We start from the raw sequence: 53,777 nt of genomic DNA, 5'->3' as shown, positions 1-53,777 counted from the left end.
ACCCTAAGGCCTTCATCACTCACGCGGCATCGCTGGATCAGGGTTGCCCCCATTGTCCAATATTCCCCACTGCTGCCTCCCGTAGGAGTCTGGGCCGTGTCTCAGTCCCAGTGTGGCTGATCATCCTCTCAAACCAGCTATAGATCGTAGCCTTGGTGAGCCATTACCTCACCAACTAGCTAATCTAACGCGGGCCAATCTCTCGGCGATAAATCTTTCCCCCTGAGGGCGTATAAGGTATTAGCACCCGTTTCCAGGCGTTGTTCCTTACCGAAAGGCATGTTCCCACGTGTTACTCACCCGTCCGCCACTGTCCACCACCCGAAGGTAGCTTCTCGTTCGACTTGCATGTGTTAGGCGTGCCGCCAGCGTTCGTTCTGAGCCAGGATCAAACTCTCAAGTTGACCAAGGAACCATCTAATGGTCCCTAAAGACCATCGTCCTTCACACAATCTTGAAAATCTTCCTCACAACAACATAAGCCGTTGTGCTCAAGAATTCACTGACGCTACTTCTCTCGAAGTAGCTGGATACATAAGAGGTCGTAAACAACCTCCGGAGTATCCTTGAGATCTAGACAACAGTCACTCAGACCACCGTCCACATCTCCCTTCCATCTCACTATGTCAAAGAGCAAATTCGGCTTCCGTTTCAGACCGTTAGGTTTCCCCGGTCGCCGCCCCGTCGGTGTGTCGCGCTTGGCGGTGCACCCCGTCGGTGGAGGCGGGTTATAGGGGTGGTTTGGCACCCTGTAAACACCTTTTTTGCGTTTTTTCGAAAAAAGCGCATTTTACCGCCCGAAACCTCATTTTCTATCCGAATGTGTTAAGAATGCGTATATGCGCGCAACTATATTACCGTTCATTTGCGTGTGCCCGGCAAAGCAGGGGTAAAATAAACATGGAGAGAGGGCAAATCGGGCAAATCACCCCCTAAAAAGCGTGACTCAATTCCTGCTGATTTCCCCTGCCCGATCAGGCGTTTTTTTCTGCCATATATAAAGAGTGGTTTTAGGCGAATGAATCGCATGCCGGGATGCAGCAATACCCTCGGCAGGCAAATCACAGGGGAAAATCACTGAATCAGGGAGCGGTGAATCGCCGAGGTATGAGGCGAAACCGCAGGAATACAGGGGTGAATCAGCTATTCAGGCTGCGAGACCGTAGAATCAGGCGCGGCGCCAAGCTCAAGGGAATCACCGAATTCCGGCTTCATGCCCTTCTTATAGTCACGCAGCATGTTCTGCATGGTGCCTGATTCCCAAAGGTCGCCCGAGTTGCGGAACATGGCTTCCGACATCTGCCGCTCAAAGAGCACCGCCGCATGGCCTTCCTGCCAGCGGTTACGCGAAAAGCCGCCGCCGGCCGTGGCCGGGGACCAGTTCTTGGGCATTTCAGGGAACAGCATATTCTTGAGGCCCTTGAGAATCTCAAGCGGCATGGGCAGCGGGTCACCCTCGGTATAAGGGATAGCCGGGCCCGAGTGCGTGAGGCTCCTGTTGATCAGGTCCTCATTCATGCCTGCCATGGAGCGCGCGACCTGGCCGAGGAAAAGCCTGCTCTGATAGTCGCTCATGCCCACACCGGTGTCATTCTTGGTGAGCGAGCCGAGAATCCAGTCCGCCACCGACATGACGGAGCCGTCCTCCAGCACAATATAGCTATCCCGGAAGTCAGCCCCTTCAGGCAGCTTGCGTGCTTCTTCCCCGGTGTCCTCGCGAAACATCGGATAGATCGGCACAACAAGCGGCCCTTTGGGTTGCCTCAACTCTTCCTCGCTATCGCCCTCGGAAGCATGAACCCCCTTCATCCCCATGATGGCGACAATCGTGACCAACAGAATGAAGGAGATGAGCACAAACAGCGGTGTGATCTTTCCCTTCATCGTTCTTTCCTTTTTGCTGCGGTCGATATATCATTAACAGATAATATTTTTCTGTAAAACAATAATTTTGTGACGAAATTAAGGAACGAACCACCCATGAGTGATAACGGGAACAACACGCGAATCCGCAGCCTCGTGGCGTTTCGCTGGGTGATATACGTATCGATTCTCGCGGTTTTCCTGCCCATTGTGTGGATGTGGGCCGACCCCAGCACCTTCAAGCTGGTCAGCAATACGGCCCTTGTGGACCAGTTTGGCGGCTTTGACCGGCTGCTGCTGTGGCAGCGCATCGGCGGATTTATCGTGACCGGCCTGCCCGCGGTGATTTTCGCCTGGGCGCTGATATGCCTGCTGCCGCTCATTCGTATGGCCGAACGTGGTGACTGGTTCAATGCCGCGTCGGAACGCTATTGCTTCCGCGCAGGCAAGCTTCTGCTGTGGCACGCACTTGTGCGTTGGCTTAGTGATACGGCGCTTGTGCTGGTGCTCACCGCCACCAACCCACCGGGCGAACGTGCGCTGATGGTCAATGTGGGCAGCGATGACCTGCTGAGCCTTATCCCCGCACTGATGGCACTTTGTATTGCGCACATGATGCGCATTGGCCGCGCCCAGCGCGATGAGCTCAACGAAATTATATAGGGAGACGGATATGCCAATCGTTGTTCGTCTCGATGTCGTGCTGGCGGAGCGCAAGGTAAAGTCCAAAGACCTTGCGGCACATATCGGCATCACGGAAGCCAACCTGAGCCTTCTCAAATCGGGCAAGGTGAAGGGGGTGCGATTCGCCACCCTTGAAGCCATCTGCGAATATCTGGACTGCCAACCGGGTGATATCCTCGGCTTCGAGCCCGCACGCAGCAAATAGCCCCCTGCCCCAGATCGGCCTTGCGTTTGCATACCGTTTCCATGAAGTTAGCCGGAAGATTAAGGAAGGCCCTACTGCACCATGCTTGGACTGCTGAAAAAAAGCGATCAACCCGCCCCGCGCGACAGCGAAACAACTGTTGATGCGCCCGAACAGCCTGCGCAGCTGCGCCGCCCCAAGGTTGGGCTTGCGCTTGGCGCGGGCGTCGCACGCGGCTGGGCCCATATTGGTGTGATCAAACGCCTGCAGGCTGAAGGCATCCATATTGATATGATCGCCGGCACCTCGATCGGCGCGGTTGTGGGCGGCGCAATGGCGAGCGGCAACCTTGATGTGATCGAGGAATGGGCCTGCAGCCTGAAAGAGCTCAACTTCCTTCGCCTTCTGGACCTGCGTTTCGGCTCCGGCCTGTTTGGCAGCGACAAGCTGAACCGCCTGATGGAAGAGAAGTTCGGCAATGTGGACTTCTCTGAGATGAAGATCCCCTTCACCGCTGTCGCATGTGAATTGAAAAGCGGGCATGAAATCTGGCTTGATGAGGGTGAGATGTCTGGCGCGCTGCGTGCCAGCTTTGCCATCCCCGGCATTTTTGAGCCGCAAAAGCGTGATGGCCGCTGGCTGGTGGACGGTGCGCTTGTGAACCCTGTGCCGGTGTCGGTATGCCGCGCGGCAGGCTGCGATATCGTGATTGCGGTGAACCTGTCGGAAGACCTTTATGGCCGCAACCGTGCACAAGCGGCGGGCGCGCTCAAGAGCGATGACTACGGCGTATTCACCGAAGGAGCGGAAGACGCGGTGCTGCAGCGCAGCCCGCAGAAAGCTTCAATGTTCCGCAAGTTCTTTGGCCACAAGAAGGACGAGCCCAGCATGTTCGCCAACCTGATGGCCAGCCTCAATATCATGCAGAACCGGCTCTCACGCTCCCGCCTCGCGGGGGACCCGCCGGATGTGTCGATCAACCCGCGTATTGGCCATATCGGCCTGATGGAATTCCACCGCGCACCGGAGTTGATTGAGGAAGGTGTGCTGGCGTTCGACCAAGCCTTGCCGCAACTCCGTGACGCGCTCGCGATCATCACACACCGCATCAACCACTAGGGCTTTTCTGCTTATTGCCCCCTGTACATTTTCTACCCACTGGTGCAGATTTAGCCCAGCATTCAGGGGGCAGATCAGGTATTTAGCGGCTTATGCGCATTTTGCACATTCTTGACCATTCGTTACCTCACCAAAGCGGGTATGTGTACCGCACCATGTCGATCATGGCGGCACAGAAGGCTATGGGATGGGAGCCTGTGCTTTTCACCACGCCGCGCCACGGCAAGGGGACGAGCCTCGCAGACGTGGAAGACGGCTGGACCATTCACCGCACACCGAACGAAGGCGCGCCTTCATGGCTGCCCACCCCTTTCGCGATGCTGCGTGAAATGCAGCAAACCGCAACCCGGCTTGAGGCGCTGATTCCCGAAGTGAAGCCAGACATTCTGCACGCGCATTCGCCTGTGCTGAACTTCTTCCCCGGCAATAAAGCCCGTGGCGCCTTGCCTATTGTTTATGAAGTGCGCGCCTTCTGGGAGGACGCGGCAGTCGACCACGGCACCACCAAAACCGGCAGCCTGCGCTACCGTATGACCCGTGCGCTCGAGACCCGCGCTTTCCGCAAGGCCACCGCGGTGACCACCATTTGTGAAGGGCTGCGGTCCGATATCGCCGCACGCGGTATTGCGGAAGATAAAATCACTGTCATTCCAAACGCGGTCGATACCGACAAGTTCCCGCCGATTGAGGTACAAGACGAAGCGCTGGCCGCAAGCCTTGGTCTTCAGGGCAAAACCGTGCTGGGTTTCATTGGCTCCTTCTATGCCTATGAGGGGCTTGAGTTCCTTATTCGTGCGCTGCCGCGCCTCATCGCGAGGCGCCCGGATGTTGCCTTGCTGCTCGTGGGTGGCGGGCCGACTGACGCCGCGCTCAAAGCAGCGGTTGCGGACCTCGGGCTTGAGAATCATGTGATTTTCACCGGCCGTGTGCCGCACAGCGAAGTGCGCCGCTATTATAGCCTGTGTGATATCATGGTGTATCCGCGCCATTCCATCAGGCTCACGGAAACCGTGACGCCGCTCAAACCGCTTGAAGCCATGGCAATGAAACGGCTGGTGCTGGCGAGCGATATTGGCGGCCACCGTGAACTGATTGATGACAGCCGCACAGGCCGCCTGTTCCGCGCCGACGACGCCGAAAGCTTCGCTGATGTGTGCCATTCGCTGATTGAAGACCGCGCCACGTGGCCGGAAATACTGGCCGCTGGCCGCGATTTCGTGTGCAATGTGCGCAACTGGCGCAACAGCGTCGCCAACTATGCGGACGTGTATGCCCGCTGCCTGAATACAGGGGCAAAGCCATGAAACTGATGCACATTTTTGGCACCCGCCCGGAAGCCATCAAGATGGCACCCGTTGTTCGCGCCTTTGAGGGGCTGGACTGGGTTGAGAACCGGGTGTGCATAACGGCCCAACACCGCGATATGCTCGATCAGGTCATGCAGTTCTTTGACCTCCGCGTTGATCATGACCTCAACATCATGAAAGACGCGCAGGGCCTGGCTGATGTGACCGCCCGCATCCTCACCGGCCTCACCGGCGTGCTTGAGGACGAGAAGCCGGACATGGTGCTGGTACACGGTGATACCAACACCACAATGTCCGCCTCGCTCGCGGCTTATTACCAGAAAATCGCCATCGGCCATGTGGAAGCGGGCCTGCGTACCCATAACCTGTATTCGCCCTGGCCCGAGGAAGCGAACCGGCAGATCACCGACCGGCTGTCTGACCTCTGTTTCGCGCCCACCGAACGCTCGCGCGATAACCTGCTGGCGGAGGGCATCTCGCCTGAGAAGGTGATTGTCACCGGCAACACGGTGATCGATGCGCTTTTCTGGGCGCGGGACAAGATCACCGGGGACGCAGCCCTTGATGGCAGCTTCCGCAAACAGTTCGAGTTTCTCGACGCCAGCAAACGCACCATTCTGGTTACCGGCCACCGGCGTGAAAGCTTTGGTGACGGGTTCCGCAATATCTGCACGGCGCTGGCCAAACTGGCGGAACGCGACGATGTGGAGATTGTCTACCCCGTGCACCTCAACCCGAATGTGAAGGGACCGGTGCATGAAAACCTTGGCAATCTCGCAAACGTACATCTCATCAGCCCGCAGGACTATCCGTCCTTTGTCTATCTGATGAACCGGGCGGACCTGATCCTCACCGATTCTGGTGGTGTGCAGGAAGAAGCGCCGTCCCTTGGCAAACCGGTCCTTGTCATGCGAGAGAATACCGAACGGCCAGAAGCGGTTGAAGCAGGCACCGTGCGCCTTGTGGGCACCGATGTTGACCGCATAATGGCAGAGGCGACCCGCCTTCTCGACGATGAACAAACCTACAAGGCCATGGCCATGGCCCATAATCCCTACGGCGACGGTGAGGCATCTGCCCGCATCGCAGGAGCAATCAGGCATGCATTCGTTTAAATCCCTTTGTGTTGTTGGTCTTGGCTACATCGGCCTGCCCACGGCGGCGGTCTTCGCCAAAACCGGCCTTCAGGTTACGGGCACTGACGTCAACCCGAAGGCTGTGGATAGCATCAACTCGGGCAAGGCGCATATTGTCGAGGTTGACCTTGATGGCCTGCTGCAAGGTGTGGTTTCGAACGGCTCACTGGTAGCGCAGAACAAACCCGCAAAGGCGGATGCTTTTATTGTGGCGGTCCCGACGCCCTTCAAGGAAGGCCACCGCGCGGACCTCAGCTATGTGGAAGCCGCCACCCGCTCCATTGCGCCCTATGTGGAGGAAGGCAACCTGATCGTCCTCGAATCAACCGTGCCGCCGGGGGCTACTGCCGCCATGTGCGCATGGCTTGAAGAAGAACGGCCCGACCTTGCGGCCAAGGGCGGTGTGGGCAAAGCCTACTATGCCGCCCACTGCCCCGAGCGTGTACTACCCGGCCGCGTGCTGATTGAGCTTGTGCAGAACGACCGCATCGTCGGCGGTATGAGCGAGGAATGCAGCGAACGCGCCGTCGCGCTTTATGAACATTTTGTGCAGGGCAACTGTTTTGTCACAAGTGCGGCGACAGCCGAGCTGGCGAAGCTGGCCGAAAACTCCTTCCGCGACGTCAATATCGCCTATGCAAACGAGCTTTCGCTCATCTGCGACAAGCTGGATATCGATGTGTTTGAGCTGATTGAGCTCGCGAACAAACACCCGCGGGTCAATATCCTCAACCCCGGCCCCGGTGTGGGCGGCCACTGCATCGCCGTCGACCCATGGTTCATTGTGGATGTAGCGCCGGAGGAAGCCCGCCTGATCCGCACCGCGCGGGAGGTGAACGACCATAAGCCCGAAGTGGTGATCGCCAAGGTGCTGAAGGCAGCCAACAAATTCCGCGCGCCCAAAGTGGCGTGCCTCGGCCTTGCCTTCAAACCGGATATTGATGACCTGCGTGCAAGCCCGGCAATGGATATCACCGAAAAACTGGCGGACGCGCTGGGCGCTGGCCTGATGGCGGTAGAGCCCAACATTTCGGAGCTGCCGAAAAGTCTTGCCTCAAAAGGCGTGGTGATGTGCGACACGGCACAAGCGCTTGAGGAAGCGGATATTCTGGTTCTGCTTGTCGACCATAAACCGTTCAAGCGCATTCCGCGGGCGCGGGTTGCCGAAAAAGTGGTGATTGATACCCGTGGGGCGTGGCGCTAGACGCCCTGCCCCAGCCAGTTTACTGGCCACTTAAGCCGAGGCGATATAGTCCTTGAGCGCAGCAGCTTCCTTCTCGGTTTCCTGCATGCGTTCTTTCACCACGTCACCGATCGAGATCATGCCGACAAGCTTTCCGCCGTCCATCACAGGCACGTGGCGGATGCGCCGCTCGGTCATCATGCCCATCACGTGCTGAACGCTGTCATTGGGCGTGCAGGTGAAGACCGATTTGGTCATCAGCGTGGAAATATCGTCGGCCAAAACGCCGCCACCACGGATGGCGAGGCCGCGCATGATATCCCGTTCAGAGATAATACCGGCGAGCTTGCCGCCCTTCATCACCGGCACCGCACCGATGCGGCGTTCGCCCAAAAGTTTTGCAACTTCAAGCACGCTACAGCCAGCTTCCTGTGAAATGATGTCGTGGCCTTTTTGATCGAGAATGCGACCAACAGTCATAAACGTCTCCTTCGCGTTGGCGCGGGCGGAGAGCGTTCGGGGCGCATCCGGGCCGCGGGGTTCAGTGCTACTCGGAAAGACCTGATCATTATGCCTGTTTTACTGTGCCCACGCAATCGCGACCGGCTTTAGCCCCGCGAATCAGCTTGGGCGCCCCCCTTTCCCTTTTTGCGATAGTGGGTTAAAAGGAAGACAGGGCATTTCTTTTAAGGTCAGCGGACACGATTTGAGAACGGGGGAGCGTTCCGAATATGGCACAAATTTTCTTCAAGAAAGGGGAACGGCGGCCCTCCGTCTTCTCGACATTGGGGATACTCACCACTTGTCTTGCTGTGATCACCCTTTTGCTTGCGGGGCCCGCCTATCAGCTGGATATACTGACACCTGACATTCTGGACCCTGCCGATGGTGCCTTCCGCTCCAAGCTATTGCATGTCGCCACCCGGCTCGTGGTTGTGGCGGGCCTCTTCACACTCCTTGGTTTCCTGCACGGTGCCTCGAGCCCGCGCGTGCGTGTGAGCTGGCGGGCGCTTGTTGCCCTCTTGCTCCTCATACCAGCCGGTTTTGCGGCCTGGACGTTTGAGAGCTGGCAATACACAACAACGGCGCAGAGCCATGATCTGAGCACAAACCCGAACGACCCGCCCGCCTATAGCGCGCTAAGCGGCGCCTTGCCTGAGGCGACGGATGCCATGGACACCGCGCAAGCGGATACCTACCGCGACCTTCTGCCCATTACCGTGCAACTCGGCCGCCAGGCCGCCACAAGGCAGGCCCGCAGCGCCGCGGAAAGCCTGGGCTGGCATGTGGTGCGTACAGACGAGGCAAACGGCGTGATTGAAGCCGAGAGCCAGTCCCGCTGGTTCGGCTTTGAAAGCCTGATTGTCATCCGCGTGCGCGAAAAGGCCGCAGCGAGTATTCTTGACATCCGGGCTGTCTCAAGGCTCGGTACGCCGGACATGGGCAACAATGCGCGCCTGATCCGGAAGTTCCGGGACACGCTTGCCGCCCAAACTGGTTAGCCCCCTTTTAGGAACCGATCCGATGAAAAATATAATAGCCTTTGTGGTGGCCCTCGTAGGCCTCGGCCTTGCCGCATATTGGGCCATGTTCGTTTATGGCGAAATCGAAGGTGTCACACTTTCCGGGCATGGTATCACAGCGATGATTGTTGGCCTGGTCTTGACCTTGGTTGTGGGTTGCGGCTTGATGGCGCTCCTGTTCTTCAGCAACAAACACGGCCATGACGAACGTGTGCATCACCTTGTTGATAGCGCTGAGGACGAAGACGACAAATAAAAACCTGGGGATTTGCAGTGAAGATTGAGGACTGGCAAGACTTTCTGGCTCTGGTGAAGGAGGTCTGGAAAAACGGCGTTTTGGGCATCGACGTGGGTCAGATCATTGTCGCGCTCGGCATCTTCCTCGTCTTCATGGTGCTTCGGAACCTGCTGACGCGGCTGATTCTGAACCGCCTTATCGCGTGGGCCCAGCGCACCTCTTCCCGCATTGATGATGCGGTTGTGGAAGCGATTGAGGCGCCCATCCGCTTCATCCCCGTTGTGCTTGGTATCTTTTTCGCCACCGCCTATCTGGAGCTTGATCCGGAATCAGCCATCATCGCGTCCAAGATCAACCGCTCGCTTGTGGCATTCATTATTTTCTGGGCGCTGTTCCGCGCCTCGAAACCCGTCGGGCAACTGCTGCAGCGCGCCGACCGTATCCTGACGGAAGCGATGATCCTGTGGCTGTCGAAAGCCATCCGCATCGCCTTCGCGCTTCTTGGCGCGGCTGCCATCCTTGAAATCTGGGGTATTCAGGTTGGGCCTATTATCGCGGGCCTTGGTCTTTTTGGTGTGGCTGTCGCCCTCGGCGCGCAGGATCTGTTCAAGAACCTCATCGCTGGTATCTTCGTCATTGGCGAACGCCGCTTCCACCCCGGTGACTGGATTCTGGTCGAAGGCGTCGTGGAAGGCACGGTGGAACAGATCGGCTTCCGCACCACCACCATCCGCCGGTTCGACAAGGCACCTGTCTTTGTGCCCAACACCAAACTCTCGGACCATGCGGTGACCAACTTCTCCCGCATGACCTACCGGCGCATCAAATGGGTGATCGGGCTTGAATACCGTTCAAGCGCAGAACAGCTCCAGCAGGTGCGCGACGGCATCGAGAAATACCTGACAGAGAACCAGGATTTTGTGCAGCCGGAGGAAACCGCCACCTTTGTGCGCATCGACAGTTTCGGCCCAAGCTCCATCGATATCATGATGTACTGCTTCACCCGTACCACCAATTGGCTTGAATGGCTTGAGATCAAGGAACGCTTGCTCATCGCTATAAAACAAATTGTCGAAGACGCGGGCACAGGCTTTGCGTTCCCGAGCCGGTCCCTCTATCTTGAGGCCATGCCGGGCGATATCGAACTCGCCCCCATCCATGTGACCGGAGACGAGAAGAAATGAAAGAACACCGCCGCGCCACCATCCGCACCATCCCGCAGCCGTCCGACCTTAACGTGAACGGCAACATCTTTGGTGGCTGGGTACTTTCACAAATGGACTTGGCCGGCGCCGATACCGCAAGCCGCCGTGCCCGCGGTGCCGTGGCCACCGTTGCCATTGAAGGCATGAAGTTCCACCAGCCGATCGAGCTTGGTGACGTGATCAGTATCTATACGGATATCGAGAAGGTTGGCCGGTCTTCGATCGTGGTGAAGCTTGAAGTATTTGCCGAGCGCGGCATCAGCCGCGACCTCTATCAGGTGACAGAGGCGCGTTATATCTTCGTCGCCATCGATGAAAAAGGCCGCCCGCGTCCAGTGGACGCTGAAGCCTGAGGCCAACTCTTAGGCAAATCTTCTGAGAGATTAATGGTCGGTGGTACCGTCGCCGACCTTCACACCTGATTTTTCAAGCTTGGCCGTGCACATATTGGCGATACCGTCGAGCATATTGCGGTTCTCTTCCGTCAGCTCATTGCGGCTCAGTTGGGCCGAAAGCTCCAGATAGGACGGGAAATCAAGGCGTTTCTTGAACTCGCCTACCGTGCATTCACAAAGCGGCTTGCAGGTGGCCGCGCCAAAACCCGGCTCGCAGTCTTTCATGCAGCGCTGGTAATCGAGGTCCAGCATATCCTGCGGGATTGGCTGATTCTGCGCGAATGCCGCCCCGCCCATAAGCACCAGACCTGCTGCCGCAACCATTTTCCTCAACCGCATTTTAGCTGTCTCCAACACGTTATTTTTATCACAATGCCCCTCGACAAGGCGAAGAGGCAACCACATATTGCGACCATATCAAGTCTGTTTGTAACTCTAGATAAAAAAGAGACAGTATCATGGCAATCGCAACATTTGGTGCAGGCTGCTTCTGGGGCGTTGAAGAAACTTTCCGCACCACGGAAGGTGTAACGGACACCGCCGTCGGCTACATGGGCGGCACGACCGAGAAGCCCACCTATGAAGAAGTATGCACCGACAAGACAGGCCATGCCGAAGTTGTGCAAGTCACCTATGACCCCGACGTTGTGAGCTACGACGCACTGGTGGACATCTTCTTTGACAACCACAACCCGACGGAACTGAACCGTCAGGGCCCGGACGTGGGCACGCAGTACCGCTCCGCCGTTTTCTACGAAGACGAAGGCCAGAAGGAAGTGGCTGAGGCAAAAAAAGCTGCACTGCAGGCATCAGGCCGCTTCAAGCGTGATATCGTGACCGAGATCGTACCGGTTCAAACCTTCTGGGCAGCGGAAGAATATCACCAGCAATACTTGCTGAAACGCGGCATGACGAGCTGCCATATCTAAGGGCAGCCGTTAGCGCAGAACGATGGGATACAGGTAGGCCTGTGCCCAAGCGTCGAGATCAATGCCCTTGGGTGCAAGCTCAAGGGCTTTCTCATGCGCGATGGCCGCATCGTCCTCACGCCCGTCGCGGGATTTGAGGAAAGCGGCATAGATGGCCCAGGGCTCGTAGTTTTCCTGCTCAAGCTCGACCGCGCGCTCCAGCGCTTCCTCGGCCAGCGCTTCGTCGCCGCCTGAGAAATTGAGGTAGCAACCGTAAGCCCGCCATGCGAGGCCCACTTCGCTATCAATCTCAAGCGCACGTTCAAAATGCCCGCGCGCACCCTCATACCGCCCTTGTGCGTAGCGGATAAGGCCGATTTCGCAGTCGAGCGTGCTGCACTCATGATCAAGCGTCTGGGAATGCAGGAGCGCTTCTTCCGCCGTTTCCATGTCGCCAAGGTCATAGAGCAGCACTTCACCATAAGTGTGCCAGACAAAATGGTCGGCTGGTGCAATATCCATCGCGCGGCGCAAGAGGTCCAATACCGGCCCGCTATTCTCCCCCATCGCCCGCAGCGCGAGGGCAGCGAGCGCAAGGCCATATGCACTCGCGTCCGGATGATCGCCGATGCGGAGCGCATATTCCGCCACCAGATCAGGCCGGAACAGGCGGTACATGCCAAGCCACAAAAGGTCTGAGAGCGCGTCGATATTATTGGGTGCCAGCTCAATGGCGCGGATCAGCGCGTTCCACGCGTTCTGCATGTCACCTTCCGACACCAGAAGCAGGCGGCCAAGCCGCGCCCACGGGAAGCTATACTCCGGGTTCAGCCGGATCGCTTCACGCAGGTGATATTCAGCCGCCTTGAGGTCCTTGCCTTCTTCCAGAAGAAGCGAACCATAAAGCGCGCGCGCCCAATCATAGTTGGGGTCCGCGATCAGCGCCTGCTCAAGGTATTCTTTCCCTTTTTCAAGGTCGTTTGCGCCCATGTAGCAGGCTTGCGCGAGGTGCGTCAGCGCCCAGGCGTTACCCGGCGCGAGCTTTACGGCCTTCCCGAGGTACACAAAGGCATCCTCGAGCCGACCAAGCTTCTCCCACAACAGCCAGCCAAAGCGCACGAGGAGGTCATAGTCCTCACCATCCAGCTCCACCGCCTTTTCAAAATAGGCGATGGCGGCTTCAGGATCGTTCAGGTGCTGGTGATAAAGAACACCGATACGCTTGTAGGGTGCGGGGTCGGACACGTCGTACTTGAGTACGTCCGAAAAGTATTTGAGCGCCTTTTTGGGCCGGTTCAGCTGCTCTTCATAGAGGCAGCCGAGGTTATAGAGCGTGGGTACGTCACCCGGCTCAAGTTCCAGCGCGCGCAGGAAGGCTTTCTCGGCCGCCCGCGGGCGGTCCTCAAGCGCGTAGCGCACAAACCCAAGATGGAAGTGCGCCCACTGATAGTCAGGCCACAGCCGCACGGCTTCCTCGAGCGCCTTCTCGGCACCCGCAAAATCTTCGCTCTGGCGGTAAAGGGACCAACCGAGCCAGCCGAAATAATAAGCCTCGCCCGGTTCAAGGCTGATAGCGCGCTGGAGCATGTCCTGCCCCTCGTCCACCCGACCGAGGAAATCGGCGAGCATGATACCAAGCTTGCCCCACGCCCAGTCGTCCGTCGGGTCTTCATCAAGCGCGGTGCGAAAGGCTTTTTCCGCGCCTTCAAAGTCCTGCATGTTGACGCTAAGGAGGTGCCCAAGCTGCGACCATGCCCAAGTGTCGCTCGGGTCGATCTCCAGCACCTTTTGCCAGGCAACTTTGGCTTCCGCCCATTTCTCCGCCGTTTCGCAGGCACGGGCGTGCGCAATGGCACTTTCCTTGCCATCCTGTGGCGCCATGTGCGGCAGGGTCAGCTCCCGCTCCACATGGCGGCTGGTGGGGGCGGCGGTCTCTCGCGCGCTCAGGCGCTGGCGGCCACCCTCGGCTTCCTCGTCATAGGGGTCCAGCTCAAGCGCACGGGCATAGGCTTGTGCGGCTTCAGCGCGTTTTCCGGGCGTGGCGGACAGAATATCGCCAAGCAGGCGCCAAGACGCGGCGTGGCGCGGCGCAAAACGCAGCACAGACCGTACCGTCGCTTCCGCTTCCGCATAGTCGCCGTTTGCAGCCTGCCGCGCCGCCACTTCCATGAAGCTTTGCGCGGCGTCCGATATGTCTACAAGTTCTGCCATAAGCCCTAGCCCTTTAAAGGGGCCGCTTCCAAAACACTAGAGAATTTTGCTGCAAGTCCGCGCGACCTCGCGCACGGGTATGAGCGCTTATGCCGCTTCGCGGTTCCGCTGGCAGTTGGCACAAACACCGTGAAGCTCAAGCGTCTGGCGGCGAATGGCAAAATTCGCCTGCTTGGCTGCATTCATCACGGCTGTCGTCAGCTCGTCCGAGCTTAGTTCCTTCACCGTTTCGCATTTGTCGCAAATCAGGAACTGGCTCACGTGGTTATCACCCGGATGCGGGCAACCGATATAGGCGTTGAGCGATTCGATCTTGTGCACCAGCCCCTCTTCCATAAGGAAGTCGAGCGCACGGTACACGGTTGGCGGCTTCGCGGAGCCACCCTCGGTCGCCAGTTGGTCCAGAAGGTCATAGGCTTTCACCGCCTTGTGGCCCTGCCAGATCATCTTGAGGATGCGGCGACGCAGGTCGGTGAAACGGGAGCCGCGCTCGGCACACAGACGTTCAGCCTCCGCAATTGCGGTCTCGATACAAATGCTGTGGTCGTGTGAATGAGAGTGGCCCACTGGTCTTCCTTCTGTAACGCTTTTCATTGGGTGCCAGTTTATACGCTATTGCATAACGTTACCAGCCCCGAGGCATAGGGGTGGCAGCCAGCACACCGGCTGCCACCAATTTGGGTTATTTCTGCAGGAGTTCAAGCGCCGCCTGCGTCATGGCTTCAACACCACCCTTGAGCGTAGGCTCACGGTCCGGCTTGAAGAAAGGCGAATGCAGGCCCGGTGCCTTGGCTTCACCCGCCGCCACCTTCGCCATCAGGTCCGCCGGCGTTGCGCCAAGCCACAGCATCAGGCTCGGGATCTTGTCTTCGGTGCGACCAAAGAGCGAAAAGTCCTCCGCCGCCATCACCGGCTTGCCGTCTACCACACGTTCGTCACCCATTTTATCCTCAAGCGCCTTATAGATGCGCGCTGTCAGCTCCGGGTTATTGTAGGTGGAGGGCGTACCTTCCGAGAAAGTCACTTCAGGCATCAGGTCTTCCGGCAGCCCAAAAGCGATGGCCTGGCCGCGCGCGATACGCTCAATGCCTGCCTTCAGGTTTTCCCGCACCTCTTCACTATAGGAGCGGATGGTGATTTGCAGGTGTGCCCGGTTCGAGATGATGTTGTGCTTGGTGCCCGCGTGGATGGAACCGACGGTCACAACACCGGATTCGAACGGTGATGTTTCGCGCGCCACAAGGGTTTGCAGTGCGGTGACGATATAAGCACCCAGCACCACAGGGTCCTTGGTCGTGTGCGGGTAAGCACCGTGGCCGCCGATACCGTGGATCTCAATATCAGCCGAATCAACGTTCGCCAGCGCATAGCCGGACACCATGCCAATATCACCCGCCTTGATATCCGGGCTTACGTGCAGCGCAAGGTTATAGTCCGGCTTCGGGAACTTGGTGAAAAGCCCCTCTTCAAGCATGGCGACGGCACCCTTGACCTGTTCCTCGGCAGGTTGGGCGATCATCACCAGTGTGCCTGACCATTCGCTCTTCATCGCTGCAAGGCGGCGCGCGGTGCCAATGAGGCTCGTCATATGTACGTCGTGGCCGCAGGCGTGCATCACCGGCACGGTTTCGCCCGCTTCATTCTTTGTGGTTGCCTTGCTGGCATACTCAAGGCCTGTCTGTTCAGGCACCGGCAGGCCGTCCATATCGGCGCGGATCATCACCGTCGGGCCGTCACCGTTTTTCATGACCGCCACAACACCGTAGCCGCCGAAGTTGGAGGTCACCTCAAACCCGGCTTTTTTCAGTTCCATAGCCATGCGTTTCGAGGATTTTTCCTCCTGCAGCGACAGCTCCGGGTTCTGGTGCAGGTGGATATAAAGCTTTTCAAGATAGTCATAGTCGGCATCGATGTCCGACTTCAGGTCCGCCGCGGAAACGCTAGCGCCCATCAGCGCAGCCATTGCCACGCCAGCAAGATACTTTTTCATAGGAACCCCTCTTTGTTCTATGGGAAGGATCATAGGACAAAGCTCAGGCTGATCAAGGAGACAAATTGCCCTAGCCGAGGCCACTGCCCTTGGGCGCAAGGGAGACATGCCGGTGAATGGCGACCGACAGGATAAGCCCATAGGCGATCATCCACGTCAGCATGGCTGAGCCGCCGTAGGAGATCATCGGCAACGGCACACCCACCACGGGCATGAGCCCCATCACCATCGCCACATTGATCAGCACATAAAGGAACAGGCTCATCGACAGGCCGCTTGCCAGCAGTCGCCCGAACTGACTTCGGCAGCCAATGCCGATCAGCATGCCGTAGGCGAGCACAATGGTGTAAAGCGCCAGCACGATCACCGCGCCAATCAGGCCAAATTCTTCCGCAAGCACGGTGAAAATGAAGTCGGTCTTCATCTCCGGCAGGAAGTTGAGCTGGCTTTGTGTGCCTTCAAGGAAGCCTTTGCCTGTAAGCCCGCCCGAGCCCAGCGCGATTTTGGACTGCGTGATCTGATACCCAGCCCCCAAAGGATCATTCTCCGGGTTGAGGAAGGTGAGAACGCGGTCTTTCTGGTAGTCGCGCAGGAAAAACTGCCAGCCCACAGGGATGGCCGCGGCCACCACAAGCGCCGCCGCGATAAAGAGCCACGCTGGGAGACCGGCAAGGAACAGGATGGCCGCACCGCCAGCCACAATCATCAGGCCGGTACCGAGGTCAGGCTGGATCACCACAAGTGCCGTCGGCACCATGATCAGCACCGCGGGGATAAATAGCGAGCGCAAATTGCGGCTCTGGTCATAGTTACGGCCATGGAAGTAGCGCGCGAGCGCCATGACAACCGCGATTTTCATGAGCTCCGACGGTTGCACCCGCATGAAACCGATATCAAGCCAGCGTTGCCCGCCCATGCCAACCGCGCCCATAACCTCCACCGCGACAAGCAGCAGCACACCGATGAACCACGCGGGGTATGAGAAAGCCATCCAGTAGCGGATGTCGACAGTTGCAATCACGATCATGATCACGAAGGCACCAACAAAACGTTTGGCCTGCGTGGTGGCCCAGGGGTCCCACGAACCACCGGCAACGGAATAAAGCATGGCAAAGCCTGCGCCCGCGATCATCACATTCAGGAGCACGATGCCCCAGTTGATATCAGCGAGGCGCTGGATGATATTCTTTTCAACCCGGCGCGGGCCGAACATACGGGCGGTACCCATCAGCTGCCCTCCCTTTCGCTGGCTGCTGCTGCCGTGTCGGTGGTGCCGTCAGCCGGTGCCCGGTGGCGAATTTCAAGCGCCTTGTCGATCACCGCGCGCGCAATGGGGGCCGCGACACTGGAGCCGCCGCCACCGTGCTGCACCAATACCCCCACAGCCACCTCGGGGTTTTCTGTCGGGCCATAGGCGACAAAAAGGGCGTGGTCGCGCATGTTCCACGGCAGGTCCTTGTTATCAATCACGCCGTCAAGGCGTTCTTCCTTGCTGATGCGGCGCACCTGCGCGGTGCCCGACTTGCCTGCGAGCTTTGGCGCACTTTTGGGGCGTCTGTAGTCATGGGCCGTGCCGCCGAGTTCCATCACCATTTCCATGCCGCGCCGCGCGAGCTGCAGGTAAAGCGGGCTGATATCCATGGGGTCAAACGCGTCCATGCGTGTGAGGTCGGTGCCAGGGATCGACACCAGGCTCGGGAATATGCGCCGGCCGGAGGCGATCCGCGCCGTCATGACAGCAAGCTGAAGCGGTGTGGCCAGCATCGCGCCCTGCCCGATGGAGACATTGAGCGTTTCGCCCAGATGCCACGGCTGGTTCAAAACCGCCCGCTTCCAGCCACGGTCCGGCACAAGGCCCGGCTTTTCGCCGTCAATGCCGAGGTCAAACAGCTCCCCAAGCCCGAAACGCGAGAGCATATCGGCCATATTGTCGATATCGAGCTCTTCGGCCACTTTCCAGAAGTACACATCGCAGCTATGGGCAATGGCGCCCTTGAGGTCGAGCCGACCATGCCCGCCCTTTTTCCAGCAGTTGAACACATGGTTCCCGAGCCGGTGGCGCCCGTTGCAGTAGTGCTCGGTCTCAGGCTTCACGATGCCATGCTCAAGCGCGGCAATCGCAATCAGCGGCTTGACGGTTGAGCCGGGTGGATACTGGCCGGTCACGCACTTGTTGATGAGCGGCTTGCGGGGGTCTTTCAGCAGCGCGTTCCAGTTCTCGCTACTGATCCCGCGCGTGAACTCGTTCGGGTCATAGGTGGGTGCCGACGCCATGGTGAGGATTTCACCGGTCTTGACGTCAATGGCCACCACGCCTGCCGCTTCCTCGCCCAGTTTTTCAATGGTGAAATGCTGCAGTTCAAGGTCAATCGTGAGATTAAGGTTGCTACCCGGTTCAGCATCCTGCCGGGGTGGCAGCTCACGAATTTCGCGGCCAACGGAATTCACCTCCACCCGGCGCGTGCCGGCGGAACCGCGCAGATGATCCTCATAACGCCGCTCAAGCCCCTGCCTGCCAACCTTGAAGCCCGGCAGTTGGTACAAGGGATTAAGCGCGACATCTTCCTCATTGGGGCTTGCAGTATAACCCACAAGGTGCGCAATCTCATTGCCCGCCGGATAGTAGCGCGACCGGCCCGCATCGGGCACCACGCCCGGTAGTTCCGGTACCGAAACATTCACTTTGGCGAATGTATCCCAGTCCAACCCTTGCGCGACTGTCACGGGCACAAATTTACGCTGGCGCTTGATCTGGCGTTCAATACGCGACAGGCGGCGTTCATCCAGTTTGACGATATGGCCGATCTTGACGAGGGTTTGCGCGACTTCCTCCGCCTGCTCGGGGATCAGGAATACACGGAAGTCCTGTTTATTGGTGGCAAGCTTGCGGCCGCGGCGGTCAAGGATTTCGCCGCGCTCGGGTGCGATCAGTCGAATGGCAATGCGGTTGCGTTCAGCGCGCAGCTTGTATTTTTCACCTTCCACGACCGAAAGATAATAAAGCCGGCCACCAAGCGCCGTCATTGCGAGGCCTTGCGCCCCCGCGAGCAGGAAAGTCCGCCGCGAGAATGTCTGGTATCTCAGCCCTTCTCTTGCCATGCCTTACAGTACCACCCGGCGCATCCGCCCGAGAACAAAAGCCACCGGCGCATAGGAAAACGCCGTCACACCCCATTGTACCGCAATGGGCTGGATAGGCCAGAGTGTACCATAAACGATGGACATGATGAGCCATGCCAGCAAGTAAAGACCGAGGCTCAGCACCGTGAATATGGCCCAGTGCACAATGCGGCTGCGGCCTTTATAGTGCTTGAGCTGGTTGAGCACAAAAAGGCGCGTGAGCAGCAGCAGTACCATATTGAGGCCCATGGGCACATCAAGCCACAGGTCGAGTATAAAACCGAGGGCCGCGCAAGCGCCGTATGGCATCAGAAGTGCGCGGGACGACAGCCAATAGAAGACTGAAATCAGCACGAGATGCGGCATGGCGATGTTTGCCGCACCGGTACCAAGCGGCAGCAGCATCAGCGCTGCCATGAAAAGCGTGATCAGAACCGGGAAAAGCCCGGCAAAACCAAAGGACGTGATGGCGGGACGGCGCGGGCTCATTGGCCATCCTCCGCGGCTTCTTCTGTCGTCTCCGGCACATCAGGGATGGCGATGGCGTCTTCGTCCGGCACCGCGTGATAATCAAGCACGCGCACATAATCGAGCTTGCCGAGAATACCCAGCGGCTCGAGCCTGATGTAACCTTCACCCACTTCGCTTACCCGCGCGACCGGCAGATCCGGCGGGAAAACGCTACCGTGGCCGGAGGTCAGGATGCGGTCTCCTTCCTTGACCACCACTTCTTCGGGCAGGAACCGCAGCATCAGGAAGGCTTCGTTCTGCCCTTCGGCAATGGCAAGGTCGCCCGTGCGTTCAAGGCGCACAGGAATACGGCTGTTGAGGTCTGTCACGAGAAGCACACGGCTGGTCCAGCGGCCCACCTGAATGGTGCGACCAATCACACCGGTCTCGTCCACGACTGGCAAGTTGCGGCGCACACCGTCGGAGGTGCCAGCGCTGATCAGAACGTTACGCTCAAACGCGCCGCCCCCCACGCCAATCACCCGCGCGGTTGCGGCGGGCGGAACCTCGCGCCCCGGCACCTTGAGCATCAGGCGCAGGCGTTCGTTCTCGCGTGCGAGCTGCATGGCTGCCTCCCGCCACTGGCGCAGGCGGTCGTTCTCGTCCCGAAGGGTTTCGTTTTCTGCGTAGATGTCGCCCACACCGGCAATACGTTCGAGCCCGGCCTGAACGGCACGGATGGGCTGATCAAGAACCCGGAGTATGGGGGAGACAACGTCGTTTGAATAGGCGCGTACTTGGCGCGGAATGGCCTGCCCCGTGGCTTCAAGGCCCAGGAACACTACCGCAATCAGCAGGTAAAGCCAAAAAGCACCACGCCCGCGTCCACCACGACGCAGGCGGGTGTTTGATGCCAGATTGCCGGAATGCAGTGTCGAGACCAGTGGTCAATCTCCCAGATTAGCCGGACCCTACTCAAGGGTAAGACGCGGGCGACAGTGCCGGATTAGTAGTTTTCCATCAGCACCATGCGGAGCGCCGGGTCTTCAAGCGCGCGGCCTGTACCAAGCGCCACACACGTCAGCGGCTCTTCCGCGATGGTCACCGGCAGGCCGGTCGCGCGGCGGATCACAGTGTCGAGATCCTTGAGAAGCGCACCACCACCCGTCAATACGACGCCGAGGTCAACGATATCGGCCGCAAGCTCAGGCGCCGTCTGTTCAAGCGCGACTTTCACGCCTTCCACAATCTGGCTCACCGGCTCGGACAGGGCTTCGGCAACCTGAAGCTGGTTGATCTCCAGCTCCTTGGGTACACCGTTCATCAGGTCACGGCCCTTGATGATCATGGTTTTACCAACGCCGTCCTCAGGCACCAGCGCGGTACCGATTTCCTTCTTGATACGCTCAGCCGTGGCTTCACCGATCAGGAGGTTGTGGTTACGGCGAATGTAACCGATGAGGGCTTCGTCCATCTTGTCGCCGCCGACGCGTACGCTGGTGGCGAACACGATGCCGGAGAGCGAAAGCACAGCCACCTCGGTGGTACCGCCGCCGATATCAACAACCATGGAGCCCTGCGGTTCGGTCACCGGCAGGCCAGCGCCAATCGCGGCAGCCATCGGCTCGTCAATCAGGTAGACCTTGCGGGCACCAGCTTGTTCAGCCGATTCCTGAATGGCCTTGCGCTCAACCGCGGTAGAACCGGAGGGAACACACACAACAACCTGCGGGCTCGCGAACGACCGGTTATGAACTTTCTGGATGAAGTGCTTGATCATCTGCTCCGCCACGTGGAAATCGGCGATCACGCCGTCACGCAGGGGGCGAATGGCTTGGATGCCGCTTGGCGTCCGGCCCAGCATCAGCTTGGCCTCATCACCAACGGCGAGGACACGGTCCCGGCCATTTTCACTTTTGATCGCAACCACGGACGGTTCGTTAAGCACGATACCACGGCCCTTCACGTAGACGAGCGTGTTCGCGGTACCGAGGTCGATTGCCATGTCTGATGAAAACACGCCAAGAAGCTTGGATAGCATTTAACCCTCTTAATTTTCTAATGCTCTTGGGGCCGCCCATGGCCCACCCGTTATTGCGGTTATGGGCCAGATATGCCCAAGACACAAGGGGCAAGAACGCCATTTGCGCTATATTTTGTTATTTGGCCGCTTGAGCGGGTAAAATTGGTTAGGCGATCTTACGAAAAATAAAATTGTCGCCAATTTCAAAGGCTTGGCATGAGGGAAATGTAATCGGCCCCGATCAGGCCTTCACACGGTCCAGTGTCTTGATATCGGGGAGCGGAATGAACTCCTCCTCATCACCCGGTACCTTGGCAAAACTTTGTGCCTGCCAGCGTTCAGCCGCATCGCGAATCCGGTCCATGCTTGAGCCGACAAAGTTCCACCAGATATAACGCGGGCCATCCATCGCGGCACCGCCAAGCAGCATAAGATGCACGTCGCCAAGCGCTTTCACGCTCACGTCAGCCCCCGGGCGCAGGCTGATCATCTGCCCGCTTGGGTATATCGTGCCCGCAATCTCCGCCTTACCGCGCACGATATAGACCGCGCGTTCTTCGGTTTCGCGCGGCAGCGGCAGCACCGCACCCGGCGCAAGCGTGATGTCCGCATATAGCGTTTCCCAGTCGGTCTCGACCGGGCTTTTAAGACCAAAGGCTTCACCAAGGATCACCTTGGCCTCAATACCTTCCGCGTTCATGGTCGGCAGGTCACTACTGCCATAATGCTTGAAGGCGGGTGCGCTGCCCTCCAGCGTCTTTGGCTGTGCGAGCCAACTTTGTATGCCGTAAAGCCGTGAGGGCTTGGCGCGGTCGGTAGGCCCCGTGCGTTCAGAATGCACGATGCCACTACCCGCCGTCATGAGGTTAAGTTCACCCGGCAGGATGGTCATATGGGTACCAAGGCTGTCCCTATGGTCCAGCGTGCCGTCAAAAAGGTAGGTGACGGTGGAAAGGCCAATGTGCGGGTGCGGGCGTACGTCGATGCCCTGGCCGGTCAGGAACTCCCCCGGTCCCATCTGGTCCCAGAACACAAAGGGGCCGATCATGCGTTTCTGGCGGGAGGGAAGCGCACGCTCCACCATAAAGCCGCCGATATCACCGGTGCGGGGGATAATCACCACATCAACCGGCTCCGGGCAGCCTTGGGGGCTGCATTCAGGGTCGCGGTCGTCGGCAATTCGGCTCATGGCATCCTCCTCTGCTTACCTGAGTTTACAGGATCAGCCCTGCCCCTCAACATAAAAGAGGTTCACGATGAAGGCAGCGTTATTGAGCATATGCAGCAGCACGGCGGGCCACAGTGACTGGGTGACATGATAGGCGATGCCGCACGCCGCACCGATAAGCGCAAGCAGCGGGAAAGCTTCGGGCTGGAAATGGAAAGCGGCGAACACAAAGGCGCTGCCTGCAATGCCAATGGCTGGCGAAAAACGGTCCGTCAGGGCGGACTGCAGGTAGCCGCGAAACATGATCTCCTCAAGGATGGGGCCGATGACCACCACGGCAATCATCATGAGGATTTTGGCAAGCATGGTATCATTCCCCGCCGCCACGATCATCTCGGTCGTTGCTTTCTGGCCTTCATAGTCCACAAGCTGGATATAAAGCCCCGCCAGCATGCCCGCACTCAGGTAGAGGAGCAGGACAAGGCCCAGCGTGGTGCCCATGCTCACCCGGCTCGGGATAAAGCCGATACTCGCGAGCGGCAGGTGTTGAGGTGCATGCAAGTTGCGCCACACGATCCAGAAGCACACCGCGTTGGAGCCGAGGAGCGCGATGGGAAAGACCATACCCGTGGTCGCTTCACCGTTCGCGGCCGACGCCATGACGCTGGCGACAAGCGCAAAGCTGAACTGCGCCACCAGAAGCGCGACCATCAGGAAAGCAGCCATCACAAAACGGCTGTCCGTATTGGGAAAAAGCCTGTCGAGAAAAGGAAAACCAGTCATCACGCCCCCAAAAGAAGATGCTTTAAGAGATAAGCATTTTGCCTGCCGCCACAAGCAGCAAAGCGCCTTTAGCGATAGAAAACGCTGGTAACGCTTTCCATATTTATGACCATATGCAAAACGAGAGGTGGCCAAAGTGACCGCGTGACTTGATACAACGTCCCGAGCATGACACCGCCAGCGAACAGATAGGGAAAACCCAAGATATCCAGATGGAATGCCGCAAACACAAATGCGCTGCAACAGACTGCGATCGTCGCGGGCAGTCGGTCCATCAGCGCAGACTGCAAATATCCCCTAAAGATGAGCTCTTCAATAAGTGGGCCGCTAAACCCGAGCGTAATAATCGCTATGCCGCGCACCACGGGGCTTTTGTCAGGCAGTAGTTCAAGCCAATCCGCCACTCCCTGCTGTCCGTCATAGATCCAGCCGTCGTAAAGGGCATGAAAGCGCTGCGCAATGATGGCGAACAGCACTATCAATATGACTATGTACAAATAGCGCGCTTCGCTGGCCCGGATGCCGATGTCTGGAGGTATAATCCGCATGTCGGCGTGAAAGACACGCCAAATGATGAAAAGGCAAAGGGCATGCTCAAAAAGCACTAACGTGGTGCTAGCGGAGATATATTCGCTAGCACTCCAGTTTGCGAAACCGGCCACGACACCCACACCCGCGGAGGATAATATTTGAATCGCTGCGTAGATGAGCATGAGCTTCACCGCCGTGGTGAGGCGATGGTCAGGCACACGGCTCTGTCCACTATCTGTATGCTGATAGTTCATATGTCCCCAATGCCAGTGTCATATCTGTCATAGAGCCCGGCACAGCCAACACAAACAGAAAAAATAAAGGCGGCCCGAAAGCCGCCCTTGTCACTGGAGTGCTGTGCGCCCGCGCTATTGCGCGGCGACAGCGTCCGGTGCCTGTTTCTCGCGTTTTACAAGAAGCTTGTTGACGGCAGACACATAGGCCCGCGCGGCGGCGGTGATGGTGTCTTCGTGCGCGCCCTGCCCGTTCACGGTGCGGCCGCCTTCTTCAAGGCGTACGGTGCATTCAGCCTGCGCGTCCGTGCCTTGGGTGACCGCATGCACCTGGAAAAGCTGCAGGTGCGGCTGGATGTCGATGAGGTCCTTGATGGCATTGAAGGCCGCGTCCACCGGGCCGGAGCCGTAGGTGACAACCTTTTTCTTCTCGCCGTCGATTGCCATGGTGAGGTTCGCAACCGCTTCGCCACTTGAAGACGTGTAGGTGTTGAGCGAGATCACCTGCATGCGGTTGGCCCATGTGGCCACCTCGTCATCCACAAGGGCGACGATATCCTCGTCATAGATGTTCTTCTTGCGGTCACCCAGTTCCTTGAAGCGGCGGAAACATTCCTGGAAGGCATTATCGCCAAGCTCATAGCCCAGTTCCTTCAGCTTGTCAGCGAAGGCGTGGCGGCCCGAGTGTTTGCCCATCGTGAGCACGGATTTGGTCACGCCGACAGATTCCGGCGTCATGATCTCATAGGTTTCCGCGTTTTTGAGCATGCCGTCCTGGTGGATGCCGCTCTCGTGCGCGAAGGCGTTGGCGCCGACGATGGCCTTGTTGTTCTGCACCGTGAAACCGGTGACGGTGGACACAAGGCGCGACGCGCGCATGATCTCTTCCGACACGATCCGCGTGTGATAGGGCATCACATCGCCGCGGGTCTTGAGCGCCATGACAACTTCTTCCATCGCGGCATTACCGGCGCGTTCGCCGATGCCGTTGATGGTGCATTCCACCTGCCGCGCACCGCCCGCAATACCGGCGAGCGAGTTTGCAACCGCAAGACCAAGGTCATTATGACAGTGGGTGGAGAAGATCGCCTTGTCAGCATCCGGCACACGTTCAATGACGGTGCGGAACATGGTGGCATATTCGTCCGGCGTGGCGTAACCCACCGTATCCGGCAGGTTGATGGTGGTGGCCCCCGCCTTGATCGCGGTTTCAACCGCACGGCAAAGGAAATCAATCTCGGTGCGGGTTGCGTCCTCGGCCGACCACTCCACATCCGCAATCAGATTGCGCGCGTGCGAAACCGACTTGTGGATCGCCTCGATCACCGCGTCCGGTTCCATCTGCAGCTTGTATTTCATATGGAGCGGGCTAGTGGCGATAAAGGTGTGAATACGACCGGATTTCGCGGGCTTCAGGGCCTCCGCGGCGCGGTCAATGTCGCCAAGGGCGGCGCGCGCCAGCGAACAGACGGTCGAATTCTGGATTTGCTGTGCGATTTTATTGACGCATTCAAAATCGCCGTTCGAGGCAATGGCAAAACCGGCCTCGATGATGTCAACGCGCATGGCTTCAAGCGTGGATGCGATCTGCAGCTTTTCTTCAAGCGTCATCGACGCGCCGGGCGACTGCTCGCCATCGCGCAAGGTGGTGTCAAAAATCCGCACACGGTTTGCTTCACTGTGTGACATGGCTCTCTTCCCAATTACTAAAGGTACTGAACGAAAATATGTGTGAAATCAGTGGCTTCTCCCTCAAGCACCGAGATGCCAACGCATCATCTGCCTTCGTGCTCAAGGGCCTGTAAGTCGGCCAGCCGCAAACAGTAGGAGAAGCGATAGGAACAGCGCGGAACCACCAATCAGGCCAAGACGTGCCAAAAACGCGTCTTGCGCGCGGCTGCGTGCAATCGCAATGGCTTTGGCCTTTTTGTACCGGTAGGGCTGCATGAAGCGCCGGTTCCTTGTGCAAACTGTCAATAATCAAGCATTACCAGATTATATTCTTTTCGCAAGGCGCTAATTTGAGAAATTTTATTTCAAAACGTCACAAGTGAAACTATTGCGAAAGATGGGCAAGAAGCGCCTCTGCGCTGACGTCATAGTCAATTTCATCACACCATTCGCCGCGCACCAGCGTGCGTTTTTCATAAAGCGGACCAGCCTTGAAACCGAGCCGTTCCAGCACCCGCCCCGAAGCCGGGTTGCGCGCATCAATATCGGTGGAGAACATCTGCACGCCGAGCGGCACGATGAGCGCGGGCAGCAGCGCCCGCAAAGCCTCAGTCATATAGCCTTTGCCCTGCGCGGGTGTCGATAGCGTATAGCCCACCCGCACCACGCCGGGCGCGGTCACCCCGTTACCGATGCCGATGTCACCCACCGCCGTGCCCGTGACCTTCTCTTCGAGCATGAGCTGATAGTATTTGCCCACAGGGAACGGCTCCATCACCGCCATCTCCCGCGCGAACTTCTCTGCCCGCGCCAAAGGGTACGGGAAATCCCACAAGGTATAGCGCACCACCACAGGATCATTGCGCCAGCTATGGAAAGCCTCCGCATCGCTCTCGCGAAACGCACGAATGATCAACCGGTCAGTCTCAATGGGTAAAATATCAGTCATCTCTACCTTCATGGGGCGGGGTTGTGTTGTATTGAAGGTCGAAAGCTTGAATTGCGCTTTCAAGCTTGGCGCCAGCACTCCCGTCACCTGCCTTCAAGGCATCAAAGAAACCTTGAAGGCGTCGTTCGAGATCAAACGATGCAAGATGCTCGAAATACTGATCACTGAAGAAGCCGACATAATTTCGAGTGCTTTTTTTGGCACGGTTCAGCAGCCAAATCCAGTCTCTACGACCCTCTGAACCTTTGGCGAGCATCACGTCAGCAAGCGCATGGATCAGCGCGCCGCATGCGCTGTTCATTTCCAGTAAGTCGTTCTCTTGCAAACTATTGCGGCACGGCCTCAGGTACCTCAACGCCAGTTCTCGCGGCGTAGTATATTTGAGGCTCTTCTCCACCATGTAATTGAACATCCCCCAATAAAACCAAGGGATGGTTCGGCTCTCTCGCGTCATGAAGTATCCTTGGACCGAATGATGAGCCATACGAACCGTGATATTCTCCCTCAGTTGGTCTTCGACCTCGGCGCTGTCATGAGAGCTCGCCCCAATCACATGCAGGATGATTGTCGAAAAAACACTCGCAGCGCTTACCACCCTCGGGGTGTCACCTTCTCCGCCCCAGCTCACAATGAGCTGCGGTATTTCCAGCAACTCAAATCCAAAAGATGTTTTATAGAACTCGATGTTGCGACGCATTTCCTTGTCAGCCAAGGCCTGCAATTCATTCGGCAACCGTGGATCGATCAAAGAATGGTACAAGCGGTTTTCGCTTATCTCCTGAGGACCGACGTACACTGAAGCGCGCTGTATCAAGGTAAGGTCATCAACCGGGCCCGAGGCCTTTGTTACAAAATAGCCGGCCTGCCAGTCTTCCGAAGCGCAAATTCCTTTGGGGATGTCGACGCAAAGTGCGGTGTAAAGTATCGTTGGGTCAGCGACGACTGCATGGGTGGAAAACAGATAGCCATCAGACCCCAAAGGCAAAACACCGAACCGCGGGAGTGTGTCCACCTGTCTGTCTGGTTCGATATGGACGTGAAATTCCTTGAACCCGACATCGCGCACCGAACGCACTGAACCATTTGCGATTATCAGGTCGCTTTCCTGTACCTGCCACGATGTGCCTCGCGCGGGAAGTTCTTGCAGGAAGAAAGGAAAGTCCGTCACTTCCTCCTGCAGCGAATAGTGAAAGTTCAACCCGCTCGCGGACGGCGATACCGTAATCCGGACTTCCGGTAGGTCGAACTCATTCTCCGCCAACGCGATACCCACAAACAGGTTCAGCGAGACTACCGTCAAGATTATTCGAAAAATCACCAAATCCCCCATCAATGCACTTGGCCAATATGCACAGTTGTATTCCTGCCATCAAGGCATGCACGCGGGGAGCAACCAAAAAAAATCGGGCGGGGCCTGGTGGCTCCGCCCGTCAGGGACTCTCCTGGAACTCAAGAGTGTCTTAAGGGATTAGTTTTTCGCCTTGTCGACGAGTTTGCCTTCCTTCATCCACGGCATCATGCCACGGAGTTTGGAGCCAACTTCCTCGATCGGGTGACGCTCAGCGAGGCCACGGTGGGCCTTCAGCTCAGGGTTACCGGCGAGATTGTCGGAGATGAAGTCTTTCACGAAACGGCCTTGCTGAATGTCTTCGAGCACCCGTTTCATCTCGGCTTTGGTATCAGCGGTGATGATGCGCGGGCCGGTCTTGTAGTCACCGTATTCAGCGGTGTTCGAGATCGAGTAGCGCATGTTGGCGATGCCACCTTCGTAGATCAGGTCCACGATCAGCTTCACTTCGTGCAGGCACTCGAAGTAGGCCATTTCAGGCGCGTAACCTGCTTCCACGAGGGTTTCAAAACCGGCCTTGATAAGCTCGGACACACCGCCACAAAGTACAGCCTGCTCACCAAAGAGGTCGGTTTCACACTCTTCACGGAAATTGGTTTCAATGATGCCGGAGCGGCCACCACCAATAGCGGAAGCGTAGGAAAGGCACAGGTCATGCGCCTTGCCGGATGCGTCCTGATGCACGGCGATCAGGCACGGTACGCCTTTGCCCTGCGCGTACTGCGACCGCACGGTGTGGCCCGGGCCTTTTGGTGCAACCATGATCACATCAAGGTCAGCGCGCGGCTCGATGAGGCTGAAGTGGATGTTGAGGCCATGCGCGAACATGAGCGCCGCGCCTTCCTTGAGGTTGTCCTTGAGCTCGTCAGCATAGATTTTTGCCTGATGCTCATCGGGCGCGAGCAGCATGACCATGTCAGCTTCCTTAGCGGCTTCCGACGCGGTCATCACTTCAAAGCCAGCGGCTTCCGCTTTCTTGCGGGTGCCGGAGCCTTCACGCAGCGCCACGATCACGCGGGAAACACCACTGTCGCGCAGGTTGGCGGCATGGGCGTGGCCCTGGCTGCCGTAGCCCACAACGGCAACGGTCTTGTCTTTAACGAGATTTACGTCTGCATCACTGTCAAAATAAACACGCATAGTCTACTTGTCCTCTAACGGGGGCCAGCCCCTATTCATCAAAATCCTGACCGGGACCAGCCGCCCCGGTGGTTCAAGTCTTAAAGCCCCGAGGGCCCGCGGGAGAGCGCGACCGCACCGGTGCGCGCCACCTCCACAAGGCCGAGGTCGGCCATCAGTTCCACAAAAGCGTCAATCTTCTCTGTGGAGCCGGTAAGTTCAAAAATGAAGCTGTTGACGGAGGCATCAACGGTGCGCGCACGGAAGGTATCCGCAATGCGCAGCGCCTCAACCCGCCGTTCGCCCGAGCCAGACACTTTCACCAGCGCCATATCACGCGAGACAAAGGTGCCATCGATCGTGAGGTCAGCCACCTTGTGAACAGGCACAAGGCGGTCAAGCTGCGCCTTGATCTGCTCAATCACCATACGGGTGCCCGAGGTCACAACGGTGATGCGCGAACGTGTGCCGGTGTGGTCAACTTCCGCCACCGTCAGGCTTTCAATATTGTAGCCGCGACCGGAAAACAGGCCGGTAACGCGCGCAAGAACCCCTGCCTCGTTATCAACGATAACGCTGATGGTGTGCCGGGCGATCGTGCCAATCTCTTTCATGGAGCCGTCCATTATTCAGTTGTCTTTCTACTTGTCAGTCTAACGTTTTATGGGTCATGAGCCAGATTAAACGACCGCTAGCGCGTCATCGTCTTTCGGCTTGCCGATCACGTCGCCTGCAAGCAGCATTTCGTTATGGGCGGCACCCGCCGGTACCATGGGGAAACAGTTTTCAATTTTCGCCACGCGGCAATCCATCAGGACCGGGCCGTCGTGGTTAATCATCTCAAGGATCGCTTCATCAAGCTTGGCCGGGTCTTCGACCACAATGCCCTTGATGCCGTAAGCTTCGGCCAGCTTCACAAAGTCCGGCAGGCTTTCGGAATAGCTGTGGGAGCGGCGGCCATCATAGGAAAGGTCCTGCCACTGGCGCACCATGCCCATATATTCATTGTTCATGATGAAGATTTTCACCGGCAGCTCATACTGCGCGATGGTGCCCAGTTCCTGCATGTTCATCTGGAACGAGGCTTCGCCGGATACGTCAATCACCAGCCGGTCGGGGTAAGCGATCTGCGCACCGATGGCAGCCGGCAGGCCGTAACCCATGGTGCCAAGGCCGCCTGAGGTCAGCCAGCGGTTAGGTTTATCAAAGCCAAGGAACTGCGCCGCCCACATCTGGTGCTGGCCCACTTCGGTGGAGAAAATGGCGTCCTTGCCTTTGGTGAAATGCGCCAGCCGCTCAAGCGACTTTTGCGGCAGGATCACCTCGTCACTGTCCTTGTACGAAAGGCACTTCTTGGTGCGCCAATGCTCGATCTGCGCCCACCAGGGCGCCAGATCAGGCTGCGACTTGGCGTAGCCTTCTTCATGCCAGATCTCGATCAGGCGTTTGAGCGCACGGCCCGCATCCGCGATGATCGGAATATCAACCGGCACGTTTTTGTTGATGCTCGAGAGGTCGATATCAACCTGAATTTTGGTCGAGCCGGGGGAGAAAGCATCCACCCTGCCCGTCACACGGTCGTCAAAGCGGGCGCCAACGGCCAGCATCACGTCACAGTCGTGCATGGCGTGGTTGGCTTCCCATGTGCCGTGCATGCCCAGCATGCCAAGGAACTGCTTGTCGGACGCTGGGTAAGCGCCAAGGCCCATCAGGGTGTTGGTGATCGGCGCACCGATGAGGCGGGTAAATTCCGCCAGCAGCTCAGATGCCTCGGGGCCCGCGTTGATGATGCCACCACCGGAATAGACAATCGGGCGTTCAGCGCGCGCCAGTGCAGCGGCCGCTTCACGGAGCGCCAGTTCATCACCGTCCAGTTGTGGGCGGTAAGTGCGGTGTTCACCGCGTTGGCCCGACCGACGATATGGCGCCTTCTCGATCTGAACGTCCTTCGGCAGGTCAATCACCACAGGGCCCGGACGGCCATTGGTGCCCACATAGAAGGCTTCGTGGATGATATCCGGCAGGCGTTCGGTATCCTTCACCAGATAGTTATGCTTGGTGCAAGGCCGCGTGATGCCAACGGTGTCGGCTTCCTGGAAGGCGTCGTTACCAATGAGGTGCCGCGCAACCTGGCCCGTGAGACAGATGATCGGGATAGAATCCAAGAGCGCATCAGTAAGGCCGGTTACAGCGTTCGTCGCACCGGGGCCGGATGTTACCAGCACAACGCCGGGCTTGCCGGTCGTGCGCGCGTAACCTTCGGCCGCGTGGGCGGCTGCCTGCTCGTGCCGCACGAGGATGTGCTTGATTTTATCCTGCTTGAAAATCTCGTCATAGATCGGCAGGACCGCCCCGCCGGGGTAGCCGAAGACGACTTCCACACCTAGCTCCGTCAGCGCCCTAAGGATCATTTGTGCGCCGCTCAAAATCGGCGCATCATCTGCCTTCTCTTTCGCTCGACCGGTGGCCGGTATCGTGGTTGTTGCCGTCATTGTCCTGTCCGTTTTGACTGTTTGTCCGTTTATCTCTGCCGCCCATCACGCGAGCGAGAACCCCTTAATCCCTATAATAGTTGGGGGCGCTCTTTGAGCGCCCCCAGGGGTGGGTCTCGTCACAGTTGGAACCAACTTGGGCTGGAGGTTCCAGTACCGGCACCTGGGCTGGCTTGGTGCCGATAGGCGTTTTTTAGGTTAGGAAAATTACTCAGTCAACGGGTTTTTGATATTTTTATTCACAAAATCCCCATACGCACTTTCCGAAAGTTGCGCAGGTAACCTTTTCCAGTCACCAAATTGGTTACGGAACCACGTGAGCTGGCGCTTGGCAAAACGGCGGGTTTGCATCTTGGCGTCTTCCATGGCGTCGTCATAGGGCAAGCCACCGCGCAGGTAGGCAATAAGCTGCGGCACACCGAGAGAGCGCATCAGCGGCAGGCTGGGATCAAGCTCCCTGGCCATGAGTGCCTGCACTTCCTCAAGCGCACCTTGTTGCATCATCAGGTCGAAGCGCCGGTTGCAGCGATCATAAAGAACGTCCCGTGGTGGGTCGAGCACCACCTTGACCACCTCCCCCGCCTCATCATGCGCTTTCATTGGCCCCGGCGCTGTCTCCGCCTGCCATGCGCTGATGGGCTTGCCTGTCGCGAGGTAAACCTCAAGCGCGCGGCAGATGCGCTGGCTGTCACCGGGCGCAAGGCGGGTGGCGGTCCTCCCGTCCACAGCCATCAGTTCCTCGTGCAATGCCTCGCTGCCCTCTGCGGCGCAGCGGTTACGGACACTGCGGCGAATATCATCCGGGATGTCCGGGATCACGGCGATACCGTCCAGCAGCACTTTGAAATACATGCCGGTGCCGCCAATCACAATCGGGGTCTGGCCCGCGGCCCACGCCGTTTCGATCTCCTCCATCGCGCGCTCAGCCCAGAAAGCGGCGGAGCAAACCTCGCTGCCGTCGAGGAAACCATAAAGCTTGTGGGGGGCCTCGGCCTCCTCCGCCTCACTCGGCCGCGCGGTGATGACACGCAGGTCCTTATAGACCTGCATGCTGTCAGCATTAATAATCACACCGTTAAGATCTTCTGCGAGGCGAAGCGACAATGCCGACTTGCCGCTCGCGGTCGGACCTGCAATAAAAAGGGCTCGTTTCAAGGCCACCTCGCCAAATGAAGGATCACTCCCCCATGCATATCGCTTTGACCCTTGTCGTCAACCCTGACGCTGATGCGCCGCTCGATAAAATTGTGGATGGGGTAAAAAACGCGGTCAGTGCGCCGGTGACGGAGCGTATTTTGAGCGCGGGCAAGGCGGTCGACCTGACCTTCGATTTTCCGCACACTCTCCGCACAGATGATGCACAGATCCCGCACACATCCCGCGCAGATTCCGGACAAAGCCCGCACTTCTCCCGCACAGTTTTCGCACACATTCCCGGCCTTGCCGGGGCGATTGATGTGCGTGGCCTTGACTGGTGCCTGCAGCCCACAGAGGGCCGCCGCAAGAAGCTCATCCTCGCCGACATGGATTCTACCATGATCACGGTCGAATGTATTGATGAACTTGCGGATTTTGTTGGCCTCAAGGAAAAAGTCGCCGCCATCACCGAGGCCGCCATGCGTGGTGAGCTGGATTTTGAGGGCGCGCTCACGGAACGTGTCGCGCTCCTTAAAGGCCTTCCGCTACGTGACCTAGAGCGTTGTTATAGCGAACGAATTGAGCTTATGGGCGGCGCGCGTACGCTGGTGCAGACCATGAAGAAAGCGGGCGCGACCGCCGTGCTGGTCTCGGGCGGCTTTACCTTTTTCACTGGCCGGGTGGCGGAAGCCATCGGCTTTGACGTTCACCGCTCGAACGTGCTTGAGTTTGATGGTGACGCGCTCTCGGGCACGGTAAGGAAGCCCATCTGCGGCGCGCAAACGAAGCTTGATACTTTGCTGGAATATAAGGAAAAACTGGGCCTTGAGGCGTCAGATATCCTCGCGGTTGGTGACGGCGCCAATGATATCCCGATGATCGAAGGCGCGGGCCTTGGCGTGGCCTATCACGCCAAACCCAAGACGCAGGACGCCGCCGCCGCGTCCGTGCGACACAGCGACCTGACTTGCCTGCTTTATTATCAGGGTTATGCGGACAGCGACTTTGTAACCAGCTGAGCATAAACGAAAAAAGGGCCGGATAACCGGCCCTTTTCTTTTGTCTGTGGTGCCTCAGGGGCGAGGATTACTCCTCACCCGGGCCTTGCTCATCATCCTCGTTGATCAGCTTGAGCGGGATATGAACCGTGTTGCCGCGATAGTTGACGAGCACGAGGATACGGTCACGACCAGCCTCACGCGCTGCATCGATGATCTCGGTCACCTCAGTCGGGTTCGTCACGTCACGCTGGTTCACACCAAGGATTACCGTACCCGGACGGATGCGTACACGCGCCGCCGGCGTACCGCGGGCAACCCGAAGCACGATCACACCGTTGATGTTTTCATCAATCTCATACTGGCGGCGCAGGCCGTCGTTGAGAGGCGCGAGCTCCATGCCTTCGATCAGCTGGCGGTCACCCTGGCCTGCATCCGGGCGGCCATCGCCGTCCTGATCAGCTTCGGGGTTAAGCTGCGCAAGCTCAGCCGGAAGTTCACCGGTGGTCACCTTGAGAGTCACACGCTTGCCTTTGCGGATGACAATCACATCAACAGGCTTGCCGATATCCGTGCGTTTCACGAGAAGGCTCAGGCGGTTGCTGTTTTCAACTTCCTTGCCGTCCCACTTCACAACGATATCGCCGTCCTGAATACCACCTTTGGCTGCCGGGCTATCGGGCTCAACGCGGGTAACCATGGCACCCTCGTCCTGATCGATACCGAGCGATTCAGCAATTTCCTTCGTCATCGGCTGGATACCAACACCGAGCCAGCCACGGCGTACTTTGCCATGTTCCTGCAGTTCACGCGCCACACGGGCCGCATCATTCGACGGAATGGCAAAGCCGATACCAACGTTACCGCCCGACGGGGAGAAGATCGCCGTGTTAACACCGATCACATCACCGTCCATGTTAAAGAGCGGACCGCCGGAGTTACCACGGTTGATCGACGCATCGGTCTGGATGAACTCAACGTCGTTGGTGTTGATGCTGCGATTGCGTGCGGAAACGATACCCGCCGTGACCGTGCTTGAAAGGCCGAACGGGTTACCGATCGCCATCACCCAGTCACCGATACGCTCCTTGTCGCTATCACCCCATTTCACGAAGGGGAACGGCTCGCCGTTTTCGCCTTCGATCTTGAGGACCGCGAGGTCAGAGAGCGCGTCGCGGCCAAGCAGTTTAGCCGGGAATTCGTCGCCGTCAGCATTGATGACCGTGATCTCGTCGGCATCTTCAACAACGTGGTTGTTGGTGATGACGATACCAGAGGCATCAATGATGAAACCGGAACCAAGGCTTTGCGCCTGGCGTGGTTCTTCATCTTCTTCCATACGGTCGCGGAACTGGTCCCACAGGTCGCCAAAGGGCATGCCCTCAGGCAGGTTCGGCATGCGCCGCCCGGTCCGTGCCGGAAGGGTTTGTACCGTAGAAATATTCACAACTGCCGGAGAGAGTTTTTCTGCCAGATCAGCGAAACTTTCAGGGGCACCGCGCGCCGCGGCTGGCCTGAACGAGATCATCGCTGCTGCCAAAATCAGGGTCGCAGTCAGCATAAGACGGACCATGCCCGTCCATTGTCTCGTGTCGATCGCTTTGCTCAAGTTGGTGCTCAAGGCACTACTCCTTTAATTTATTTTCCGTTACTCGCGTTGGCCGGTTATTGGGTCCTCTCCCCTCAGAGGGACCGGACCATCCATATCATCGCAACACCTAACGCCGCCAGGGTCAAGCCCATGATACGGAGCTTTGCGGCGGGCTGCCCCGCCGCTGCGACAAGAAGCTTTTTGAAGCTTTCCGGCATAATGGCATAGGCCGCGCCCTCCAGAAAGAGAGCGAGGCCTAGTCCTACAAGTAACAGTTCCCAATCCATGCGTTATCGCTTGGTCTTGCCACTTTCATTCATGAACAGCTTGAAAAACTCGCTATCCGGCGAGAGCACAAGACGGGTGTCGTCCTTGCCAAGCGCGGTGCGGTAAGCCTGCATGGTACGGTAGAATTCGAAGAATTCCTTATCCTTGCCAAAGGCATCAGCAAAGATTTTAACCGCTTTCCCGTCCGCTTCACCACGGATGGTTTGCGACTGACGTTCGGCTTCTGCGATCAGTTCTGCGACCTGACGGTCCGCGGTTGCCTTGATCTTGACCGCATCCCGTTGACCGGTCGCACGCTTTTCAGCGGCTTCGCGCTGACGCTCAGTCTCCATACGGCGGAAGATGGCCTCGCTGTTGGCCGTCGGCAGGTCAACACGCTTGAGGCGCACATCAACCACTTCAAGGCCGAAGGACTGTGCCCGCTCATTCGTGAGGTCGCTGATGCGTTTCATCAGTTCCGCACGCTGACCGGAAACAATACCCACCATCGGCTCTTGCGCGAGCACTTGGCGGACGGTCGATTCCATCGCGTTTTCAAGAAGGCTCTCGGCTTGTGCATCGGTGCGAGCGGCCTGATAGCGCTTGAGCGGGTCGGAAATGCGGTAGCGGGCGAAGCTGTCCACCAGAATGCGGCGCTGATCGCTCGCGAGCACTTCCTGCGGCTGAACATCAAGGCTCAGGATACGCTTGTCGAGATAGATAACCTGCTCAACAAACGGCAGCTTGAACTGAAGACCGGGTTCCGTGACCGTGCGTTTGGGTTCACCAAACTGCACCACAATCGCCTGGTTGCGTTCGTCCACAACAAACACACTGCTGAAACCGGTGATAAGTACGGCGCCGAGAACGACGAGGCCAAAAATACTTTTAGGACCCATGATTATTCTCCCCCACCGTTATTGTTGGCTTTTTTGTTCAGCTGGTCGAGCGGCAGGTAAGGCACAACACCCGACCCGGCCTGACCGTCAATCACCACTTTGTCCATGCCTGAGAGGATTTCTTCCATCGTCTCGAGGTACATGCGTTTTTTGGTGACATCTTTCGCGCTGACATACTCCTCGTAAACCGAGAGGAAGCGAGCCGCCTCACCCTGAGCACGGGCAACTGTCTGCGCACGGTATGCTTCAGCAATCTGGACCATGCGGTCTGCCTGACCTTCGGCCTCACGCACAACCTTGTTGCTGTAGGCTTCGGCTTCGTTACGGAAACGCTGCTGGTCAGCTTCTGCACGCTGCACGTCAAGGAAAGCATCCTTCACTTCGGCAGGTGCTTCAGATTCGATGATCTGGACACGCAGGATGTCGACACCCGCTTCATAGCTATCGAGCGTTGTCTCGATCATATCGAGCGCTTCCTGCTCCAGCCGGCCACGGTCCGTGGTGATGATCGGCGTGATACGGTTATTACCGACAATCTCGCGCATCACACTTTCGGAAACCGATTTAATCGTTCCGTCCGGGTCCTCAAGCTTGAAGAGATAGTTGCCCAGATCCTTGATGCGCCACACCACATTGAAGCGCACATCTACGATGTTCTCGTCCTGCGTCAGCATCAGGCTTTCATCGAGGCGGGCGAAGCTTTGACGCCCTGTGCCGGAGCGACGGTTTTCCTGCTGCGCGCGGCTACCGATGGAAACCTGTTTCTCGTCGGTCACACCGCGGATTTCCACGTCTTCAATTACAGGGAAATGGAAGTGTGCACCGGGACCGGCGGAATCGACCCATTTACCGAACCGCAGCACAACGGCCTGTTCGTTCGAATCCACAACATAAATGCCGAGGATGAGGTAAAGCACCGCCGCGACAAGAAGGCCAAGCGACGCCATCGGACCAGCACCGCCCGGCAGGGCCGATTTGATACGCTCCTGACCTTTGCGGATATACTCGTCAATGTTTGGTGGCTCACCGCCACCGCCGCTGCCACCGCGACGCGGACCGTTACCCCATGGGTTTGGCCGTTCGCCATCGCCGTTATTTTGCCAAGGCATAAATTTCTCCCCTACTTGCGCTTTTGCGCATCAGAACTCATCTGTTCCAGTGTGAACAGAAAGACCGTGTCTTGCTAGCCTATATATGGTAGGCCTCCACCCGCTGCAACGTCTGCGGGACGAATTCTGTATGGTTTTTCGCCGATTTAAGAGGTTTTTTATGTCCGATTTGTCAAAAGACGGCCTCAAAAAAGCTGTCGAGACAGCGCTGAGCAAGCTGCGGAGCCCGAGTGGGCAGTCTCTCAAGGAGATGGGTGTCTCAAGCACAGTCGTCATTGACGGCGACAAAGCCGGCATCATCCTTGATTTTGGCGACACCACACCGGGCGACATGGAAGCCATCCGCACCACGGTTGAAAAGGCGGCGCTCGCGACCGACGGCATCACCACGGCAAACGCGATTGTGACCGCCACACGTAAGCCTGCGGCAGCACCAAAGCCAACTATGGCGGCGCCGAAGGCACCACCAACCCCGGTCGAAATTCCCGGCGTTAAACACATCATCGCGGTTGCGAGCGGCAAAGGCGGCGTGGGCAAATCCACCACATCCGTCAATCTCGCGCTTGCACTCCGCGACAAGGGCCTGAAGGTCGGTGTGATGGACGCGGACATCTTTGGCCCCTCGCTCCCCATGCTGATGGGTGTTGATGAACGGCCCGAGATCAAAAACAAGATTATCCAGCCCATCGTGGCGCACGGCATCAAGGTCATGTCCGTCGGCTTCCTGATTGACGTGGACCAGCCTGTTGTATGGCGCGGCCCGCGGGTGATGGGCGCGACACAGCAGCTTCTGAAGGATGTGGCGTGGGGACCACTTGATGTGCTGGTGGTTGATATGCCGCCCGGCACCGGCGACGTACAGCTCACCATGGTACAGCAAGCGCCGCTCACCGGTGCGGTGATTGTTTCCACCCCTCAGGATTTGGCGTTGATTGACGCTCGCAAAGGCCTTGCCATGTTCCGCAAGGTGGATGTGCCCATCCTTGGCATAATTGAGAATATGAGCACCTTCATCTGCCCGCACTGCGGCGGTGAGGCGCATATTTTTGGCCATGGCGGCGCGGCGGAGACCGCGAGAGAGCTTGGCTGTGAATTCCTCGGCGGTGTGCCCTTGCATATGAGCGTGCGCGAACATGCAGACGGCGGCACACCAATTGTGGCCGCGGAACCAGACAGCCCGATCAGCGCAACCTACCGCGAGATTGCCGACAAGCTATATGAGCATGTGAAGGGCTAGTGCAGCCTACCCGCGCTCGTAAGTGACAAAAGCGTATGCGGGTTTGCCGTCTTCCGCCGGGAAGCTTTCACGCGCGGTCTCGGTCCATTCATCGACTGAAAACTCGGGAAAATAGGCATCACCGTCGATGGTGAGCGCGACTTCGGTGACATAAAGCCGGTCAGCGTGCGGCATGGCCTGCGCGTAAATCTGTGCACCACCCACGATCATGATTTCTTCAGCCATCTCGGCCATCTGGATGGCACCCTCAACCGAATCCGCTGCATCAACGCCTTCAGTGTGCCACTGCATGTTCCGCGTCACCACAATGGTGCGGCGGCCCGGTAGCGGGCGACCGATGCTATCGAAGGTCTTGCGGCCCATGATCATGGGTTTGCCCATGGTAAGTGCCTTGAAGTGCTTCAGGTCAGCCGGCAGGTGCCACGGCAGGTCGTTATCCTTGCCGATAGCGCGGTTTTCCGCCATTGCGACGATCATGGAAATCATGGGGTTACTCCTGACATTTTCTAGATCATGCCGTCATCGTCGTCGTCACCGTCCACTTCCTCAAGCGGTAGGTGAACACGCATGGTGGTACCCACGCCCGGGGTACTGCGAACGCTGATCTTGCCTTCCATGCGGTCGACAAGCTCGCGGCAGATGGCGAGACCAAGCCCGACCCCGCCATGACGGCGCGACAGCGCGGTATCAACCTGTGTGAAGCGGTCGAACAGCGTGGCCTGTTTCTCTTCCGGGATACCGATACCGGTGTCCTCAACTTCCAGCACCCAGCCCGGTTGGCCGGTTGGGAATGCCTTCGGGTGCAGGCGAATGACAACACCGCCCTGATTGGTGAATTTGAGCGAGTTGGAGGCCAGATTGATGAGAATCTGGCGCAGGCGCAGTTCGTCACCATAAATGCGGTCCGGCATGCCCGGCGCAAATTCAGCCGATAACTTGATGCCCTTGCCCGTCGCCTGCTGCTGCAAGAGCGCAACCGCACGTTCCACCAGAAGGCGCGAGGACAGCACCTTGTGCTCAATGCGGATCTTGCCAGCTTCGAGCTTCGCGAGGTCGAGAATATCATTGATAATCGCGAGCAGATGGCTACCGCTTGAATGAATATCCTTGGCGTAGTCCACGTAACGTTTATCGCCGATGGGGCCAAGCGCCTGTTCCTGCAGAAGTTGCGAGAAACCCAGGATGGCATTCAAGGGCGTCCTTAGTTCGTGGCTCATGGTCGCGAGGAATTCAGACTTGGCGCGGTTCGCGGTCTCGGCCGACTTGCGCGCTTCTTCCACGTCCTTGTTGAGGTTTTGCAGCAGCTTGTAGTGCTGCTCCAACTCTTCATGCGCTTCCTTGAGCGCGCGGGTGCGGCGGTTGACAATATCCACCACCCGTTTCGCGCGCTGCGACTGCGACCAGACGATAAAAATCACCAGCCCGGTCAGGATCATGCTGACACCCGCGGTGATTACAGCGGCGCCGTAGTCGATCTTGAAGCCGATATAGTGCGACCATGGGGTCACTTCCCAGGTGTAGGAACCAACCTGCATTTCCTGCGTGCTGGCCCAGGGGCGCAGCGCCGGTGGTGGCGGTGCTTCGTCCGACAGCTTCCAGTCAACGATCTTGAGCGCCTGTTCGTAACGCCCGTCTGCCCAGTGTGAATTAAAGGATGCGTTGAGGCCCGCAAGACGGTCGGTTTCGAGTGCGAAACGCACCATTTGCGGCAGGTCGATAAGCTGGATCACAAGGCCTGCGGCATTTTCGCGACTACGGCGGAACGGCACCGCCAGCAGCACACAGCCTTCGTCCGTTGTCTCAAGCTGAGGCAGCAGGATACCACCCGGTTTGCCAGTGCGCAGCGTCTCCTCAAAAAATGCGTTCAGCGAGGCATGTGCGCCAAGGTCCATGCCGGTCCAGCGGCCCTGACGGCGCAGGTCAGACGACCATGCATAAAGGAAGGGGAACTTGCGTGCCTTGGCTGGCGCCGGATCAGGCACCTTTGCAGGCGCCTTCATATCAAACTCGCCACTGTATTTGGAGCGCGCATAGCGCATGAAGCTGTCTTGGTTGCTCTCCCCCACCGCGATGACAACACCCACGAGCTTGCGGTTCCGGTTGAGGCCGCTTGAGGAAGAGACCATGCGTTCGAACGTGGCCGCATCGAAGCCTTCATAGGCTTCATAATAGCGGTACAGGTCTTCGGAAGCGTCAAGGCCGTGGTCAAGCTCACTCTTGATCCGGTTTACATAGAGCGCGGCGGTTGATTCAAACTTCGCACGCGCCTCTTCTTCGGCAGAGCGGATGGTCTCGCGCGTGGCAGACCACGTGAGGATCGCGCCAATGGCGGTCACCGCCACCAGAAGGGCGATCTGCCTGAAGTCTATATCGCTCTCGCGCGCCACCGGCTTTCTTACCCAGGCTTTCTAAACCGCGACTGCGGCTTTGATATGCGCATGGGCTTCATAGCCGTCGATGCGGATATCATCATAGGTGAAGGCAAACAGGTCAGTAATCTCGGGGTTGAGCCACAGTTTCGGCAGCGGCAGCGGTTCACGGCTGAGCTGCAGGTCCGTCTGCTCAATATGGTTGCTATAGAGGTGCGCGTCACCAAACGTATGTACAAAGTCACCCGCCTCAAGCCCGCAAACCTGTGCCATCATGTGAGTGAGTAGCGCGTAGGACGCGATGTTGAAGGGCACGCCAAGGAACACATCAGCGCTGCGCTGATATAGCTGGCACGAGAGCTTGCCGTTCGCCACATAGAACTGGAACAGGCAGTGGCATGGCGGCAGCGCCATATCGTCCACATCCGCCACGTTCCAGGCGGATACGATCAGGCGGCGGCTGTTGGGGTTGTTCTTGATCTGCTCAATAAGCGCTGTGATCTGGTCAACCTTGCGCCCGTCCGGCGTGGGCCAACTGCGCCACTGGTGGCCGTAAACAGGACCGAGGTCGCCGTTCTCGTCCGCCCATTCATCCCAGATGGAGACGCCGTTATCCTTTAGGTATTTGATGTTGGTATCACCGGCAATGAACCACAAGAGTTCATGGATGATCGATTTGAGGTGCAGCTTTTTCGTCGTCACCAGCGGGAACCCTTCCGAAAGGTCAAACCGCATCTGGTGGCCAAAAACACTGTAGGTGCCGGTGCCCGTACGGTCCCCTCTGAATACCCCTTCGTTTCTGATACGTTGAAGAAGATCGAGATATTGCCGCATGTGACCCCTCGTGAACCCTGACTAAAGTTAGCACCNACAAACAGCTATAGGGCGCCCATGGCTGCGAGGCAATAGACCTGTGCACCCGCTCACGCCAAAAACGAGAAAAGCCCGCAACAGTTGCGGGCTTTGCTCACTTGGTACATTTCTGTACACGTTTAGTGCTGGAGCGCGGGTCCGTGAAGGTGCACATCGCGGCCAGCGTGACGGCGCAGGATCTCAAGCGCCCTGCCCTCCTGCTCGCGGCTACCGGTGCGAACCCACAGGAGCAGGCCACCCAGCGCCTTCTCGGCCCGGATTCGGGACCGTCGCTCGGAAACGATGCGGCTGACAAAATAACCAGCACCAATCATGCCGATAGCACCGAGCCCGACAATCACAACAATCGCCTGCCATGTCTGCATGCCGTGCCCTGCCGCAAACGCGGCACCTGCGAGCATGAGCAGATAGATGGGCGTCAGCACGCAAACCATCGTAATGGCCGTACGGCTGTTGTTGTCGTCCACCGGTTCACGAGGGACGCGGGCATCGTCTTCAAGATCAGCCACGCTGAACACGGGCTGCTTGATGGCGGACGCTACTTCACTTGGTGCAACAGGCCTTGATATGGCGGCATTCGAGAAGCCGTGGCTTTCCAGATCGTCTACCGCTGCCTGCATATCTTCTTCGGTATCAAAGAGGGCGACAGCCTCCCGAAGGTTTCCTCGCGGGCCGGTAGCGTCGGACCACTCCCACTGTGCTTGCTCCTTCATGATCAGATCTCCTCTCAATTAGTCACAAGATGGGACTATTATGCCACATCCGCGGCCATTTCCCGAATCAAGATGTCATAAAGAATTCATGCGCTTGGCGTTTAGGCTTTAAATCGCCATAAAAGATGATTATATCCGTCTTGCTGGGTAACCAGCTATGGCAATAAACGGCGCATTGAGTACGTATTGCGGACCCGGGGGCAGTGCCCGGCGCCTCCACCAGGAGCGGCCAGTGATAGGCTGACCGTTGCTGACGGGGGCGAACCAGGATCGACGTGTATCGAAAGGTGTATTGCCTTTTGCCCAGGATGGCACCGCTGTGATGGGCCACCAAAAATAAATGCTAACGACAACAACGTCGAGTTCGCTGTTGCTGCGTAAGCAGTCACACGAGCTACATTTATAAATTCCTGACGGTTGACGCCGACAGGTGGGGTCTGGGCCACCTAGCAACAGAACGGCCCATTTTCATTTCCCCTTGTACTATTTCCCAAAGTGAACCGCCGAGCGCGGGTCACCACACCCGGCTCGGCGATCAATGCCCCTTCCCCGAGGTCCAATCAGGGAAAAGCCACCAGAGATCATTCATTCAGGACAAGCTGCACTCTGCGGTCATCTCGTCACGAGCGCCGTCCATCATTGCCTGCGTTTCCGCATATGTCAGGGCAAAGACCACATCCTCGTATGGCATGCCCGCGATAGCGTAGAGAAGCCGGGCAACAGCTTGCTCGATAACCGCACGCCGGGTGTTGGGGCCCATTTCAGTGATCGCGTCGCCGTGGGGTGCGCCGATGGCCATTTCCACCCGTTCAACAATCAGTTCAACGCGCGCCGGGTCAAGTTGCGCAAACAGGAAAAACAACTGCTCTGCCGCCTTGTTGATGATGGACGGTTTGACCGGGCCAAGTTTGGTATCTGCCATTGTCATGATGCAATCTCCCACTGTTCTTCCCTAAGGCTGCGGCGCAGAAGCACACTGCCCTCAACGTTGCGGTTCCGTGCCACGAGCGGATAGTCGCGGCGGTTCAGGTCAATGAGGAAGGCAAGCACCACCTCATCATCAGTCACAGCAGGCAAACCAAGGGGGGTAACGTCCCAGCCTGCTTTAAGAATGGTTGGAAACAGCACCATGCTGGCGACACACGTCACCTGTTTGATGCCAGTCTCCAGTGCGTATTCATAAAGACCGCAGATCAGCTCAGACACCGTGCGGTCCCGCTCCAGCATCATGTGGCGGCCCGTAAGGCTGTAAAAACGGGAGATTTCCCACACCGTTTCACCGGACGGCACGCCCTTCGCACAAAGATGTGAGAACAGGTCGCTCATCAGGTGTGGCTTTGTGGTCGGCAGCAGGCGCATGGCACCGCGCAACTGCCCGTCGTCGTTTATGCTCAGAAGATAGACCGTGTCCGGCCGGTCAAACTGGTCGCGTTCGGTGCCCTCGGCACAGTCAAGGCTCCAGCCCATTTTCTCAACAAAAACGTCATAGCGCTGTTGCCACAGCTGTCGCAGATATGGTCGGTATTCGGATTGATTATGTGCGCTTACCGCATGGATCATGCCCGCCTCCCTGATGGCTATGTGAGGGCACATGATCGGAATTCAGGCAGCCGGGCGCTATCGGCTGATCAGACTAGGTTTCCGGGCGCGATTGAATTTCTATTACTTAAGGTAGTTTCCAGATGACAGAAATGCCTTGACCACCGCCTGCAGGCGTGTGTGAACACCCAGCTTACGCTTGGCATTTTCAATATGAGCATGGACCGTACGTTCCGCGATGCTGAGCACGCAGGAGATCTCCCAGTCTGTTTTGCCAGCAGAAACCCATTTGAGGCATTCAAGCTCCCGCGGGGTGAGGTCCTGCCGGATCATGCGTTTGCCGGCGCGCGTCTTACCAAGCTTGACCGCCCGGTCATGCATATAGACGCTCATCAGATGGAGCGCGTGTTCAACCGCGGGGTCATTCTGGTGGTATTCCCCCACGATATTCACCGCGCCCGGATAGCCGCCCACCACATGAATGGGCACGGTCACGCCGTAGACAATGCCCGCGTCTTCCGCCTCATCAAAAAAGCGCTGCTGCGCTGTGCTGCGGCCTTGCACCACCTGCGCATGATCCCAGTTGAACGGCATGCTGGAGCCAAGGGAAACCTGAAGAATACGATCGATACGGTCGTATTTGTTTTCAAGGTAATATTCGGTCCAGTCGTCCGGATAGTGCGCGAGGAAAACAGCGTCCTCCGGCAGTTCATCGAACGCGAGGCAGGACACACAGGCATAGTGATTGAAGCCAAGTTTACGTGCGGCGGTGTGGAACAGGTGACCAAGACGCTCATGGCTTTCAGCCATTTTGGCATCTTCGATGAAATCCATCGCGATCTGGAAACTCGCTAATTCGGCCACACGGATTGCCCCCGCAGTCTCGTTGCACTCTCAGGTACTTATAAAACGTAAGGATGTATTCAGTAAATCAAATTACGCAGGAAGGCTTTCACCACCGCCTGCACACGCGACGTTGCCTCAAGCTTGCTTTTGGCCCCCTCAATATGATTATGCACCGTGCGTTCGGAAAGCGAGAGGATAGCGGCAATCTCCCAATCCGTTTTTCCAGCCGCAACCCACTGCAGGCATTCGCGTTCCCGCGGGGTCAGCCGGATGGCGGGACGCATGGGCTTATCTTCCTCTTTCGCGAGCCTCAGTGCCGCATCATGCAAATAAACGCTCATAAGCTGGACGGCATATTCAGCTTCAGGCGCAATCTCATTCGTGCGGCCAACAACATTCACGGTGCCGGGAAAAGAGCCAATCATATGGATGGGGACGGTGATACCAAAAAGGACGCTGGGTTCGCCGCTTGCATCAGCAAGGCCCACGAGCGGGTTTTCCTTGTCCCAACGCACAGGCATATTTTCCCTAAGCGATATCTGCAGCACACGATCCGTGCGGCCAAAATGTTCCTCAAGGTAAATGTCAGACCACTCGGAGGCACCACCACTCAGGAACACCGCGCCTTCCGGCATCGCACCAAACTCAACAGAGGAGAGACAGGCAAAATGATCGAACCCGAGGGAAGTATTGACCTCCTGAAACGCCGCGCTCAGCGCATCAATCGAGGTTGCGCTTTTTGAGGCATCGATAAAGGCCATGGCCTTTTCAAAATGTTCTAGATTGTGTTTCACTCGCCCCCGCCCCGGTTACAAAGTGCCGCCGGTGCTACCATGGGCGGTAGCCGGGCGGCCCTCCGGTAGACCATAAAGGCAGCGTGAGCGGGATGGTATCCCTGATTTGGCAAAAGGGATATTTTTGAAGCTGCAAGAATGGACGAAAGCAATTCCCATTTCAAAATCTACTAATTTCCCCTTCACCCTATGGATGCTTGGCATTATAAGAACCGGAAACCGTGTGTAATGTTACGGGAGCTAGGTTCGCAATGTCGGAAACCTATATCGATTATGACGCCAAAGTGCAGGAAGCGCTGCGCGGCGTAGTACGGGCTGTCCTCAGGGATACTGAGAAAGACGGCCTCAAGGGAGAACACCACTTCTATATTGCGTTCAAGACGCAAGCTGAGGGTGTTGATATCCCAGCCCATCTGGTGAGCCGTTTCCCGGAGGAAATGACCATTGTTCTGCAGCACAAGTTCTGGGGCCTCAAGGTTGAGGAAGACCACTTCATGGTCGGCCTGTCCTTCAACCAGAAACCCGAACACCTGCGCATCCCCTTCGATGCCGTTGTTGGTTTTGTTGACCCAAGCGTACAGTTTGCCCTGCAGTTCCATGAGGATGCAGAGTTTGACGACGACGATGCAGAGGTGTTTGAAGCCGACTTTGAAGACGGCAAAGCGCCAGAGTTCGACGACGCGGCACCAACGCCTGACAATCAGGACGAACCGGCTGGTGACACCAAAGACACCGGCACGGACAATGTGGTTACGCTCGACGCGTTCCGCAAAAAATAAGACCGCCAAACCATACGGGGCGAGTGGGCGCTCGCGCCCTCGCCTCCCTGTCAGATTTTCCGCATCCGCGGCACATGATATGAGGCATCCTTCATGAGCGACTGGACCTACAGCGACCTGTTCCAGCTTGGCAAAGACGCCACCCCTTACCGCAAGCTTACCTCCGACTTTGTTTCCACCATCACCGTTGATGGTCGTGAAATCCTGAAGGTTGAGGACGGTGCGCTTGAACTGCTGGCCAAGGAAGCGATGTCTGACATCGCGCACCTCCTGCGCCCCGGCCATCTTGAGCAGCTTTCGAACATCCTCAAGGATGAGGAAGCGAGCGAGAACGACCGCTTTGTTGCCAAGGAACTGCTGAAAAACGCAAACATCGCTGCGGGCCGCGTGCTGCCGTCCTGCCAGGACACTGGCACCGCCATCATCGTTGGCACCAAGGGCCAGCATGTGTGGACCGAAGGCAATGACGCGGCGCCGCTGACCAAAGGCGTGATGCGCACCTATACGGAAACCAACCTGCGCTACAGCCAGATGGCCCCCTTATCCATGTACAAGGAAGTGAATACCAAGAATAACACCCCGGCGCAGATCGACCTCTATGCGGCTGAGGGCAACGAATACAAATTCCTCTTCCTCGCCAAGGGTGGTGGCAGCGCGAACAAAACTTTCCTGTTCCAGCAGACGCCGGCCAGCCTACGCGAAGACCGCATGCTCGCCTTCCTCGAGGAAAAGATCAAAACCCTCGGCACCGCGGCGTGCCCGCCCTACCACCTCGCGATCGTGATTGGTGGCCTGTCGGCTGAGCAGAACCTCGCGACCGTCAAAAAGGCGTCCGCGCGCTATTATGATGAGCTGCCGACCGAAGGTGACGCCACCGGCCGCGCCTTCCGCGATGTCGAGATGGAAAAACAGATCCACAAGATGACCCAGAACATGGGCATCGGTGCGCAGTTCGGCGGCAAATACTTCTGCCACGACGTCCGTGTCATCCGCCTGCCACGCCACGGCGCGAGCCTTCCGGTGGGCATCGGCGTTTCCTGCTCGGCCGACCGTCAGGCCAAAGGCAAGATCACCAAGGACGGTGTGTTCCTTGAGCAGCTTGAGACCGATCCTGCCAAATACATGCCCGAGATTGTTGACGATCATCTGTCTGAGGAGGTCGTGAAGGTTGATCTCAACAAGCCGATGAAAGACATCCTCGCGCAACTGACGCAGTATCCGATCAAGACGCGCCTCAGTCTGTCGGGCACCATCGTCGTCGCACGTGACCTCGCGCACGCCCGCATCCAGAAGATGCTGGAGGACGGTGCCGAGATGCCTGCTTACTTCAAGGACCACATCATTTATTACGCCGGCCCGGCCAAAACACCGGAAGGCTATGCCTCAGGCTCCTTCGGCCCAACGACAGCCGGGCGCATGGACAGCTATGTCGGCCCGTTCCAGAAGCTGGGCGGCAGCATGATCAGCCTCGCCAAAGGCAACCGCTCGAAGGACGTGACCAAGGCGTGCGGGGAGAACGGCGGTTTCTACCTCGGCTCCATCGGTGGCCCGGCTGCCATCCTCGCCAAGAACAACATCCGCAAGGTTGAAGTTCTCGATTTTGAGGACCTAGGCATGGAAGCGGTATGGCGCATTGAAGTTGAAGACTTCCCGGCCTTCATTGTGGTGGATGACAAGGGCAACGACTTCTTCAAAGACCTGTAAGCAAAAGGGGCGGTTTTTCCGCCCCTTCTTCATTTTTCCGCCCTTACTACAGATTCTGTAGTGGTTTCCTGCGCAATTAATAGTGCGATGCTACGCACCGTGCACTATTGCGCGCATGCCTGTTGAGGCATTTTCCCCCTCGAGCCGGACAGCCCGGACATAAGCATTAGACGAGGAAACGAAAATGCCACTTGTAACGATCGACGTAATCAAAGACGTATTCACCCCTGCCCAGAAAAAAGACCTGATCGCGAAGGTCACCGAAGCGATGGTCGCCGTTGAAGGCGAAGGCATGCGCCCTGTTACCTGGGTTCGCATCATGGAAGTTGAACAAGGTGATTGGGGTATTGGCGGCCAGCTCTTGAAAGCCGCTGACGTACAGGCCCTCGGCAACAGCTGACGCTTTTGCCATGCGCGCTACAGGCTTCTGGCGGGGGCCTGTAGCGTAGCGCGTTTAAGCCATCAGGCGTTCAGGCCGTACTTCCGCGAACATGGATTTTGGAAACCACTGGTCCACCGTACGCGCGAGGTGTGGCGCCCCGTTCATGACGATCCGCTCATCCTTGACCGCAGAAAGCACCGGCGTATCGCCCATCCACACACCGGCAATAGTCTCCAACGTGCCGCTCACGTAAAGGTCGACATCCTTGCCCGGGTCGTCGACACACAGTTCCACCGTGCCGTCACAGGCCGCCATCCACCATGTGCGGTTCACCGTGCGATCAGACAGGCTGACACAGATCACCGTTTCGCCGTCCGGTAGCGCGCCCGTATTCAGGGTACGGTGAAAATCCCACATGAAGGTGCCGCTATCGATATCTTCTTCGCTTAGGCGTCGCCGAGCCCAGCGCAAGCCCCATGTGGCCAACCCTTCAATAACAGGCCAAAGCTCGCGCCCACAGGCTGTCAGTCGGTATTCCCCCGACTTGCCACCCTTCTTGATAACAAGGCCGTCGCTTTCCAGCTGCTTGAGGCGTTTACTAAGGATGGTCGGCGATATGCGCGGCAATGCGCGCTGGAACTCATTGTAGCGCGACGAGCCGAGGAACATTTCCCGCAGGATCAGGATGACCCATTTGTCGCCCACCATGTCTGCCGCCTTCATCGCCGGACAAAGGCTACCGACTTCATTTTTCAGAATTTCACCCATGGCACCCCACCCCATGCTTGCCACATCACCAAACGATAGTAGCAAGCATGGGCGGGAAATACTACACGCGATACTCTAGCCCAGCACCGCCTGCTTGGCCGCTTTGATGGCAGCCAGCGAACGGTCAACGTCTTCGGCTGTGGTGCGCCAGCTTGAAACGCTGATGCGGATGCCGTGTTTGCCTTTCCAGACCGTCGGCCCGAACCAGCATTCGCCGGACGCTTCCACATGCGCACGGATAGCCGCCAGTTCCTCGGCTGTGCCAATGGTCGCCACCACCTGGTTCAGCACCACATCGTTGCGCACCTCAAAACCAAGCGCCTTCAAGCCATCCGCAAAGCGGCGGGCATTCTCGCAGCACCGGTCGATCATCGCCGTCACGCCTTGGCGGCCCAAAGTGCGCAGGGCCGCCCATACTTCAACACCGCGCGCGCGGCGGGAAAACTCAGGCACCATGTCTTTGGGCGCGTTGGCCCCGTCCTCGCGGAAGTAAGGCGCGGATGTCACCATGGCTTGGTGCAGGAACTTGGGGTCATGGCAGATCACGATACCGCAGTCATAGGGCGTATTCAGCCATTTGTGCGCGTCAGTCGCAAAACTATGCGCCAGTTCGATGCCTTCAAACAGCGCCACCCGGTCGGCAAGCAATTTGCCCCACAGGCCGAAGGCACCGTCCACATGCACCCACGCACCAGCCTCACGCGCACGTTTTGCAATTGCCTCAATCGGGTCCACCGCGCCTGAGTTCACATTGCCAGCCTGTGTGCAAACAATTGTCAGATCATCAAGCTCAGGCAATGCGTCAAGGAGCATCGCGCCGTTTGCGTCTGTCAGCACACGGGTAACACGGCCTTTGCCGAAACCGAGCATCGACAGCGCTTTCTCGACCGTGATGTGCACCTCTTCCGACACAATGACTTTGATCTCAGGCGCGCCATAGAGGCCCTGCACTTCCACGTCCCAGCCTTTGCGCGACAGCAGCGCGGTGCGCGCAGCCGCGAGGCCCGTGAAATTGGCCATGGTGGCGCCCGTCGTCATGCCCACGCCGCTATCAGCGGGCAGGCCGAGGATGTCCAGCAGCCAACGGTTTGCGACCGTCTCGATCTTCACGGCGGCGGGTGAATTCATCTCGGACGACGGGCTCTGGTCCCACGCGGTCGCCAGCCAGTTCGCGGCAGTTGTTGTGGGGAGCGCACCGCCCACCACAAAGCCAAAGTAGCGCGCGCCGGTGGTTGCTGTCGTCGCCGGGCTACCTTTGCTGTGCATCAGGTTTAATGTTTCTGTGCTGTCACGCCCCACTTCCGGCAGGTCTTCATCGAACGCCGTAAGCGCCGCGCGCGCCGCCTCGCTCGGGAACACAGATTGTTCCAGCACATTGCCAAGATAGTCCTGTGCCAGGCCCGCTGCGGTCAGCAGGTCTTTCTCGTAGGTTTTGTCCATTATATTTCCTCGCGTATCGCTGTCTTGAACTGGTCTATCGCCGCTTCATCACGCCGGTAGAACACCCACCCCTTTTTGCGGGTAGGGATGATAAACCCCGCATCCGTCAACACCTTCAGGTGCCGGGCAGCTGTGGGTTGGCTGACCTCCAGCCGCTCGGTCAGCCAGTTGGCGCAAACACCGTCCGCAATAAGGTCGCCATCAACCTGCGGCGGAAAATTTCCCACCGGGTCCTTCAGAAGCTCCAGAACATAAAGGCGCTTGTCGCTCGCAAGCGCCTTCAGCCCTGTTTCAATATCTACATGAATAGCCATATAGCTAAATTGCTATATAGTCATATGAAATTCAAGTGAGGAAATTTAGAGGGGCTAAAAAGCGCAGCTTATGCAGCTTGTTCCTGCATGGTGAGTATGAAGGGCGCGGACGCGACCGAAACACCGTTGACCCAAATCTCCACCAGATGTTCGCCGGGATAATAGCGGCGCGTCGTGATGGGTTTGATCGCATGGCGTTTGCTTGCCACAAGTGTGTTGCTGGTTGCGGACGTATCCTTCCACTTGAAAACTTTGGGTGCACGGCTGCCATTAGCCTTCACAAAATGGATGGCATAGTCGAGCATCACAGCCTTGCCTGCCAGATTGCCCGACAGTTCCACACCAAACTCAAGCGCGTCACCATAAGCAACAGCGGGCGTCAAAACCTTCAGATCACACTCAATCTTGCCGTCACCCACATAACCGAACGCCTTCAACGTTTTTGCATGGCCAGATTTGATGAGCGTACGACAGGCGTGACGCAGGAGCCGCTCCCTCTCCGCATTCGCGCCCTTGAGCCAGTCACCAGCCAGGCCGCCAACCAGATCCGGATGGTCCTTTGCAATATCATTGAGGCTATTGGCGACAGACCGGCGCACATAATCTTCCCGGTCGTCCCGGAGGGCGGCGAGGAACGGCATGATGGGCGTGGGGTCCGCGACAAAGTCCTGCAAACGCAACCCCCATGGCAAACGGGGGCGTGTGCCTTCGCTCACCAACCGGCGCACATGCCGGTTCGGATCTTCCACCCAGCCATTAAGGACAGACAGTGTGTAGTTCTGATGCTCAATCAGGAAACGTCGAATGGCGAACTCAGCCGTGAAGCGTTTGGTTGCTTCCTTGAGCACAGGTAATGCCTTCTCCGGCACATCGATGCCGCGCCGGGTGATAAGGTCCGTCACCGGCCAGGCGGCAAACCCGCAAACGCCGCGGCCATCGAAGCTGAGGCCCTGCCCGCTGGCATCCTCACTTTCATGCATACTGGCAAGCACACGGTCAGCGAAGGCGTCAAAGTCGGACGGGAGTGTCGCATCAAGTGCGTCCATCACCTGAAGCACCCGCTCTTTGAGCTCCAGCGCCTCCAGATTATCGGTCGCAAGCGCCATATACTGCGCGTCGTCAAAAGCAGCATCAGCGCGTTTGAAAATCGCACCAATCTGCCCGACCACCTCATGACTGAAATAATTCTTCAGGGGTTCGGCCATCATTTCGCTCCGTCGCTGTCCATTTTATGTTCTTATTTTGTTCTTATTCGCACCCACCGAAAACGTCAAGAGGCTTGACGGCGCATCGTGCCGGTGCATGATCACGCCCATGTACGACCTTGATGACGCCAGACTTGAAAAACATTCGGTTACCCTTGCCGGGCACCGGACGTCCATTTCGCTTGAAGTTTGCTTCTGGCGACACCTGAAGCGCATCGCGGAAAAACAGTCCCTGTCGGTGAATGAGCTTGTCCGCCAGCTTGACGAAGCGCGGGACGGCTCCCTCTCCGGTGCCATTCGCGCCTTTGTGTTGCAAACGCTTGAGCGCGAGAGCCGGACATAAACCACCTGCCCCGGACCCTACTGGTCCTTTTTCTTTTCCTCTTCGGCTTTTTTCTTCGCCTCTTCCTGCTTGCGCTTCTCTTCTTCCTGCTGCTCTTTCAGCTTGTTAAGGAAGCCAAACGCACGCCCAAACACCGCGCCTGCCGGGTTTTCCGCCGCTTCGCCGGAAGCAGCCTCCTGGCTCTCCTGTTCCTTGAACAGGGTCGTGCGGAGGCGGCGCTCAATGCCAGACAGAACGAAACTTTCAAGCGCACGGCTTGTCCAATTGGCTGACGGGTTATTGAGCGCACCAGAATATTTAACGGGAATTGCAGGCGCATCCTGCGGGTTCGTAAGATTCAGCTGGCCTTTGAGGTCGAGCAGGCTTTGCGGGAAATTGACCTGACCGTCGAGGTTCAGGGCACCCCATGGGCCGGAGGCGAGGAAGTTTTCCACCAGCGCCACGCCGCTATCGAGGGTGAACTTAGTCTCAAGTTTGGCGAAATTGGTGCTGCCCTGGCGCAGGAACCCACCGATTGAGGTCAGGAACCCCGTCGGTGTCTTGGCATCAGATATCTGGCGCACAAGCGCTGGTACGCTAAGGAAATTGAGCGCGCCACCGGCGTTGCCGGAAATCATACCCTGCCCGCGCAGTGCTG

The 53,777-nt window shown here is 57.9% G+C and carries 56 protein-coding genes, 1 rRNA gene and 1 other RNA gene (1 of these 58 cut by a window edge); 18 read left to right on the top strand and 40 right to left on the bottom strand.

The features are described from left to right. Together B150_RS0111565 and B150_RS0111560 are read right to left on the bottom strand one after the other, a co-directional pair. Positions 1 to 404: ribosomal RNA gene (locus tag B150_RS0111565) — 16S ribosomal RNA — on the bottom strand; the annotation flags it as partial. Positions 405 to 1,143: 739 nt separating this feature from the next. After that, positions 1,144 to 1,884, bottom strand: coding sequence for a hypothetical protein (locus B150_RS0111560; protein WP_020400091.1), 741 nt, complete (start codon positions 1,882 to 1,884; stop codon positions 1,144 to 1,146). Between the two features lie 96 nt (positions 1,885 to 1,980). Between B150_RS0111560 and B150_RS0111555 the strand changes: the two genes are divergently transcribed. The 6 genes from B150_RS0111555 (at position 1,981) to wecC (ending at position 7,497) form a co-directional block, all read left to right on the top strand. Next, the gene (locus tag B150_RS0111555) at positions 1,981 to 2,526 is read left to right on the top strand and encodes a DUF2975 domain-containing protein (protein ID WP_020400090.1); all 546 of its coding nucleotides are present in this window, start codon (positions 1,981 to 1,983) and stop codon (positions 2,524 to 2,526) included. A 10-nt stretch (positions 2,527 to 2,536) separates the two neighbouring features. Then, the gene (locus tag B150_RS0111550) at positions 2,537 to 2,752 is read left to right on the top strand and encodes a helix-turn-helix domain-containing protein (protein WP_020400089.1); all 216 of its coding nucleotides are present in this window, start codon (positions 2,537 to 2,539) and stop codon (positions 2,750 to 2,752) included. An 81-nt stretch (positions 2,753 to 2,833) separates the two neighbouring features. Beyond that, positions 2,834 to 3,850, top strand: a complete 1,017-nt coding sequence (locus B150_RS0111545; protein WP_020400088.1) for a patatin-like phospholipase family protein — start codon at positions 2,834 to 2,836, stop codon at positions 3,848 to 3,850. A gap of 92 nt (positions 3,851 to 3,942) precedes the next feature. After that, complete coding sequence (locus tag B150_RS0111540) at positions 3,943 to 5,154, top strand: TIGR04063 family PEP-CTERM/XrtA system glycosyltransferase (RefSeq protein WP_025896658.1); 1,212 nt, start codon at positions 3,943 to 3,945, stop codon at positions 5,152 to 5,154. Further along, positions 5,151 to 6,272, top strand: coding sequence for a non-hydrolyzing UDP-N-acetylglucosamine 2-epimerase (gene wecB, locus B150_RS0111535; protein ID WP_020400086.1), 1,122 nt, complete (start codon positions 5,151 to 5,153; stop codon positions 6,270 to 6,272). Before B150_RS0111540 ends, wecB begins: the two co-directional genes overlap by 4 nt. Further along, positions 6,259 to 7,497 carry a UDP-N-acetyl-D-mannosamine dehydrogenase gene (gene wecC, locus B150_RS0111530; protein ID WP_020400085.1) on the top strand — a complete coding sequence of 413 codons (1,239 nt, stop codon included), beginning with the start codon at positions 6,259 to 6,261 and terminating at the stop codon, positions 7,495 to 7,497. The genes wecB and wecC overlap by 14 nt, the downstream gene beginning before the upstream one ends. 30 nt (positions 7,498 to 7,527) lie before the next feature. Here the strand turns inward: wecC and B150_RS0111525 are convergent, their stop codons facing one another. After that, complete coding sequence (locus tag B150_RS0111525; RefSeq protein WP_020400084.1) at positions 7,528 to 7,956, bottom strand: CBS domain-containing protein; 429 nt, start codon at positions 7,954 to 7,956, stop codon at positions 7,528 to 7,530. Between the two features lie 251 nt (positions 7,957 to 8,207). Here B150_RS0111525 and B150_RS0111520 point away from each other — a divergent pair, with 251 nt between their 5' ends. Genes B150_RS0111520 through B150_RS0111505 form a run of 4 tightly spaced genes read left to right on the top strand, consistent with a single transcriptional unit; the run spans position 8,208 to position 10,795 of the window. Further along, positions 8,208 to 8,978, top strand: a complete 771-nt coding sequence (locus B150_RS0111520) for a DUF1499 domain-containing protein (protein WP_020400083.1) — start codon at positions 8,208 to 8,210, stop codon at positions 8,976 to 8,978. A gap of 22 nt (positions 8,979 to 9,000) precedes the next feature. Further along, positions 9,001 to 9,255 carry a hypothetical protein gene (locus B150_RS20775; protein ID WP_020400082.1) on the top strand — a complete coding sequence of 85 codons (255 nt, stop codon included), beginning with the start codon at positions 9,001 to 9,003 and terminating at the stop codon, positions 9,253 to 9,255. Positions 9,256 to 9,272: 17 nt separating this feature from the next. Then, positions 9,273 to 10,421 (top strand): mechanosensitive ion channel family protein, encoded by a 1,149-nt coding sequence (locus B150_RS0111510; protein WP_020400081.1) that lies wholly within the window; start codon positions 9,273 to 9,275, stop codon positions 10,419 to 10,421. Beyond that, complete coding sequence (locus B150_RS0111505) at positions 10,418 to 10,795, top strand: acyl-CoA thioesterase (protein WP_020400080.1); 378 nt, start codon at positions 10,418 to 10,420, stop codon at positions 10,793 to 10,795. Before B150_RS0111510 ends, B150_RS0111505 begins: the two co-directional genes overlap by 4 nt. A gap of 30 nt (positions 10,796 to 10,825) precedes the next feature. On the opposite strand, the gene B150_RS0111500 is transcribed toward B150_RS0111505, so the two are convergent. Beyond that, positions 10,826 to 11,176, bottom strand: coding sequence for a hypothetical protein (locus B150_RS0111500; protein ID WP_155860031.1), 351 nt, complete (start codon positions 11,174 to 11,176; stop codon positions 10,826 to 10,828). A gap of 119 nt (positions 11,177 to 11,295) precedes the next feature. On the opposite strand from B150_RS0111500, the gene msrA reads away from it, so the two are divergent. Then, positions 11,296 to 11,766 carry a peptide-methionine (S)-S-oxide reductase MsrA gene (gene msrA / locus B150_RS0111495; protein WP_020400078.1) on the top strand — a complete coding sequence of 157 codons (471 nt, stop codon included), beginning with the start codon at positions 11,296 to 11,298 and terminating at the stop codon, positions 11,764 to 11,766. A 9-nt stretch (positions 11,767 to 11,775) separates the two neighbouring features. Here the strand turns inward: msrA and B150_RS0111490 are convergent, their stop codons facing one another. From B150_RS0111490 to miaA, 19 genes are all read right to left on the bottom strand, one after another. Then, positions 11,776 to 13,956 carry a tetratricopeptide repeat protein gene (locus B150_RS0111490; protein ID WP_020400077.1) on the bottom strand — a complete coding sequence of 727 codons (2,181 nt, stop codon included), beginning with the start codon at positions 13,954 to 13,956 and terminating at the stop codon, positions 11,776 to 11,778. Between the two features lie 87 nt (positions 13,957 to 14,043). Then, positions 14,044 to 14,523 (bottom strand): transcriptional repressor, encoded by a 480-nt coding sequence (locus B150_RS0111485; protein ID WP_020400076.1) that lies wholly within the window; start codon positions 14,521 to 14,523, stop codon positions 14,044 to 14,046. 115 nt (positions 14,524 to 14,638) lie between these two features. After that, positions 14,639 to 15,946, bottom strand: a complete 1,308-nt coding sequence (locus tag B150_RS0111480; protein WP_020400075.1) for an amidohydrolase — start codon at positions 15,944 to 15,946, stop codon at positions 14,639 to 14,641. Positions 15,947 to 16,016: 70 nt separating this feature from the next. Beyond that, entirely contained in the window at positions 16,017 to 17,174 is a 1,158-nt protein-coding gene (gene rodA / locus B150_RS0111475) for a rod shape-determining protein RodA (protein ID WP_020400074.1), read from the bottom strand. Beyond that, positions 17,174 to 19,045, bottom strand: a complete 1,872-nt coding sequence (mrdA, locus tag B150_RS20770) for a penicillin-binding protein 2 (protein WP_040565357.1) — start codon at positions 19,043 to 19,045, stop codon at positions 17,174 to 17,176. Before mrdA ends, rodA begins: the two co-directional genes overlap by 1 nt. A 3-nt stretch (positions 19,046 to 19,048) precedes the next feature. Beyond that, the gene (gene mreD, locus B150_RS0111465; RefSeq protein ID WP_020400072.1) at positions 19,049 to 19,555 is read right to left on the bottom strand and encodes a rod shape-determining protein MreD; all 507 of its coding nucleotides are present in this window, start codon (positions 19,553 to 19,555) and stop codon (positions 19,049 to 19,051) included. Then, complete coding sequence (gene mreC, locus B150_RS20765) at positions 19,552 to 20,367, bottom strand: rod shape-determining protein MreC (protein ID WP_272944962.1); 816 nt, start codon at positions 20,365 to 20,367, stop codon at positions 19,552 to 19,554. Before mreC ends, mreD begins: the two co-directional genes overlap by 4 nt. Before the next feature lie 155 nt (positions 20,368 to 20,522). Then, on the bottom strand, positions 20,523 to 21,557 hold the full coding sequence (locus B150_RS0111455; protein WP_020400070.1) for a rod shape-determining protein: 1,035 nt from the start codon (positions 21,555 to 21,557) through the stop codon (positions 20,523 to 20,525). Positions 21,558 to 21,780: 223 nt separating this feature from the next. Beyond that, on the bottom strand, positions 21,781 to 22,728 hold the full coding sequence (locus tag B150_RS0111450; protein WP_020400069.1) for a pirin family protein: 948 nt from the start codon (positions 22,726 to 22,728) through the stop codon (positions 21,781 to 21,783). A gap of 33 nt (positions 22,729 to 22,761) precedes the next feature. Next, positions 22,762 to 23,490 (bottom strand): CPBP family intramembrane glutamic endopeptidase, encoded by a 729-nt coding sequence (locus B150_RS0111445; protein ID WP_020400068.1) that lies wholly within the window; start codon positions 23,488 to 23,490, stop codon positions 22,762 to 22,764. A 68-nt stretch (positions 23,491 to 23,558) separates the two neighbouring features. Beyond that, positions 23,559 to 24,275 carry a CPBP family intramembrane glutamic endopeptidase gene (locus tag B150_RS0111440; RefSeq protein ID WP_020400067.1) on the bottom strand — a complete coding sequence of 239 codons (717 nt, stop codon included), beginning with the start codon at positions 24,273 to 24,275 and terminating at the stop codon, positions 23,559 to 23,561. A gap of 114 nt (positions 24,276 to 24,389) precedes the next feature. Beyond that, positions 24,390 to 25,943: a 2-isopropylmalate synthase gene (locus B150_RS0111435; RefSeq protein WP_020400066.1), complete on the bottom strand. Its 1,554-nt coding sequence runs from the start codon at positions 25,941 to 25,943 to the stop codon at positions 24,390 to 24,392. A gap of 102 nt (positions 25,944 to 26,045) precedes the next feature. Beyond that, entirely contained in the window at positions 26,046 to 26,201 is a 156-nt protein-coding gene (locus B150_RS23255; protein ID WP_020400065.1) for a hypothetical protein, read from the bottom strand. A 109-nt stretch (positions 26,202 to 26,310) separates the two neighbouring features. Continuing rightward, positions 26,311 to 26,874 (bottom strand): GNAT family N-acetyltransferase, encoded by a 564-nt coding sequence (locus tag B150_RS20760; RefSeq protein WP_020400064.1) that lies wholly within the window; start codon positions 26,872 to 26,874, stop codon positions 26,311 to 26,313. Then, positions 26,867 to 28,192, bottom strand: coding sequence for a hypothetical protein (locus tag B150_RS0111420; RefSeq protein ID WP_162139693.1), 1,326 nt, complete (start codon positions 28,190 to 28,192; stop codon positions 26,867 to 26,869). The genes B150_RS20760 and B150_RS0111420 overlap by 8 nt, the downstream gene beginning before the upstream one ends. Before the next feature lie 150 nt (positions 28,193 to 28,342). After that, a complete protein-coding gene (gene ilvC, locus B150_RS0111415; RefSeq protein WP_020400062.1) occupies positions 28,343 to 29,362 on the bottom strand; it encodes a ketol-acid reductoisomerase in 1,020 nt (339 codons plus the stop codon). An 80-nt stretch (positions 29,363 to 29,442) separates the two neighbouring features. Beyond that, positions 29,443 to 29,955, bottom strand: a complete 513-nt coding sequence (gene ilvN / locus B150_RS0111410; RefSeq protein ID WP_020400061.1) for an acetolactate synthase small subunit — start codon at positions 29,953 to 29,955, stop codon at positions 29,443 to 29,445. Positions 29,956 to 30,021: 66 nt separating this feature from the next. Further along, positions 30,022 to 31,833 carry an acetolactate synthase 3 large subunit gene (locus tag B150_RS0111405; RefSeq protein WP_020400060.1) on the bottom strand — a complete coding sequence of 604 codons (1,812 nt, stop codon included), beginning with the start codon at positions 31,831 to 31,833 and terminating at the stop codon, positions 30,022 to 30,024. A gap of 207 nt (positions 31,834 to 32,040) precedes the next feature. Continuing rightward, entirely contained in the window at positions 32,041 to 32,994 is a 954-nt protein-coding gene (gene miaA / locus B150_RS20755; protein WP_020400059.1) for a tRNA (adenosine(37)-N6)-dimethylallyltransferase MiaA, read from the bottom strand. A gap of 26 nt (positions 32,995 to 33,020) precedes the next feature. Here miaA and serB point away from each other — a divergent pair, with 26 nt between their 5' ends. Then, the gene (gene serB, locus B150_RS0111395; RefSeq protein WP_020400058.1) at positions 33,021 to 33,989 is read left to right on the top strand and encodes a phosphoserine phosphatase SerB; all 969 of its coding nucleotides are present in this window, start codon (positions 33,021 to 33,023) and stop codon (positions 33,987 to 33,989) included. A gap of 67 nt (positions 33,990 to 34,056) precedes the next feature. Here the strand turns inward: serB and B150_RS0111390 are convergent, their stop codons facing one another. The 4 genes from B150_RS0111390 to hflK form a co-directional block, all read right to left on the bottom strand. Further along, positions 34,057 to 35,589, bottom strand: coding sequence for a DegQ family serine endoprotease (locus B150_RS0111390; protein ID WP_025896652.1), 1,533 nt, complete (start codon positions 35,587 to 35,589; stop codon positions 34,057 to 34,059). A 62-nt stretch (positions 35,590 to 35,651) separates the two neighbouring features. Further along, positions 35,652 to 35,846: a DUF2065 family protein gene (locus B150_RS0111385; protein ID WP_020400056.1), complete on the bottom strand. Its 195-nt coding sequence runs from the start codon at positions 35,844 to 35,846 to the stop codon at positions 35,652 to 35,654. Positions 35,847 to 35,849: 3 nt separating this feature from the next. Next, entirely contained in the window at positions 35,850 to 36,725 is an 876-nt protein-coding gene (gene hflC, locus B150_RS0111380) for a protease modulator HflC (protein ID WP_020400055.1), read from the bottom strand. 2 nt (positions 36,726 to 36,727) lie between these two features. Beyond that, positions 36,728 to 37,834: an FtsH protease activity modulator HflK gene (gene hflK / locus B150_RS0111375; protein WP_020400054.1), complete on the bottom strand. Its 1,107-nt coding sequence runs from the start codon at positions 37,832 to 37,834 to the stop codon at positions 36,728 to 36,730. Between the two features lie 160 nt (positions 37,835 to 37,994). Here hflK and B150_RS0111370 point away from each other — a divergent pair, with 160 nt between their 5' ends. Continuing rightward, positions 37,995 to 39,071: a P-loop NTPase gene (locus tag B150_RS0111370; protein WP_020400053.1), complete on the top strand. Its 1,077-nt coding sequence runs from the start codon at positions 37,995 to 37,997 to the stop codon at positions 39,069 to 39,071. 6 nt (positions 39,072 to 39,077) lie between these two features. Here the strand turns inward: B150_RS0111370 and B150_RS0111365 are convergent, their stop codons facing one another. The 4 genes from B150_RS0111365 to B150_RS0111350 all read right to left on the bottom strand — a co-directional run bounded on the left by B150_RS0111365 (position 39,078) and on the right by B150_RS0111350 (position 43,026). After that, on the bottom strand, positions 39,078 to 39,557 hold the full coding sequence (locus tag B150_RS0111365; protein ID WP_020400052.1) for a dihydrofolate reductase: 480 nt from the start codon (positions 39,555 to 39,557) through the stop codon (positions 39,078 to 39,080). 20 nt (positions 39,558 to 39,577) lie between these two features. Next, entirely contained in the window at positions 39,578 to 41,458 is a 1,881-nt protein-coding gene (locus tag B150_RS22415; RefSeq protein ID WP_020400051.1) for a sensor histidine kinase, read from the bottom strand. Positions 41,459 to 41,479: 21 nt separating this feature from the next. After that, entirely contained in the window at positions 41,480 to 42,274 is a 795-nt protein-coding gene (locus tag B150_RS0111355) for a thymidylate synthase (protein WP_020400050.1), read from the bottom strand. Positions 42,275 to 42,432: 158 nt separating this feature from the next. Continuing rightward, positions 42,433 to 43,026 carry a hypothetical protein gene (locus tag B150_RS0111350; protein ID WP_020400049.1) on the bottom strand — a complete coding sequence of 198 codons (594 nt, stop codon included), beginning with the start codon at positions 43,024 to 43,026 and terminating at the stop codon, positions 42,433 to 42,435. A gap of 103 nt (positions 43,027 to 43,129) precedes the next feature. Here B150_RS0111350 and ssrA point away from each other — a divergent pair. Beyond that, positions 43,130 to 43,493: a transfer-messenger RNA gene (gene ssrA, locus B150_RS23040) on the top strand. A gap of 122 nt (positions 43,494 to 43,615) precedes the next feature. On the opposite strand, the gene B150_RS0111345 is transcribed toward ssrA, so the two are convergent. From B150_RS0111345 to B150_RS22410, 4 genes are all read right to left on the bottom strand, one after another. Beyond that, the gene (locus B150_RS0111345; protein ID WP_020400048.1) at positions 43,616 to 43,954 is read right to left on the bottom strand and encodes a hypothetical protein; all 339 of its coding nucleotides are present in this window, start codon (positions 43,952 to 43,954) and stop codon (positions 43,616 to 43,618) included. Beyond that, positions 43,951 to 44,586: an acyl-homoserine-lactone synthase gene (locus tag B150_RS20745; protein ID WP_020400047.1), complete on the bottom strand. Its 636-nt coding sequence runs from the start codon at positions 44,584 to 44,586 to the stop codon at positions 43,951 to 43,953. Before B150_RS20745 ends, B150_RS0111345 begins: the two co-directional genes overlap by 4 nt. A gap of 102 nt (positions 44,587 to 44,688) precedes the next feature. Next, positions 44,689 to 45,429, bottom strand: a complete 741-nt coding sequence (locus tag B150_RS20740; protein ID WP_020400046.1) for a LuxR family transcriptional regulator — start codon at positions 45,427 to 45,429, stop codon at positions 44,689 to 44,691. Between the two features lie 59 nt (positions 45,430 to 45,488). Beyond that, the gene (locus tag B150_RS22410; RefSeq protein WP_020400045.1) at positions 45,489 to 46,205 is read right to left on the bottom strand and encodes a helix-turn-helix transcriptional regulator; all 717 of its coding nucleotides are present in this window, start codon (positions 46,203 to 46,205) and stop codon (positions 45,489 to 45,491) included. A 251-nt stretch (positions 46,206 to 46,456) separates the two neighbouring features. Here B150_RS22410 and B150_RS0111325 point away from each other — a divergent pair, with 251 nt between their 5' ends. From B150_RS0111325 to B150_RS0111315, 3 genes are all read left to right on the top strand, one after another. Then, a complete protein-coding gene (locus tag B150_RS0111325) occupies positions 46,457 to 46,984 on the top strand; it encodes an SspB family protein (RefSeq protein WP_020400044.1) in 528 nt (175 codons plus the stop codon). A 93-nt stretch (positions 46,985 to 47,077) separates the two neighbouring features. Beyond that, positions 47,078 to 48,688, top strand: a complete 1,611-nt coding sequence (locus B150_RS0111320; RefSeq protein WP_020400043.1) for a fumarate hydratase — start codon at positions 47,078 to 47,080, stop codon at positions 48,686 to 48,688. A gap of 184 nt (positions 48,689 to 48,872) precedes the next feature. After that, complete coding sequence (locus tag B150_RS0111315) at positions 48,873 to 49,088, top strand: tautomerase family protein (RefSeq protein WP_020400042.1); 216 nt, start codon at positions 48,873 to 48,875, stop codon at positions 49,086 to 49,088. A 54-nt stretch (positions 49,089 to 49,142) separates the two neighbouring features. On the opposite strand, the gene B150_RS0111310 is transcribed toward B150_RS0111315, so the two are convergent. The 4 genes from B150_RS0111310 to B150_RS0111295 form a co-directional block, all read right to left on the bottom strand. Beyond that, positions 49,143 to 49,838 carry a winged helix-turn-helix transcriptional regulator gene (locus B150_RS0111310; RefSeq protein ID WP_020400041.1) on the bottom strand — a complete coding sequence of 232 codons (696 nt, stop codon included), beginning with the start codon at positions 49,836 to 49,838 and terminating at the stop codon, positions 49,143 to 49,145. 75 nt (positions 49,839 to 49,913) lie between these two features. Beyond that, entirely contained in the window at positions 49,914 to 51,278 is a 1,365-nt protein-coding gene (locus tag B150_RS0111305) for a pyridoxal phosphate-dependent decarboxylase family protein (RefSeq protein ID WP_020400040.1), read from the bottom strand. After that, positions 51,278 to 51,592: an ArsR/SmtB family transcription factor gene (locus tag B150_RS0111300; RefSeq protein WP_020400039.1), complete on the bottom strand. Its 315-nt coding sequence runs from the start codon at positions 51,590 to 51,592 to the stop codon at positions 51,278 to 51,280. The genes B150_RS0111305 and B150_RS0111300 overlap by 1 nt, the downstream gene beginning before the upstream one ends. 68 nt (positions 51,593 to 51,660) lie before the next feature. Next, positions 51,661 to 52,800, bottom strand: coding sequence for a DNA alkylation repair protein (locus B150_RS0111295; RefSeq protein WP_202899507.1), 1,140 nt, complete (start codon positions 52,798 to 52,800; stop codon positions 51,661 to 51,663). Between the two features lie 106 nt (positions 52,801 to 52,906). Between B150_RS0111295 and B150_RS0111290 the strand changes: the two genes are divergently transcribed. Then, positions 52,907 to 53,140, top strand: coding sequence for a ribbon-helix-helix domain-containing protein (locus B150_RS0111290; RefSeq protein ID WP_035921518.1), 234 nt, complete (start codon positions 52,907 to 52,909; stop codon positions 53,138 to 53,140). Between the two features lie 17 nt (positions 53,141 to 53,157). Here the strand turns inward: B150_RS0111290 and B150_RS0111285 are convergent, their stop codons facing one another. Continuing rightward, positions 53,158 to 53,777, bottom strand: the 3' end of a protein-coding gene (locus tag B150_RS0111285) for an AsmA family protein (protein ID WP_020400036.1). The gene runs 2,866 nt beyond the window's last position; only the last 620 of its 3,486 coding nucleotides appear in the window; its start codon lies beyond the right edge, outside the window — the gene reads right to left on this strand; the stop codon is at positions 53,158 to 53,160.

The organism is Kordiimonas gwangyangensis DSM 19435 = JCM 12864, from assembly GCF_000375545.1.
In the GTDB taxonomy this organism is placed as follows: Bacteria; Pseudomonadota; Alphaproteobacteria; order Sphingomonadales; family Kordiimonadaceae; genus Kordiimonas; species Kordiimonas gwangyangensis.
The sequence above is the reverse complement of the archived record's forward strand: the minus strand, read 5'-3'. Positions and strand labels throughout refer to the sequence as shown.

Coding starts and splice junctions, on each gene's coding strand:
- B150_RS0111550 (WP_020400089.1), top strand. CDS start 2,537: ATGCCAATCGTTGTTCGTCTCGATGTCGTGCTGGCGGAGCGCAAGGTA.
- ilvN (WP_020400061.1), bottom strand. CDS start 29,955: ATGAAAGAGATTGGCACGATCGCCCGGCACACCATCAGCGTTATCGTT.
- B150_RS0111345 (WP_020400048.1), bottom strand. CDS start 43,954: ATGACAATGGCAGATACCAAACTTGGCCCGGTCAAACCGTCCATCATC.
- B150_RS0111310 (WP_020400041.1), bottom strand. CDS start 49,838: ATGGGTGAAATTCTGAAAAATGAAGTCGGTAGCCTTTGTCCGGCGATG.
- B150_RS0111500 (WP_155860031.1), bottom strand. CDS start 11,176: ATGCGGTTGAGGAAAATGGTTGCGGCAGCAGGTCTGGTGCTTATGGGC.
- B150_RS0111320 (WP_020400043.1), top strand. CDS start 47,078: ATGAGCGACTGGACCTACAGCGACCTGTTCCAGCTTGGCAAAGACGCC.
- B150_RS0111290 (WP_035921518.1), top strand. CDS start 52,907: ATGTACGACCTTGATGACGCCAGACTTGAAAAACATTCGGTTACCCTT.
- B150_RS0111440 (WP_020400067.1), bottom strand. CDS start 24,275: ATGAACTATCAGCATACAGATAGTGGACAGAGCCGTGTGCCTGACCAT.
- hflK (WP_020400054.1), bottom strand. CDS start 37,834: ATGCCTTGGCAAAATAACGGCGATGGCGAACGGCCAAACCCATGGGGT.
- B150_RS0111350 (WP_020400049.1), bottom strand. CDS start 43,026: ATGAAGGAGCAAGCACAGTGGGAGTGGTCCGACGCTACCGGCCCGCGA.
- mreD (WP_020400072.1), bottom strand. CDS start 19,555: ATGAGCCCGCGCCGTCCCGCCATCACGTCCTTTGGTTTTGCCGGGCTT.
- wecC (WP_020400085.1), top strand. CDS start 6,259: ATGCATTCGTTTAAATCCCTTTGTGTTGTTGGTCTTGGCTACATCGGC.
- B150_RS0111370 (WP_020400053.1), top strand. CDS start 37,995: ATGTCCGATTTGTCAAAAGACGGCCTCAAAAAAGCTGTCGAGACAGCG.
- B150_RS0111490 (WP_020400077.1), bottom strand. CDS start 13,956: ATGGCAGAACTTGTAGACATATCGGACGCCGCGCAAAGCTTCATGGAA.
- B150_RS0111365 (WP_020400052.1), bottom strand. CDS start 39,557: ATGATTTCCATGATCGTCGCAATGGCGGAAAACCGCGCTATCGGCAAG.
- B150_RS0111445 (WP_020400068.1), bottom strand. CDS start 23,490: ATGACTGGTTTTCCTTTTCTCGACAGGCTTTTTCCCAATACGGACAGC.
- B150_RS0111295 (WP_202899507.1), bottom strand. CDS start 52,800: ATGATGGCCGAACCCCTGAAGAATTATTTCAGTCATGAGGTGGTCGGG.
- B150_RS0111450 (WP_020400069.1), bottom strand. CDS start 22,728: ATGAGCCGAATTGCCGACGACCGCGACCCTGAATGCAGCCCCCAAGGC.
- serB (WP_020400058.1), top strand. CDS start 33,021: ATGCATATCGCTTTGACCCTTGTCGTCAACCCTGACGCTGATGCGCCG.
- B150_RS23255 (WP_020400065.1), bottom strand. CDS start 26,201: ATGCAGCCCTACCGGTACAAAAAGGCCAAAGCCATTGCGATTGCACGC.
- mrdA (WP_040565357.1), bottom strand. CDS start 19,045: ATGGCAAGAGAAGGGCTGAGATACCAGACATTCTCGCGGCGGACTTTC.
- B150_RS0111305 (WP_020400040.1), bottom strand. CDS start 51,278: ATGGACAAAACCTACGAGAAAGACCTGCTGACCGCAGCGGGCCTGGCA.
- B150_RS0111355 (WP_020400050.1), bottom strand. CDS start 42,274: ATGCGGCAATATCTCGATCTTCTTCAACGTATCAGAAACGAAGGGGTA.
- B150_RS0111525 (WP_020400084.1), bottom strand. CDS start 7,956: ATGACTGTTGGTCGCATTCTCGATCAAAAAGGCCACGACATCATTTCA.
- B150_RS0111315 (WP_020400042.1), top strand. CDS start 48,873: ATGCCACTTGTAACGATCGACGTAATCAAAGACGTATTCACCCCTGCC.
- B150_RS20775 (WP_020400082.1), top strand. CDS start 9,001: ATGAAAAATATAATAGCCTTTGTGGTGGCCCTCGTAGGCCTCGGCCTT.
- B150_RS0111455 (WP_020400070.1), bottom strand. CDS start 21,557: ATGCTATCCAAGCTTCTTGGCGTGTTTTCATCAGACATGGCAATCGAC.
- msrA (WP_020400078.1), top strand. CDS start 11,296: ATGGCAATCGCAACATTTGGTGCAGGCTGCTTCTGGGGCGTTGAAGAA.
- B150_RS0111480 (WP_020400075.1), bottom strand. CDS start 15,946: ATGAAAAAGTATCTTGCTGGCGTGGCAATGGCTGCGCTGATGGGCGCT.
- B150_RS20745 (WP_020400047.1), bottom strand. CDS start 44,586: ATGATCCATGCGGTAAGCGCACATAATCAATCCGAATACCGACCATAT.
- B150_RS0111540 (WP_025896658.1), top strand. CDS start 3,943: ATGCGCATTTTGCACATTCTTGACCATTCGTTACCTCACCAAAGCGGG.
- B150_RS0111545 (WP_020400088.1), top strand. CDS start 2,834: ATGCTTGGACTGCTGAAAAAAAGCGATCAACCCGCCCCGCGCGACAGC.
- B150_RS0111435 (WP_020400066.1), bottom strand. CDS start 25,943: ATGTCACACAGTGAAGCAAACCGTGTGCGGATTTTTGACACCACCTTG.
- wecB (WP_020400086.1), top strand. CDS start 5,151: ATGAAACTGATGCACATTTTTGGCACCCGCCCGGAAGCCATCAAGATG.
- ilvC (WP_020400062.1), bottom strand. CDS start 29,362: ATGCGTGTTTATTTTGACAGTGATGCAGACGTAAATCTCGTTAAAGAC.
- B150_RS0111385 (WP_020400056.1), bottom strand. CDS start 35,846: ATGGATTGGGAACTGTTACTTGTAGGACTAGGCCTCGCTCTCTTTCTG.
- B150_RS20760 (WP_020400064.1), bottom strand. CDS start 26,874: ATGACTGATATTTTACCCATTGAGACTGACCGGTTGATCATTCGTGCG.
- hflC (WP_020400055.1), bottom strand. CDS start 36,725: ATGGGTCCTAAAAGTATTTTTGGCCTCGTCGTTCTCGGCGCCGTACTT.
- B150_RS0111520 (WP_020400083.1), top strand. CDS start 8,208: ATGGCACAAATTTTCTTCAAGAAAGGGGAACGGCGGCCCTCCGTCTTC.
- B150_RS0111300 (WP_020400039.1), bottom strand. CDS start 51,592: ATGGCTATTCATGTAGATATTGAAACAGGGCTGAAGGCGCTTGCGAGC.
- B150_RS0111505 (WP_020400080.1), top strand. CDS start 10,418: ATGAAAGAACACCGCCGCGCCACCATCCGCACCATCCCGCAGCCGTCC.
- B150_RS0111325 (WP_020400044.1), top strand. CDS start 46,457: ATGTCGGAAACCTATATCGATTATGACGCCAAAGTGCAGGAAGCGCTG.
- B150_RS0111555 (WP_020400090.1), top strand. CDS start 1,981: ATGAGTGATAACGGGAACAACACGCGAATCCGCAGCCTCGTGGCGTTT.
- B150_RS0111560 (WP_020400091.1), bottom strand. CDS start 1,884: ATGAAGGGAAAGATCACACCGCTGTTTGTGCTCATCTCCTTCATTCTG.
- rodA (WP_020400074.1), bottom strand. CDS start 17,174: ATGGGTACCGCCCGTATGTTCGGCCCGCGCCGGGTTGAAAAGAATATC.
- B150_RS0111405 (WP_020400060.1), bottom strand. CDS start 31,833: ATGACGGCAACAACCACGATACCGGCCACCGGTCGAGCGAAAGAGAAG.